Below are 46962 nucleotides of genomic sequence, written 5' to 3' on the forward strand. Positions count from 1 at the left end.
TAATTTGTAAAGCCTTACCAACAAAACTGTTAAATTCGTTAAAGGATTTTATTATTGTGTGTTTTATCCCCTTCATGATTTCACCTCCATATTTTTTTGATATTAACTATTCGATATTACCAAATATTAAGTTTTCTATTAGTTAGTATGATGTTCGGAGATACTGTTATCTCGTTATTTTTATAAATATTATATTGTTGTAACTATGTTATTAATTTTTCTGTAGGTTAGTATGATGTCCAATTAATGTTAAAAATTCTGGGATAACTATAATAAACTTAATAGATATAAATGATAATGTTAATGTTATCATGTAGTTGTTATAATGACTAATCACTTAAGAATTTAAAAATACATATCTTTAAATATAAAAACACCGGGTTTGGTGTTAATGTGAAGTTCATTGAATTTAGTTACGGAATCTCAAATGACGAAAATCCTCTAAAGGCTGGGGCTTATGCTACATCCAATGCATTGAAATATTTAGATACATCTTTAGAAAATATAAACATAGTATTTCTATACTCTTCCCCAGATTACGACCCAGAAGAGGTTTTAAATGGTGTAAAACTTATTTTGGGAAATAAAATACCCATAATAGGGGGAAGTTCAAAATTTGGTATAGTGGATGGAAATTTAATTGAAGATGGGGTTGTTGTTGGTATTTTGGCATCAAAATACTTCCATGTAGGTCTTGGTGTAGCGTTGGGTGCATCTATAAATCCAAGGGAGTGTGGAAGAAAGGCAGTACATGATGCAATAAAGAATTTAGGAATGTTGCCAAGGATGGTTATGGTTTTTATGGACTACTGTAAGTTTGAAGAAGAAATAATAAATGGAATTGTTGATGTGTTAGGCTTTACAATCCCTATTTTTGGAGGGGTAACATCCGATAACTTTGAATTTAAAAAAACCTATCAATATTGCAATGACGTTTATATTGACAGTGTTGTATGTGTTGCCTTTGGGGGAGATATAGTACCAAAAATATCTGTTGGGAAGATAACTGATGAAAATTTGGATTCAAATAAAAAAATTACCATAACCGAAACCAACAAGAGGTATGTTTATGAGTTAAATGGAGTTAATGCTATAGAATACTACAAAAATATCACTAACTTCAGAGGTTCAAACCAAAATCTTGAAAACGATAAGAAATTTTACCTATCCAATGCCTTTGGAGTGACTGATTCAAATGGAGAGATTTACTTAAAAGGTCCTATATTTATAAAAAATGGTGTTTTGGTTTTTGGTTCAAATGTTATGGGGGGTAATGAACTAAGTTTATTCAGTATTAACGAAGAGAGTATTGAAAACTTTTTTGAGAAATCGGTAAAATTAATAAATAACGCCCCTCCAAATTATCCCCCTTCTGTAACATTTTGCTGCATATCTTCATATCTAACGGAAATATCAAAAGAATCTGTTGAGAAATGTTTGAAATCATGTCCTCTAAACCCAATCTTTGGATTTACCACATATGGAGAAGTGGTATTGAAAAACTACTACAACTATACAGTTTCAATGTGTTCTCTTGTCCCTGATTTAGCATCAATCAGTGCAAAAGAAGGAATCCACATGATTACAAAATATCCCGCAACAAAAGAAACCATTCTAAAAATCAATGAATTAGGTGGTTCTACAAAAATAGAAGAACTTGCAAAGGCCTTGGGAATACACAGAAGAACGGCATACGATAGAATAGAGCCACTACTTCAATATGGGTTCGTTGAAAAAGACCATGCACTTGTAAAAATAACAGATTTCGGTAAATTACTGCTAAAAATTATTAAAAAATAAATTTTATCCAATATACCTTAAATCTTCATCACTTGGTGGTTTTGGTTGTTGTTGCATCATAACCTCTTCTTCAAACTTCCTAATCTTTTCAAGGAATTTTTCCATGTCTTTTGCTCTCTCTTCTAACTCCTTCATATCAATCTCAAACCCAACTATCTTTGAGAATTTTTCTAAAACTGCTCTTGCTGATTTTGGATCAACCAAATATCCTGGAGTTTCCCCCATCAAACAAACCCCTTCAATACCATTCAATTTTGAGAATGTCAGCATTAGTCCAGCAGCACCAACAATTCCACCACCATCCTTTCTAAATTCAACACCATATTCCTTTAACTTATTGGCAAGTTCCTCTGATGTTGCTGCAGCGTAGACCTTTGGAACATCAGTTATTTTCCCAACGCCAAATCCTCCTAATGTGTATGTCATCTTAGCCCCATATTTAATTCCAACCTCAACAAGTTTTTCTGCAAGGTAGTATTGTCCTATTGGAGATAATGCCTGAGTATTTCCTAAAACAACAATCATTTGAACTGGCTCCCTTACTATGTAAAACTCATTGTTCATAAACTCAACAGTTCCATTCTCATTTACTAAAACTTGTGGTGGGAAATCATAGCAATACAACTCCAAAAACTTCTCCCCCTTAAATTCACGGACAATGTGCTCTGCTGCAATCCTTCCAACGTGCCCAATACCTGGAAGACCTTCTACAAGAATGGCATTTTCTAACGCTTCAACGTCTTTTATTTTTCTTTCTATAATCTTTATCATGGATAACCCTCCAATTTGTTTTATATTAAAATATTATACACTCATTTTTTAAGTTTCTTCTTATACATCTTTGCAAACCTTCTCAACATCATAACCTCTTCCTCAGAAACTTCCAAGATTTCCTTAATTTTTTTTGACGGGGGACTTTCTCCAAACAATAAAGATATTGCACTTGTAAGATTTTTTGGAATCCTTATATCCGCTTTATCAAAATCAATAATACATACCCTATTTTCTGAAATAAGGATGTGCTTTCCCCCTTGAATCTCTCCGTGATCTATGCCAATCGAATCCAACCTAATACACTGCCTAAAAATTTCTTCTATGATATTTAGTAGTTTCTCTTTATCATCTTTTGTTAGGTTTTCAACATAGTACTTCAATGCCATGCCATCAATAAACTCCGTTATTAAATAATCATTGCCATATTCATAAACTTTTGGTCCAATGCCTAATTTGTTAACGATTTCTAACATCTTCCCTTCATGGAGCGTGCTATTTTTTGGAGTGTCTTTCCTTGGTATTTTTATTGCTACATCTTTTCCTTTAAAGTTACCTCTTAAAACAACCCCTCTATGTCCCTTACCAACAACCTCTTTAAAAATTATTCCTTCCTCTATAAGTTTTTTAAGGATTTCATCATTTAAAATGTTTTTTATAATTTCATTATACCCTTTAATTTTAAGCATGGTTTCCCTATTTCGCTTTAATTGTTTTAAAAATCCCATACAATACATAACCAACCCCACACAACAACACAGGATATACAAAGCCCCACATTGCCAATACTAAGGATATAAAGAATATTCCAATCAATACCTTATGTGGATATTTTGGATAACCTATATCGCTAATCATCAACAATCCAACAACTATTGCAATAATTGAAATTAAAGTCCCACTATCCAAAACCTCGCAAAATGATGCCAAAACCAAAGATCCTGCAGGGATAGGTAAGCCAACAAAATGCTTGACATTCAATATTCCAAACCTCGCCAACCTCAAAGCCCCACATAGAGCAAAAATCAACGCAGAGATTAAGGCAAAGTTACTTTCAAAATTATAATAAAGTAAATATGCAGGGGCAACACCAAAACTTACAACATCGCAAATACTATCTAACTCAGCCCCAAAATCAGAGACAGTATTTGTTTTCCTTGCAACAAAACCATCTAATGCATCAAATATGATTGATAGGTAGATAAACCTAAAATCATGCAACAATATCGCTAAAAGTCCAAATATGATATTTGCCATTGTAACATAATCAGAGATTGTTATTATTTTTCTTATGCTGAACATATTCCCACTTTACTTTCTTTCTAATCTTCTCTTAATTGCTATGAATAAACTACCTAATAAATATTCTAAGATTTTTTGAAATAAAAATATAACTTATATTGTTGCTTTTGCAGAAATCAATAAATTTATTATATTCATAATGCCAGGGTTTTTTATCGCTTTTTATATTATTTTTTATACTGTTATATTTAAGTTTTTTAATTTGCTGTAATTCCATATTTTTAAATAGTTTCTAGGTTTTAGGGGTGATTTTATGCAAAAGAAAAATTTAAAACGAATGACTTTGATATTGTACAATTCCTATGACAAAAATAGATGGCATGAGGCACATAAAAGGGCAATTGCAAGGGCAGCTCCTATCTGTTATGCATTTGATTGCAATCTTGCCATTATGGAATTTCCTTGTAAAAAGGAAGATATATTATCAATAGAGACGACAATTGGAAACTCCGGGGAATATTTGCGTAAATTGGTTGAGAAAAATAGATTTTTGATTATTGATAAGTATTTACCCCAATTAGGAATACCGATAATAGCAACATCAAAACCAGACAAAAAGAAGGCAATAACACCAATGGATGTTGTTGATTTGCTAACAAAAAAGCCATGCGGTATTTTGGTTGGACTTGGAAGGCATGGATTGCCAAAAGATATTGTGAAGATGGGGGAGTATCACTTAGACATTACTGGAAAAGGTGTTTCCCTTGAAACCTGCACTGCAATAGCTTCTATTCCAGCAGTAATCTCAACTTATATAAACACCACATTTGGCTATCAACAATAATAATGGATGATATTAGTATAGCTATAAGTTATTTTATAATTTGCTTACTGTTAAATTAATTTTGAGTATTTTCCAAGTTCCAAATTAGTAAATGATAAATAATGACAAATAGTCGCAAATAATAAAGTTTATATATGAATTGAATTTGAATAATCTATCAATTTTCAAAAGGAGGTATCCATGTGATTGCCGTAGATGCTATCAAACAAATAAAGCAGGTAGAAGAAAACGCAATAAAAGAGATAGAGAATGCTAAAAAGAGAGCAGAAGAGATAAAGTTAGAAGCGATAGAAAAAGGTAAGGAGTTAATTAAAAAGGCAGAAGAAGAAGCTCAAGCAAAAGTTGAAGAACTCATCAAAAATGCAGAAGAAGAGGCTAAAAAAGAAGCAGAAGAAATCATCTCAAAAGCTAAGGCAGATGTTAAAGATATAGTTTCAGTTGCAAAGGTTAAGGTATTGTCTCTCAAATTAGAGGAAGTTATTGAATTTTAATTAATGTTTTCATAGTTCAAAATGTTGAAGGTGGTTTTAGTGAGACCCGCAAGAATGAACAAAATAAGAGCGGTGATTTTGGATGAAAAGATGGATAGTGTTATAAGGAATCTTCATGAAAGTGGATTAGTTGAACTCTATGACATGAGTGCAAAACTTGAAAGTCCAGAGTGGAGGGCATTTTTATCTCCAGCAACATCAGCAGAGTACACAAGGCAAATAGCAACATTGATGATAAAGGTAGGAAGAATTCTTGATTTATTCAAAAACGTAAAAGAAGAAGGAAAAAGCAGCATTAAAGAACTATTGAACCCACAACCACCAAAAAAGAAGAGAATGTCATTTTCATCAGCAGAGGAAGCAATCTCCTATGCAGAAAAAGTTTTGAGTGATGTTGATAAGGAAGTTAGCGAACCATCAGCAAAATTGACAAAATTAGAAAACAGAAAGACTGAATTGAACTTGTTGAAAGAGCAGATAAAATACTTGCAGGATTTTGACATTGATTTGAGACATCTTGGTGTTGGTGAATTTGTATATATCGTATCTGGATTAACCTCAAAAGAGAAGTTGAATGAATTAGAAAAATCCTTAGATGATGTTACAGATGGATACTGTGAAATTGTTAAAGGTAATGTTGTTGTAGGTGAAGAAGGGGAAAAAGTCCCAGTAATTATTGCAGTGTTGAAAGAGTATATGGACAGTGTTGGAGCAGAGTTGAGAAAACTTGGATTTGAAAGGTTTGATATAAGTAATGTTGAAGGAACACCAAAAGAACTCCTCTCAAACATTGAAAAAGAACTCAGCAACATTACGAGTGAAATAGAAAATACCACCAGTCAACTGAGAAAACTTGCTGAGAAGTGGGAAGAAGAATTGCTTGCAGTTTATGAGGTCTTGGAGATTGAGAAAGAAAGAGGAGATGCATTCTCCTTATGTGGAAGAACAGAGAGAACCTATGTTCTTGAGGCATGGGTTCCTCAAAAGTATGCTGGGAAGGCGAAGGAAATTATTGAAAATGCAGCAGATGGATATGCAGTTGTTGAAATTGCAGAACCGGATGAACCAGAAGAGAAGATACCTGTTTTATTAGACAATCCAAAAGCAATAAAGCCATTTGAGATGCTCACAGAAATGTTTGCTCCACCAAAATACAACGAAGTTGACCCAACATTGTTGATTGTTCCAGGATTCTTAATGTTTTATGGTATAATGCTTACAGATGCTGTTTATGGTTTCTTGCTGACATTAACTGGTTTGTTCTTATGGAAGAAGATGGGTAAAGTTAGCGAAGGAGCTTACAATTTAGGTTACATATTAACTTTAGCAGGTATTGCAACAGTTATTGCTGGTTTAGTGACTGGAGGTTACTTGGGGGACTTCTTGTACCAGTTCCTTGGATTTGATATATATAAGGCAGGTGTGGCATTGGTAAACCCATTGGGAGAGAGTGCATACATAAGTGAGGCAAATCCATTATTCAATATGGGTAATATATCAGTCAACAACGGTCCAATGGCAATATTGATATTCTCCATAGTTGTTGGTATATTGCACTTGTTCATCGGATTGCTTGTTGGGTTCCTTGAAAACATCAAAAGAGGAAACCAAAAAGATGCAATATTGAACCAAGGAATTTGGTTGTTCTTGATATTGGCTATTGTGGTTGGAGTTGCAATAGGTAATTTAACCATCATTGGAGTGGCTTTTGTATTGGTAATGTTGGTATGTATGATAAAGGGCTTTATGAACGGAGGAATAATGGACGCGCTCCTTGGAGCAATGGATATAACAGGATTCTTAGGAAATGTCCTCTCTTACGCAAGGCTTTTGGCTTTGTGTCTTGCTACTGGTGGTTTGGCAATGGCAGTCAACATTATGTCAAAACTCCTTCAAGATAGCGTTCCAGTGGTTGGTATAGTATTGGCAATATTGATGCTATTATTGGGACATACATTCAACTTTGTGATGAATGGTTTAGGTTCCTTCATCCACTCACTGAGATTGCACTACGTAGAGTTCTTTGGTCAATTCTATGAAGGTGGAGGTAAAAAGTTTAGCCCATTCAAGGCAAAGAGGGAATTCACCACTCCATAATCAACCTTTAAATATCTAAAATACTTCTTAATCATTAAAAAATTGAGGTGATAAGAATGGTATTCGAGAACCCATTAATCTTAGGAGCAATTGGAGCAGGTTTAGCAGTTGGTATTGCTGGTTTAGGTTCTGGTATTGGTGCAGGTATAACTGGAGCAAGCGGTGCTGGTGTTGTTGCAGAAGATCCAAACAAATTCGGTACCGCTATAGTTTTCCAAGCACTTCCACAGACACAAGGTTTGTACGGATTCTTAGTTGCAATCTTAATTCTCTTCGTTTTCACCGGTGCTCCTGCATGGGCAATGCTTGCAGCAGGTATTGGTACAGGATTAGCAGGACTATCTGCAATTGGTCAGGGAATTGCATCAGCAGCAGGTTTGGGAGCAGTTGCTGAAGATGAGGGTATATTTGGTAAAGCAATGGTCTTCTCAGTTCTTCCAGAGACACAGGCAATTTACGGTTTGTTAGTTGCTATCTTGTTGTTGGTTGGAGTCTTCAGTGGTCCTGGAGTACAAGAAATTGCTGCACTTGGTGCTGGTTTAGCAGTTGGTTTCGCAGGTCTCTCTGGTATTGGTCAGGGGATTACCGCTGCTGGGGCTATTGGTGCAACAGCAAGAGACCCAGATGCTATGGGTAAAGGTCTTGTTTTAGCAGTTATGCCAGAGACATTCGCAATCTTTGGTTTGTTGATCGCAATCTTAATCATGCTTGGAATAATATTCTAAATTAATTCTTAAATGGAGTGGAAGGGATATCTACAAATATTCAAACAAATTCTTTAAATTTTCAATTAAACATTTTTAGGTGAAAGGATGGGTGTAGAAAAAATCACATCCAAAATCATGGATGATGCAAAAAAGAAGGCAGATGAAATAATTAAAAAAGCAGAGGAAGAAGCAAGCGTTATTTTAAAGAATGCAGAGGAAGAGGCTGAGAAAAGGAAAAATACAATATTGAAGAAAGGGGAGAAGGACGCAGAGATGACAAAAAACAGAATAATCGCAGAGGCTAAATTAACAGCAAAGAGAATGATTTTAGAAGAGAAGGAGAAAATCATAGAAATGGCAATAGAAAAATTAAGAGAAGATTTAGCAAAACTTCCAGAAAAACCTGAATACAAAGGAATATTGGAGAAAATGATTAAAAATGGAGCTGTTTCCCTTGGTGGAGGAGAGTTAATTGTTCAATTAAATGAGAGAGATATGGGTTTAGTTGAGGATGAAGTACTTTGGAAATTGGAAAAAGAAATAGAGGAAGCCGCAGGAAAAGTTACCATATTGAAGAAGGGAGAACCTGTAAAGATTATTGGTGGATGCATAATAAGTACAGCAGATGGGTTAAAGATTTTAAACAACAGTTTGGAGGCTGTATTTGAAAGAGATATGGAAAATATAAGGGCAAAAATCACGGATATATTATTCTAAGGTGGTATAATGCATAGAAAAGCATTTACATGCAGCCACAAGGCTGCCTTTGGAGTTGAGGGGTGGTTCCAATGGATATAACGGCGATAGCCCAATTTATGAATATGCCCTTTGATACATTTATGATACTGTTAATATTGGCGAGTATTGTTGTATTTTTGGTTATAATTATATACATATTGAAGTACGTCATTGATTTAGCCCCATTTGCATACACCAATGCGAGAATTAGAAGTATGGAAGCAAGGTTGTTAAGTAAAGATAAGTTGGATGAGTTAATTGAAGCAGGAGGAATAAATGAGTTGATTGGGTTCTTAGATGACACTGAATACGGCCCTTATATTAGTGAGGTAATGAATGAATTACATGACCCAATTGCAATCGAAAAGGCATTAAACATGCATCTTGCAGATGTATATCAAACATTATTGACAATTTCCCCGGATGAGGCTAAGAAAACATTAAACTTATTGGCAAAAAAATTTGATATAAAGAACATAAAAACATTATTAAGAGCAAAATACGTTGGTTTGGATGAAGAAGAAACATTTAAATTACTCATACCTTTAGGAACCATCCCAGTTAATAAGTTGAGGGAGTTGAGTGAAACAAAAAGTGTGGATGAAGTGGTAAGTGGTTTAGAGGGTACTGAATACGCTCCTGTTTTAAACGAGGCTTTAGCAAAATTTGAGCAAACAAATAACTTGTTACCACTTGAATTGGCATTGGACAAATACTTACTTGAAAAATTGTGGAAGACTGTTGGTATTGAAGGTAAAGAAAAAGACCTTTTCAAAGAATTCATTGGAAGAATGGTTGATATTGAAAGTATAAAGGTAATATTAAGAGGAAAAGTTGACAAATTGCCATCAGATGTTCTCTCAGATTACCTTGTAAACATTGGATATGAACTCGCTCCTTGGAAGTTGAAGGAATTGGCAGATGCTGATAGCATTGAGGCAGTTGTAAGTTCATTGGAAGGAACTGCATACGCTCAAATATTGGCAGATGCAATGGAAGAATATGAGAAAACAAAATCTGTCTATGCATTTGAAAAAGCTCTTGACAAATATCTTGTTGAATTGGGTAAAAAATTATCATTAAGAAAACCATTTGGAGTAGGGCCAATCATTGGATTCATTACTGCAAAAGAGTTGGAGATTAGAAACTTGAAGATAATCATAAAAGGGAAGATTGAGAATTTCTCATCAAATCAAATTAGAACCCTAATTGCCTAATTTCCTAAAAATTTTTAAGGAAAAAACTACAAAAGTGATGAAAATGAAAATTGGTGTTGTTGGAGATAGAGATACTGCCATTGGATTTAGATTGGCAGGTTTAGTTGATGTTTATGAAGTTAATAATAAAGAAGAAGCCGAAAAGGCAATAAAAGAATTATCCGAAAGGGAAGATATTGGATTAATAATAACAACTGAAAGAATTGGGGAAGAAATAAGGGATGTTATTGATTCAATAGATAAAGTTGTTGTGGAAATTCCAGATAAGAACGGTCCAATTGTTAGGGAGCACGACCCAATAAGAATCCTTGTAAGAAAAGCAGTTGGTGTAGAGATGAAATAAAAAAATAAAAATTGTTTGACTGAGGTGAAAATATGGTCGTTGGAAAGATTATTAAAATTGCAGGGCCTGTCGTCGTTGCTGAAGGTATGAAAGGAGCACAGATGTATGAGGTCGTTAAAGTAGGAGAAGAAAAATTAACTGGAGAGATTATCCAGTTGCAAGGAGATAAGGCAGTTATTCAGGTTTATGAGGAAACAGCAGGTATAAAACCGGGAGAACCAGTTGAAGGTACTGGAGCACCATTATCAGTTGAACTTGGACCAGGAATGATGAAGGCAATGTATGATGGTATTCAAAGACCATTAACAGCAATTGAAGATAAAACAGGCTCAATTTTCATTCCAAGAGGGGTTGATGTTCCAGCATTGCCAAGGGACATAAAATGGGACTTTACACCAACTGTAAAAGTTGGGGACTATGTTGAAGAGGGAGATATCATTGGAACTGTCCCAGAAACCCCATCAATTGTCCACAAAATAATGGTTCCAATTGGAATAAAAGGAAAAATAAAAGAAATAAAAGAAGGTAAATTCACCGTTGAAGAAACTGTTGCTATTGTTGAGACAGAGGATGGAGAAGAGAAGGAATTAACATTGATGCAAAAATGGCCAGTAAGAAAACCAAGACCATACAAAGAAAAACTTCCACCAGTTATTCCATTAATAACAGGGCAGAGAGTTGAAGATACATTCTTCGGTTTGGCAAAAGGAGGTACAGCAGCAATTCCAGGTCCATTCGGTTCTGGTAAGACTGTTACACAACATCAATTGGCAAAATGGGCTGATGCTGACGTTGTAGTTTACATTGGATGCGGGGAGAGAGGAAACGAGATGACAGAGGTTATTGAAGAGTTCCCACACTTAGAAGATATCAAAACAGGAAACAAATTGATGGATAGGACAGTTTTAATCGCAAACACATCAAACATGCCTGTTGCTGCAAGGGAAGCATCCGTCTATACAGGAATTACAATTGCAGAATATTTCAGAGATATGGGATATGGGGTTTTATTAACAGCGGATTCAACATCAAGATGGGCAGAGGCAATGAGGGAAATCTCTGGTAGGTTAGAGGAGATGCCAGGGGAAGAAGGTTATCCAGCATACCTTGCATCAAGATTGGCTCAGTTCTATGAGAGGGCAGGAAGAGTTGTAACATTAGGGCAAGATGATAGACAAGGATTCGTTTGTATTGTAGGGGCAGTTTCACCACCAGGTGGGGACTTCTCAGAACCAGTTACATCAAACACATTGAGGATTGTTAAGGTATTCTGGGCATTAGATGCAAACTTGGCAAGGAGAAGACACTTCCCAGCAATCAACTGGTTGCAAAGTTACTCATTGTATGTTGGTGACATTGCAGGTTGGTGGAAGGAGAACACTGGTGAAGATTGGAAGAAGTTGAGAGACGAGGCAATGAACCTCTTGCAGAAAGAGGCAGAGTTGCAAGAGATCGTCCAATTGGTTGGGCCTGATGCATTGCCAGATAGGGAAAGGGTTATCTTAGAAGTTGCAAGAATGCTTAGAGAGGACTTCTTGCAACAAGATGCGTTCCATGAAGTAGATACATACTGTCCACCAATGAAACAATACTTGATGTTAAAAACCATCATGACATTCTATAACAAAGCATTGGATGCAGTTGCAAAAGGTGTCAACCCAGCAGATATAATGAAAGTTTCAGTTAAGGGAGATATTGCAAGAATGAAATACATCCCACATGAAGAGTTTGTAAATACAAAGGCAAAAGAAATTATGGACAAGATTGAGGCAGAAATGAATGCATTAATTAAATAAATTAAATAACTAATTTAAATTCCTTTTTAAAAATCATAAAGGAGGGTTACCATGGCAGTTGCAAAAACAGTTGAATACACATCAATCTCAAGAATTGCAGGGCCATTGTTGGTTGTTGAAGGAGTTGAAGGTGCATCTTATGGAGAAATTGTTGAGGTCGTTTGTCCCGATGGAGAGAAGAGAACAGGGCAGGTTTTAGAGGCAAGAGATAATCTTGCAGTTGTTCAGGTATTCGAGGGAACAACAGGATTGAGTACAAACCAAACAAAAGTAAGATTTACAGGAGAAACAGCAAAAATTGGAGTATCAATGGAAATGCTCGGTAGAATATTCAACGGTGCTGGTAAGCCTATCGATGGCGGTCCAGAAATTATTCCAGAGAAGAAATTGGATATCAACGGTTACCCATTAAACCCAGTTTCAAGAAAATTCCCAAGTGACTTCATTCAAACTGGTATATCAACAATTGATGGTATGAACACACTCGTTAGGGGACAAAAATTACCTATCTTCTCTGGTTCAGGTTTGCCACACAACCAACTTGCTGCTCAAATTGCAAGACAGGCAAAAGTTAGAGGAGAAGGAGAACAGTTCGCAGTTGTCTTTGCTGCAATGGGTATTACAAACGAGGAAGCAAACTACTTTATGGAAGAGTTTAGAAAAACAGGAGCATTGGAAAAAGCAGTTGTTTTCATCAACCTTGCAGATGATCCAGCAATTGAAAGAATCTTAACACCAAGGATTGCTTTGACTGTTGCAGAGTACTTGGCTTATGAAAAGGATATGCACGTTCTCGTTATCTTAACAGATATGACCAACTACTGTGAAGCATTGAGGGAGATCGCAGCAGCAAGAAACGAGGTTCCTGGAAGAAGAGGTTACCCAGGTTACATGTATACTGACTTGGCAACCTTATACGAAAGAGCAGGAAGAGTTAGGGGAAGAAATGGAACAATTACCCAAATCCCAATCTTAACAATGCCTCACGACGATATAACCCACCCAATTCCAGACTTGACTGGTTATATCACTGAGGGGCAGATCGTTCTTTCAAGAGAGTTGCACAGAAAAGGTATCTACCCACCTGTTGATGTCTTGCCGTCATTATCAAGATTGATGGGTAGCGGTATTGGGGAAGGAAAAACAAGAGATGATCACTCAAAGGTTATTAACCAGGTTTACGCTGCATATGCAGAAGGTAGAAGTTTGAGAGATTTAGTTGCTGTCGTTGGGGAAGAGGCATTAACTGACAGGGATAGGGCATACTTAAGATTTGCTGATGAGTTTGAGAAGAAATTCGTCATGCAAGGAAGGGATGAAGATAGAGCAATTGAAGAAACACTTGACTTAGCATGGGAGTTATTGGCTATCTTACCAGAGGAAGAGTTGAAGAGAGTTCCAGATGAGTTAATTAAGAAGTACCATCCAAAATACAGAAAATAAATCTATAATTAATTTTCTTTTATTTAAAAATCTTTATGTTTGTTTTTGTTGAGAATAAGTTAGTTTTTTGAGGGATTGTTATGCAACAGGTAAACCCAACAAGGATGGAATTGTTGAAATTAAAAAATAAGATTAAACTTGCTCAGAAAGGGCACAAGTTGTTAAAGCAAAAGAGAGATGCTCTTATTATGGAGTTTTTTGACATCATTGAGCAGGCATCAGGGATTAGGGAGAAGGTAAACAAATGTCTTGAAGAGGCATATAAGGATTTGATAATGGCTCAGGCAGTTATGGGGATTTTGTCAGTTAAAGAGGCATCTTATGCAGCAAAAAATGATAAGATTGATTTAGATGTAGATACAAGAAACATAATGGGTGTTACAGTTCCAGTATTTGAGATTGAAAACGTTAGGAGAAATATCTCAGAAAGAGGATACAGCATCTACAATACATACTCAAAGTTGGATGAGGCAGCAAAGGCATTTGAAGAGGCACTGGAGTTAATTGTTGAACTTGCTGAAATAGAAACTTCAATAAAATTACTTGCAGAGGAGATAATTACAACAAAAAGAAGGGTAAATGCTCTTGAATATGTTATCATTCCAAGATTGGAAGAAACCAAAAAATACATATCCATGAGATTGGATGAGATGGAGAGGGAGAACTTCTTCAGATTGAAACTTATTAAGTCAAGGATTGAAAGAAGAGAAGCAGGGGAAGAGGTATAACTTTGCTTAATTTTTATTTGTTTTATGAAAAATTTAGGTGGTAATTATGTTTAGAATCCTTGGAAGAGTAGGGAAAATAGAGCATGAGATAGAATCTAAAAAATACCTCTATGACTTCAAATTTAAAGAAGGGGGCAAAATCATCCCCATAGTTGCTGATGAAGATGTTGAATTTAAGCAAGGGGATGCAAAATCAATAAAAATAAAGGAGATAAAGATACCTCCAAAGCATCTAATTTTGTTATGTCCTTATGCAAGACATAGGGTAGGTCATATTATTGCAATAGGTGAGGAATTCCCAGTACCGGTTGAGATGGAGAGATCTGCAGATAGGGCAATGTTCATTGCAGGGATTGATGGAAAAGTTAGTAAGGATGATTTAATAGGAATGGCATTGTTAATCCCTATTGAAGTCATGTAAATATTTTGATATATTCATTCTTTTATGTGGGTAACACTTAATTGGGGCTATTGGATTTATTTTTGGCATTACTTGGATGATAAATCTATTTTTTTAGAAAGATTTTTATATTTTTAAATATTAATATTTGATGTATTAATAAAGAATGTGTGGGGTTTATAGATGTTCTCACATAATGGTTATTGGAGGAATTATTTTTACAGTAATTATGGATATCTTATGTGTTTATCGTTAGTGCAGTAAAAACTGGGGTTGAAAGGGCTTGAAGAGACCCAACTACAAAAACCAGCACTAGAAATTTTAGGAAATTTATGGAATGAAAGATTGTGAGGATTTATGAGAAGTATAAAAATATTATTGATAAATTTAAGTTGATAAGAGAGGTTTATATCAATTTATATGAATCGGTAAATTTAGATAATATATAGGTGCCTATGATTTAAATAAAACAAAAATCCTCAACAATCTACAATAAAGATTTTTTAAATCTCAAAAGATTAATAAGTTAAGATGGATAAATTATTTTAATGGTGAGAATTATGCCTACAACTTATGAATTAAAGATTTATGGAAAAGTTCAGCATGTTGGTTTTAGAGAGAGGATTGAAAACTTGGGGCATGCTTTAGGTATTGACGGGGTTGTATATAATTATAAAGATGGAACCGTTAGGATTTTAGCAAACTTTACAAGCGAAAGAAAAAAGCAATTGTTTATAGAATTCATAAAAGAGTTGGAAAATGAAGATAAGTTAATCAATATTGAGAAGATTGAAGAAAAGAAATTGGATACCTACATTGAATTCCCAGAAGGAATTAATAGGATTTCATCAGATGATTTAATCGAGTTAAATAAAAAGTTAGATGAAGGGGTTAAATATATTAAATTAATTTTTGGAGAGATGGAAAAAATGAATGCAAAATTAGACAAAATCATAGAATTATTGGAGAAAAAACTTTAATCATCTCTGAAATATCCACACTATTTATTAGCATTATTTTTTTATGGATTTTATTGTACTTACCATAGCCATACCTTTTTTCTCGGTTTCTTCCCATTCCTTCTCTGGAACACTATCTGCCACAACTCCTGCTCCAACCTGTATATAGCCCCTATCATTTACAACTTCAATAGTTCTTATTGTTATTGCTAAATCCATAACATCATCCCATCCAAAATAACCAATTCCTCCACCATAAGATCCTCTGTATGTTTTTTCCAATTCCTCAATTATCTCCATTGCCCTAACTTTTGGAGCACCACTTAACGTTCCTGCTGGGAATGTTGCCTTAACCGCCAAGAAGGAATCATAGTTATCCTTCAACTCCCCAACAACATTGCTTACAATATGCTGAACATGGGAGTATTTTTCAATAACCATAAATTCATCAACTTCAACTGTTCCAAACTTTGAAACCTTTCCGACATCATTTCTTGCCAAATCAACAAGCATAACATGTTCTGCCCTTTCTTTTTCATCATTTAAGAGAATTTCTTCAAGTTTTTTATCTTCTTCCTCCGTCTTTCCCCTTCCAATTGTTCCAGCAATAGGTCTTGAAATTATATATCTCTTCCCATCCTTGATATCTGTTTTAACCAAAATTTCAGGAGAAGAACCAATCAACTTCCTCTCTCCAAAATCCAAATAATACATGTATGGGGATGGGTTAATCTCCCTTAATTTCTTGTAAATTTCAAACAAATCATATCCTTTCAAATCAACCTCCATCCTTCTTGATAAGACCACTTGGAATATGTCTCCAGCATAGATGTATTCCTTTGCCTTTCTAACAGCCTCTTCAAATTCTTCTTTTTCAAAGTTGGATTTTATTTTTATATCGGTGTTTTCATCTTCATTTTTAGAGTGGATTGAAGAGTTACAAAATCCTTCATTTTTTGCCTTATTTAAGATATCTTCAAGTTTTTCTATGCCTTCTTTGCTATCTGATACCAAGTTTATTGTTTTTTCTTTTAAATCATAGGAAATAAAATCTTTAACAATAAAAAATTCTGCATCTGGGAAGTTTAAGTCGTTTATAGGTCTTGGTTGGATTTTATCCAAATCTATCCAATATCTTATTATATCATAAGATAGATACCCAACAAGCCCTCCTTTGAACCTTAAATAGGATGGGATTTCCTCAATATGTTTTAAGTGCTTTAAATACTCATTCCTCACTTCCCTCAAAGCATCCAATGGGCAGTTGTATTTTCCTTCTAAATGCTTTATTTTTTCCCCAAATTCGGTGAACGCCTCAATTTTTAATTTCCCATCTTTAAACTCTATTTTACCTTCTGCCTTTCCCAATATTGAATATCTCGCTATTTTTGGAACACCCTCTGCAGACTCTAACAAAAATGTATTTTCTCCAATAATACTCCTATAAGTTTCCAATGGTGAAACTTCCATCCTTATTTTTTTAATCATAATTTCCCTCTATTTTTTCATCTTATCAATACAAAAATCAACGATTGCATTAGGCACATCAACAAATTTCATCATCCCTCTAAATTGAGGTGTTATGTTCATTTCTAATATGTAAGATTTATCTCTACAAACCAAAACATCAACACCAACAATATCAGCCCCTACTTTTTCAACACATCTTAAAATTAACTCTTCCATCTCATTATTCAAATTAAACTCCCTAACATCTGCCCCAAGAGAAAAGTTTGCCCTCCAATCATTTTTTGGTATCCTTTCCATAGTCCCAATAATCTCATCACCAACAACAAATGCCCTGACATCACTCTCATATTTTACAAATTCCTGGATAAAGATTTCCCTGTTGTGGAATCTAAGGAGTTCGATAATATTTTTTAACTCATAAATATTACTTACTTTTACAATACCATTCCCATAACCACCGTATATTGGTTTGATAACTATTGGGAAATTTATACTATTTTTTTCCATAGCATTTAAAATCTTCTCTAAGTTATTTGTGTAAGTTAGAAATGATTTTGGCATGTATTTTTTTAGTTTTAGATAGGTTAGATATTTATTTTGGCATGTATAAACTGTTTCCGAGTTATTTATAACATTTAGTCCTTCACTTTCAAAATACTTCAATGCATATATGCCCTCAAATAAATAACTCCTCTCAACCCTTGATAATATTAGATCATAATGGTAATCATCACCATTAATAACCTCTTTACTATCAACAAAATCTATCTTTAAATTTCTCTTTTTAAATGTATCTAAAATCAATTCATTTTCATAGGTTCTTTTATGTGCAAGAACTCCGATCATATCTCTCATCTTTTCTATTTTATCTCTTTATATTTAACCTCATGTTCATGTAAAATTTCTTTAACAACTTCCAAACATTCACTAAAAGATATTCTCCCTGTCCTTCTATCTTCAAACACCTTCATTAACAACTCTCCAACATCATCATCCCTCATATTCTCAATTAAAAATATAACAGAACCCTCTGCAATAATAGGATTTTTTAAAATCTCATCCCTATCCCCATCAGTAATTCCTATTATCCTAATTCCAAACCTCGCTAAGATATCCCCGCAGATTGTTGTTGTATCGTCCCCAATAGTTATTACAACTGAAACATCCTTATTCCCAATCTTCTCCAACACATCCTCCCCTGCATGGTTTATAAAAACAACCTCTCCCTTATTTAAAATCTCATTATTTGATGGATAAGAATCTTCAAGATTAAATGCAGATGGGTGTCTTCTCAATAGCCCAGTTTTTATAACCGCCTTTTCCAAATCAATTCTGCCTAATTTTTCAACCCCATGCTCTTTTATCTCCCCATTTATAATATCAACTATTTTCCCATCCTCTACTACAATAACAACTTCTTTATCCTTTGCCCTTCCAACAACAATCCCATTTACCATTATTGCCTCTCCCTCATCAACACCATGAACCCTTCTAAATACCCTGTTTCCTTCCCTCCAAACACTCAACCCATCACTTATACAGTTCTCAACCTTTAAATTTAATGCATTTAATAAAAAATCAACTATTTTTTTAACTTCCTCGCTATTGTTGTTATTCCAAACAATTATCGTTCCATCTTTCTCCCCTGGTCTCTCTATTTGGATTATTGCCTTACTTATGTTAGCCCTCTCAACAACAATCCTTCCAAATGTATGCCCAGTTTCTTTTGACTTTCCATAATTCATCAAAACCAAAACGTCATTATCCGCCAATTTTTTTAGGGATTGGGAAGGCATAAGTTTTTCTGAAATATCAATAACATCCTGCAAATTGTTGTCAATAACTGCAACCCTTCCCATAGTTCCTCCGAGTTTTGCCTTGACATCTCCAAAATTCTTTAACAAATCTATTATTTTCTTTGCATATCCACTATCAACTATTTCCGGCCCATGAACAACAACACCAATCCTCATAATCTCCCTTTAAAAAATTTTTAATTATTTCCAAACAAACCCCATTTCCAAAATGGAAAACATTAACTTTAAAATCTCCTTCCCCAATAACATCTTCATAATCAAAAAGTTATCAAAATCAAATCTCTACAATTTAACTTTTTCCCAATTTTAACCAGTTTTTAACTTCTCTATCATAATTATCAAAGTTTAAATCATCTGACAGTGTGATTACGATAATCCGTTATTTATCAGTTCTTTACTACACTCTCTAACGACTTTATAAAATGATATTCCATTTTTGTAGCCCAAGTATTCGATGCAATTAAATAACATTCCCATTAACCTAACAAATCCTATATTACTCTTTTCTGATGATAAGTAATTCCCTTCAACTTCTAAAATCGACTTATCTCCTCTATGCTTTCGCCTGTGATAACAGGCGAGTTACGAAAAACCGTAGGTTTTTCGTTTGACTCTTCTATCTTACATCTTTTTAAATACTCGTTTATAATATTCTCAGCCTTCTTTTTATAGTTTGTCGAGACCAAATATTTAACTTTCCTCTGCCCTTCCATTAACACTCCAACGATTTTAACTTTCCCAACATTTGGAATATTAACTACTTTCTTGGACAATTTAAACTTTATCCCTTTAATAGTCCTTAATTTAATCTTATCTTCGCTAAAATCCTTCTCAAACAACTCTTCTATTTTAACCTTCTTACCGAAAAATTCAATTATATGGTTTTTCCTAACTCTTCCAATGTAATCGACCTTTAATTCTTTACATCTCTTTAAAACTTTCTTTATCGTTACAAAGCCGTCTCCAATAATCGTCCTCTTAATAATATCGGAAGTTAAATCAATAATTTCGATAAATATATCTGTGGCTTTTTTATTTAGCGGTTTTATTGTAGTATAAATGGAATATATCCCTTTCGTTTACAAAGTAAGCGAGTAGTGAAATATAAAGTATTTCACATAATTTTTCGTGGTAGATACAGGTGTTTATTTGCTCTTGATATGGTTTTTTATGATTTTCTACGTAATTGTATCGAATAGAGCATCCATAAACGTTCTTACTGAATCTCCTCAATAAGGTTGAATCGATTATTATTGAGAATTTAAATTTACGATTGTCCAAAATGTTGGGAAGATTTAATAGTTGAGTATAAAGGCAATTCTCGATTTCTGAGAGCTCTTGAAGTTTCTTGATTATGGTTGTTCGATGAATTCCTAAAATCTCTTCAGATATTGCTTTAATCGTCTTTATCTCGGTTAAAGTTCTAACCAAACAATAATCAGCTAAATCATCCAAATTGGCTATGCCTAAAGTATTTAAACTATTAACGAGTAATTCTTTAAGTGTGGGTAGCATGGTTTAATCACCGTTTTTTAATTGGGTATTTAAATCGATACTATTTTATTTTTTTGGTTTTAAAATCGATAATGAGAAATCACACTATCAGTAATGCATATTCGGAGATACTGACCATTTACTGTTCCGCTATAAGTAAATAAATATTTTTGAAAACCACAATTTTTTATTATCAAAATAAGGATAATCATTTAATTCTAATAAAATAATATTTTTTCCCATCAATTTCAGTGCATTCCAAATTTTCACTATTTTTTAATGCATATAGGTATTTCCCAACCTCTGAAATATGTAATCCTAAGGCATTTGATAAATCTTCAACAGTGCATGGTCTTATTTTTAATATTGAGGAGATTCTTTCAAGGACATTGGAGTTTAATGATTCTTTATACTTCTTTTTACTTGTTCCTATCATACATGCTTTTTCTCCAAGTATTTCTTTAATTTCTTTTAATCTTTCATAACTCACTTTTTTTGCATATTTCTCGTATGGCGGTCTTATTGGTGTGTTTATTTCAATGTTGTTTGGGTTTATTTTATCAATTATTTCTTTGAGTTTGTATATGGTTTCATTATCGTCATTTATTCCTTCCAATACCATCAATTCGATATTTAAAATGGTTTCTTCTGCCTCTTTTCTAAATTTAATCAATCCTTCAACAACATCTTTAAGTTTTATTTTTGTTCTATGGATTTTTTCAAACATCTCTTGGTTTGTTGATGTTAATGTTGCAGAAACCAAATCTACCTCTTTTAAAGCATTCCTAACATGTTTGTAGTTCATCAATGATGAGTTGGTTATAACGCAAATTGGAATATCAAATTCCTTCAATCTCTCAATTGCATCTTTTAAATAAGGGGAGAGTGTTGGTTCTCCACTTCCAGCAAAGGTAATGTAATCGATATTTTTGTTATCAACTATCTTTTTAACCTCATTGTAAATATCTTCATCTGTCGGGAATTTTTCCAATATTTCCTTTGGAATCTCTTTTGGAGAACTGACTAAATACCTTGTTCTTCCAAGTTGGCAGTAGATGCAATCAAAGGTGCATGTGTGGTAAATAGGGTCTATACCTAATGATAAACCTAATCTTCTTGATGGAACGGGACCATAAACAAACATTTTCTCACTTTTTGCAGTATTATTTTTCGTTATTCCTCTTTCTCAACAAATCCAATTGATTCGTTAATTATACATTTATTTACTTCACTTATGATTAGTTCTTTTATTTTTTCCTTAAATATTTTATCTCCATTAAGCCATTTTCTATTGCCTCTTTATGCAAAGTTAATGCCTTTATTTTTTTGCATTCTTCATCAGAAAAAAGATGAATCTTCCCTGCAACGCATGGGTATCTTTGTATAAGCATTGATCCTTTTCTTCCAATATCATCCACATCCATTCCAACCATATTCTCTGCCATAAAGATTGTTGAACCACAAATAGACGTTCTTAAAACCTCAACATCCCTAACTTTACCGCCCTCAACATAAACTTTGACCTTTGGCTTTCCAAATTCTTTCAAAAACTCTTTTAGTTTTGGATATTTTTCTATATTTAAGTTATCCTCATCAATTTCACACATAATATGTGGGCATATTGCATCGAACTTCTGTAATTCCTTTTTTTGCCCATTTCCTCTCCATGCAGCAACAATTATGGCAATGTTGGGGTTTTCCTCTCTACATCTTCTGCAAACTTCATAAGTATTGTCTGGATGTGTTGTGTAGGTTATGAGAATATCCGCCTCCTTAAATTTCTCTACTATTTCTTTTGGTAACTCAATTTCATCTACAAAAAAATTGGATGGTTTTGGAATTCTAAAAAATCCTGTAAATTCATTGATTTTTGCATGTTCCTTTAAGATATTTCCTGCTCTTTCACCATAGGCACCATCTGAAACAATCATTATTTTTGCCACTTTTTCACCTTTTTGAGAGGAAATAATAAATTATTGCCCCAACAATCCCCAAAAACCAAACAACTAAAAGCCATAGAATTTTTTCAAGAGTTTCTAAATCATCTCTTTTAAGTATATCCAACACAACCCATATAAAGACGATTATTTTTATTACCCACCACATAAATCCAAAAACCATAAAATTAAAAAATGGAAATTCCATAATTCCAAAATTTCCCATGGGATGCATTGTAGAAAACCACATTATTTCACCATTTTATTCAAAAATTACATTCTTTTCAATCTCACAATTTAAGGAGTTGCTAATTAAACATTTTTTAAAACCTTCTAAAACCAATTCTTTTAATTCTTCTTTATCTATATCCTCATCAACTTTTACATGGATATTTATGCTTATCTTCTTTATCTTTCCTTCTTCAAATGATTTCTCAGCCTTTCCATCAACTTTTATCTTTGCATCAATGTTGTTATCTTTTAAAGTGTTACCAACACCTATACAGATACATCCACAAAGTCCAGCCAAAAACAAATCCATTGGGGATATCTTTTCCTTTACAGAACCTTTTCCCCCTCTTGAATGGATTTTCAAACCTTTAACACTTAACATTACCTCAAACATATCTAAATATTCAGCAAAAACTTCTTTATTCTCATCCTTACTTACAATTATATTTAATACCTTTGCAATAAATTCTTCTCTTTCATTTTCAGGGATTTTCATTAAGAATTTATCCAAACATTTTGGCATCATTTTAGGCATCATTTTTGGTGCCATTTCCTCGCATGTTTCAGAAATGTTTTGCATATCCATATTTAAGTTCATGTTATCACCTTTTTAATGTCCCTTAAACGGATATCCGTGGTATGTTGCTATTGCGGTTTTTATAAGGGTAATTGCCCATAATCCAAACAATAGCCAGTATAATCCAAAACCAATATAATCTATTATATTGTAGTGGAATATTCCATAAATTAGATGAGTAGATGCCACATAAGCACCAAGGGGGAAGATAAATGCCCACCAAGGCATACCATAAGGCAATTTTAGGTTTTTAATATAGTATATTGTCATTATTATTGCCATCACAGCCCACCACAATCCAAAGCCCCAGAATAAAAATGAAAACACATAAAACGGCTCTTTTATAGGTATAAATGAGGAGTTATTTACTAAATTAAGTAGTGCTATAACTCCAGCACCGATTGGACCCAAATTAATCCATATTGTTGGTGCCAATGTTGAAGGTAGTGGGTTGTGTAGTATGAATCTATATATTACAATTGCCAATAAAGCAAGATATAAGAAAAATCCTGCACCCCATCCAAAGTAATTAACAAGAACAGTTAGTTCATACCAAATTCCACTTAAATGTGGCATAATTAAACTTCCTGCAATGGGAATAACTATTAGACCAACTGGTGGAATATACCAACCTGGATTAACATGGTCTAACTTTATATGATCTGATTTGAACATATAAAATGGTATAACAATGCTAAATATCGCCATTCCTATTGCACCAATGCCCCAAAATATCTTCCCAATAAACATACTATGGCCTATGTTTATGAAATCAGAGCCCAATACAAGCATTGCCACAGCAACTGTTGGATAGAATGAACTTAATATTGGATGCTTTAAGTCAGCAAAGGCATTTTTAGGATACATTATCCATCTTAAAGTCCAGGGGATTATGAATGCAAAGAACATTAACACATTAAAGTAAAACAATACAACAGCAACATCGTTCAATATTGGAAGATATGATGAATACATAATGCTCGATATGGCCAAAATACCTGTTCCCATCACAGATGCAAACCACGATGGCACAAAATTTTTTACAATATCCCATTTTGACTCACATGCCTCTAACATTTTTTTCACCCAATTTTGCACATATGCGTATAACATTGTGTCCTTATATTTAAACTTTTCTATATATTGATTAATTTAAATATTTTTAAAATAAATTTAAATATATTAATATTATGTTAATAAAAATAGTAAAATCCATTTTGCAAACCTACAACACAACATCCAATTCCAAAAACTCCTTATTTGGAACAACCAACTTTTTATCTGAGAATTTAATGAGTTCTGTTTTTAATCCGTTATATAATCTTTCTATATTTTCTTCTGTTATAACATCGTCTGGTTTTCCACAATCGATTATAACCCCATCCTTCATTAAAAATACATTATCACAAAAGAAAAATGCCAAATTTGGGTCATGAAGGGATAAAAGAACAAGTTTACCAAATTTCCTTGAGATTTTTTCAATCACTGACAAAACCAAAATTTGGTTCTTGAAATCAAGATACGATGTTGGTTCATCAAATATCATTAATTTTCCTTCTTGAGCCAAACCTCTCGCTATTAAAACTAATCTTTTCTGCCCTCCACTCAATTGAGTAAATGGCCTATCTTTTAGATAATTAATTCCAAGAATATTTAGACATTTTAATGTTATTTTTTCATCTTTACTATTTGGCCCTTCTAAAAAATCCACATGTGGATTTCTTCCCATTAAAACGGTATCAAAAACTGTATATGGAAAGTTAATAGAAAATTCTTGAGGAACGTAGGATATTAATTTTGCTCTATCTTTAAATCCTAAATTTAATATATTCTTTCCATTAAATTCAATAATTCCTTTTTTTGGTTTTAGTAATCCAACAATGGATTTTAAAAGTGTTGATTTTCCAACTCCATTTGCCCCTAAGATGCATCCAACTTCATGTTTTAATTTAAGGTTAACGCCCCTAAGAATTTCTTTTTCTTCATAATAAAAATAAAGATTTTCAATCCTTAACATAGTACATCCCCCTCCTTTTAACTAAAATAATAAACAAAATTGGAGCCCCTATGAAACTTGTTATAACGCTCAAAGGAAGTTCTGAGGATGTTAAAGATCTTGCAATGTCATCACAAATAAGTAGAAGGGATGCTCCAACAACTGCAGTTGCTGGGATGAGTTTTCTATTATCAACCCCAACAACCAATCTCGCTATATGAGGACTAACTACCCCAACCCAAGTTATCATCCCTGCAATTGAGGTAGAGGCAGAAGTAGCCAATGTTGCTAAGACAATAGACAAAGTCCTATACTTCTTTACATCAACGCCTAATGCTTTAGCCTCTTCATCTCCCAAAGAGAGGATGTTAAAAACCCATCTTAAGCATAAAATACCAACAATTCCTAAAACCATTGGAAAGAATGCAACTTCTAAATCCTCCCTCCTAATCCCTGAAAAACTTCCTAAAAGCCAGAAAACAATTGTAGGAAGTTTGTTGTATGGATCTGCTAAGTACTTTGCCAAACCAACGAGTGCAGAGAAAAAGGCAGATATCATCATCCCCGCTAAAATCAAACTCAATAAACTTTCTCCAAGACATTTTCCTAATTTATATGCTAAAACAACAGCAACAATACCAAAAATAAATGAGAATCCTTGTATAAGATATGGATTTAAAGGAAAAACTAAGATTGCAAATACTGCACCAAATGCAGAGCCACTTGTAACCCCCAAAACTCCCGGACCTGCTAAGTAGTTTTTAAATAGATTTTGAAAGGTTATCCCTGCCAAACCAAGAGAAGCCCCAGCAAGAGAAACTGCAATGATCCTTGGTAATCTAACATCAAATAAAATAGAATATGTTAAATTATTCATATCCCATGGGAGAAATAGAAATCGCCCAATAAATAACGAAATAACAAACATTCCTAAAAATAATAAAAACAGCAAAGTGTTATGACAGATCTTCATCTATGACACCCAATTCAAAATTTATAAATTTCTGGATAGGTTTTTTCAGCAATAACTGGAAACTACTTTCTTATTAGTGTACATTTTACATGCCCCTCTAAATTTTCTGGAATTTTCTAAATAATAAGAAATTAAATAAAATTTTAATCCAATTTCCCAGTAATATTCACTTTATCAACACTCAACCCAAAAAACTTCTTATAGAACTCGTCTGCTTTGGTTTTAATGTTTAGATCTTTGAATTCCTCAGGGTGTAGAACTTTTGCAGTCCAATACAATCCAAGAATCCACTTTGGACATGGGTCAATCCAATTTTCTCCATCATTTGGTACGACATAAACCTTTTTATTTTTAACAGCATTTATCTTACTCCAAGCAGGATCATTGAGTATGTTTTCCTTAACTTTTCCTGCAGATTTTCCGTATTGAATTATCAATATAACATCAGGATTCCAGTTTGCTACTTGTTCAACATTTATTGTCTTTTTTCCAGATAGATCTTTTGAAACACTCTCTCCCCCAGCCATCTCTACAAGTTTACTTTGAAACATATCTCCTCCAAAGGTTTTGTATGCCTTTGCCTTTCCACTATAGTATATAATAAGAACTTTTGGTTTTTCTTTGGTTTTCGAGATTCTTTTTTCTATATCTTCAGCATTAGTTTTGTAGTAGTTTATTATCTCATTAGCATAATCTTCTTTTTGAAACACTTTTCCCAATGTTTTTATTGTACTATAGATATCATCAATGCTCTCAACTTTTATACAAACAACTGGAACTCCAAGGCTTTCAAGTTGGTTAACATCTTTTTTGTTGGCTTGCCAATATGCTGCAATAACAAAATTTGGATCCTCCTTTTTTATTTCCTCAACATTTAATGTTCTGCCATTATTTGCCTTTTCTTCAGCCTTTGGATCTACTAATTTGTAAAATTTAGTTCCCCACATCCATCCAGCATAGTATTTACCCCCCTCCCCAAGGAGATAGATGAAAGAAGGACTTAAACCATAAACCGTTATAACTTTTTCAACTGGCTCTTTAATTTTTACCTCTTTTCCAGTGGCATCGGTAATTGTTACAAAATTTTGAGTCGTTTTCTCAGCAGTAGTTTTTTCATCATTTTGAATATTCATTGTTTTCTGTTCCATACAACCACATGCAATCACTCCAAGGATTAGAATTCCTATTAAAGGCAAGATTGTTATGATTCTTTTTAAATTATTTTTCATAGTAATCACCCAAACGGAATTATGCTTCCTTATGCCGTAAGATTTATTCCTATTCTTCACCAAGGGATTTATCCATTAAAATAATTACTATTTGTGATTACTATTTAAATATTATGTTTATCAAAAATAATTAACATATTTAGACAATTATAAAAATTAAAAAAGAACTAAATGGTATCTTTTTGAAAAATCTTTAGCCATTTTTATTGATTCTGGATAGTATTCTTTTAATTTTTTAATAATATCATCTCTTGTCGGGTATTTACTCCCAATTTTTAAGATTTTTATAATTTCATCTTTGACTTCGTGAACTTTCCAACTTGGAATCTCAACCGTCATGCAGAAATCTTCTTTATCAAATTTATTCCTTAAGATTGGAGAAATTGAAGCAATTAAGATGTTGTTCCCGATGTCTATAAGTGGAGGTACTTTTCTATCATTCCCTGTTAATTTTTTGTAAGATTCTTCTTTGTAGGTATGGAGTTCAAAATAGACGTTTGGTCTATACTTTTCAATAATCTTGATTAACGTCTTCCCTTCGATAGTTTCGTAATATTTTTCTGACAGTGTTGAGATGTATCTGCTATTTTCAACCAACTTTGGAACAACCACTACATTACCAACGTAATTATCTTCTCTCAATAAATTTACAAAATCTTTAAGCACAATTTCTGTAAATTTTCCTTCATTTCCATGTAATCCTCCAACAAACAACTTTGTTGTTCCATTACCTTTAAATTCAAAGATTTCCATACTCTCACTTGTAGAATGAACGGTTTGAGATTTCAAAAGATGTTTCATAAAACCTTTCATAAAACTCATTAGCCTCTTTTTGAATATTAAAGTTATAGATTTTTGGATATATCTTATTTGCAATGAACATCAAACCTAAAATCCACTTTGGACTTCCAAAATCCCATCCAACTGGTAATCTGTAAATCTTTTTATCTTTCAATGCCTTTATAGAAATACTATGCTTATTACAATATTCAATGAAATCATCCTCTGGGCAGGATAAAAATCCTGAGATAAATACAACATCCGGATTTAGTTTATTTAATTCTTCAACTGAAATATTTACACCAGGTTTTCCCTTTCTCTTTATCTCTTTATTTAAACTCCTTCCACCTACAAACTCTACAAGTTTATTTTCAAATCTACTCCCATTTAAAGCAAATAATGGATAACCCATTGAATAATATACATTTACTACCTTTTTTATTTTTTCCCTTATTTTTTCTATTTCTTTCATCTTTTTGATGATATAATTTATTAGTTCTTCTGCATTTTCCTCATTTTTGGCTAATTTACCTACATATCTAACGACATTCAAATAATCATATAACGTTTTTTCTCCTCCCCATACCTCATGAAATTCCTTCATGAATGATTCATTTAATGTTTCTTTCCAAATATTGCCTATTGTTTCTTTATCTTTTACACCAATAGCAGTTAATATTGCTAAAATCATCTCCATTGCCCTTGTAATTCTATACCCTCCAAAAAATCCCTCTTCATCAAATACACTTTCACTTATCTTTCCTACAATTTTTATCTTATGATAATCTTTGGTATATTCCAAAATTCTTGCCCCCATTGGACCGTAGAACTCTCTCTTTATAATTATTTTCCCATTTTTTGTTGTATTTAGATATTCTGTTCCGGGAGAGTTGAAAAGATAAACATAATCCAAATATGCCCTAAGTTCTTCACATACCTTTTCTGCTTCCTTTATACTTGGTTCTAAATGCATATCTACATCACCAAGAGGAATAAAACGCATAATTTGAAGAGGAATATCTCTTGAAATAGAGGAGAGGGATTTAGCTATATCTATTATTTCGTTTTCTTTTCCTTTGATATATGGAACAGAAACTTCAAAATGAATATTATTTTTGTATAAGATTTTTATATTCCTAAATATTGGCTCTGCCGATGGAACTTTGCAGAATTCTTGGTAAATCTTATCAGAAAATCCTTTTAAACCAACATTTACAAAATCCAAATAAGGAGTTAATTCTCTCAAAGATTCTTCAGTAAAATATAGATTTGTTGAACAACCTACAAACAAGTTATTTTCTTTTACCAATTTTGCAAGTTCTTTAAAGGAGTGATGTGAAACTATTGGATCATTAATACAGAATGTTATGCCAATGCAGTTTTCATCCTTTGCCTTTTTTATAATTCTTTCTGGTGGAATCTTTTTGAGAATTTCTGAAGCAGATTCTACATTTTTGATTAAAACTTCAGATATACAGCCAGTACATTTGAAATTGCATCCAATACTGCTTATTTGCAAAACTTTATGTCTCGGATAGAAGTGGAGTATTGGCATCGTCTCAATAGAGATGGGAAATAAAAATAAATAACTATGGGGGAATCTCTCAATTATTTTTCCATTTTTATTAGTATACATTCCGCATCTTCCAGTTCTTCCTTCTAAAATTTCACATCTAAACTCACATATATTGCATCTCATATTTTCACTCTTTTTTTATTAAAATCCATAAGCCAGAATCATTATTTATAATTTTGTAATTTGGAATGCCTGCTTTATTTAGGATTTCTTTTAATAACTCTTTGTTATGGTTCCCCATCCTTGACTTTACTTCATTGTCCCAATTTGGATTTCTTTTCCTCATTTCAGCGAATATCTTTTCCTTCAACTCCTTATTTCCAAAACCTCCTCCAATATGTGCCATTCCTTCTGGTTTTAAGACCCTATAAATCTCTTTAAATGCTTTTACCTTATCTTCCCAAAAAAACATTGAACCCCTACTGATAATCAAATCTGCAAAATTATCTTTAAATGGCATATTATGCACATCCCCAAGAATTGGAATGATTTTGCCGTCTAATTTTTCCTCTTTGGTATATTTCTCTGTAAGTTTAAGCATATCTTCTGAAATATCCAATGCATAAACCTTTAAATTGGTTATTTTTGCAATACCTCTTGCCAAAGCTCCAGTACCAGTTCCTAAGTCAATACAAATCCCATCCTTTATATTTGTTCTTTCTACAATCTGTTTTGCAATAACCGGATAAATTGGAGCAAATATATTCCTTACAATCTCATCAAAATCCTTATAATCATCTTTCACATTCCCACCACATAACTGCCACTTTATTATTGACTATAAACTTCCCATCCTCCGACTTTTCTATTAAATAGTTCTTTATTTTTTCTTTAACTTTTTCATCTACCTCCTTAAACCTCCCAATAAAACTTGCCACATACCTTATTTCCTCTTCTAAATTTCTTTCAATCGTATAATCAAAATATCTAACCTCTACCAATCTTCCCCACTCTCTTAAGATAACATAGGCAAAGTAATCTGCATCTGGCTCAAATTCCCCCATATATGGTTTATCTAAAATTTTTTCATAGATTTCCTTTACAATATTGTCTCTTCCACATGGTTGGATGATTGAGCAGTATTTTTTTGATAAGTATTCCATTTTCTCCAAATGTTTTTCTAAATCATCAACCATCCAAAAGAAATGGGAACAAACTACCAAATCAAATTTATCAAATCTGCCAATATCTATACTATCCCAATCTTCGTTGATAATTTCCACATTTTTTATGTTATTTTCTTTTAGATTTTCTTTTAAATGCTCTATATTCATTTTTGATATATCAACACCTACAACCTTTTTCACGTTCTTTGCCAACGGAATGGTTAATGTTCCTGGACCTGTTCCAACCTCTAAAACATTGAAATTATCAAACCCCTCTAAATTTTCCTTTAGAATTTCAACTGACTTTCTTCCATATTCGTAATTCCTCTGCTTTATTCTGTTTGAAAAATCATCCGATAATTTCTTAAAGAACTCATTATCATAGGTTACTTTTGGTTTTCCCTTCCTCTCACTTTTTATTTTTTTCCAGGTGTCTTTTATATTTATTCTATATTTTAGCATCCTTTTCATGCTATCACCTAAACCACTAAATTTTCCAATTTTGGTAGGATAATCTTGCGATTGTAATTTATTCTTGGCATTTCAATGTCCATATCATAAAGTTTTCTAAGATTTTCAAGTGTCATAACCTCATTAACATCTCCAAAACCTATTATCTTCCCTCTCTTCAACATCACAATTTTGTCTGAGAATATTGACGCTAAGTTTGGGTCGTGTAAAGTTATAATGGAGGATAATTTATTGTTTTTTACTATTTCTCTCATTTTACTCAAAACCATGTATTGATTTTTGAAGTCTAAGTGATTTGTTGGCTCATCCAACAGTAGGATTTTTGGTTCTTGTGCCAATGCCCTCGCTATCAGTACAAGTTTTTTCTGCCCTCCACTTAGTTGAGTGTATGGTTTATACATTAACTCTCCAATGCCAATAATCTCAATGCATCTTTTGGCTATTTTAACGTCTTTTTTGGAGGGTTTGGAAAGCATTCCAATGTATGGGGCTCTCCCCATTAAGACGATATCCAAAACCGTATATGGAAAAGGAGAATTATGCTCCTGTGGTAAAAATGATATCTTTTTAGCAAGTTCTTTTTCAGTTAAATTATCAATATTTTCATTTTCTACAATAATAACTCCTCTTTTAGGTCTCAAGAGTTTGTCAATACATTTTAATAGTGTTGATTTTCCTGAACCATTGGGACCCAATAATGTGCATATCTCTCCCTTTTTTAATGAGAATGTAATGTCTTTTAGAATCTCAATGGATTTACTATATTCAAAGTTTAGATTTTCAACCTTCAACATACTATCGCCTTTTTTTGTACGTGGTAGAGATAGGCAAAGAATGGGGCTCCAACAAATGATGTTAAAATCCCAATTGGAACTTCTCCAGTTGTTATTGTCCTTGCCAAATCATCGGTAATAAGTAAAAATATTCCTCCCAATAAGATACTCGTTGGAATCACTTTTGTATTATCTACTCCAACTATCAAACGGGATATATGGGGAATTACAAGCCCAACCCACCCAACAATGCCAACAACGCTAACTGCTGATGCCGTTATGAGTGTGGCCATAAATATTATAATTTTTCTTGATTTATCAATATCAATGCCTAAAGATCTTGCCTCTTCATCACTCATTGACATCACATTTAGATGCCATCTCATTGCACATAAAATGGAAATACCAACTATAATAATTGCCAATACCACCCAACTATCCCAATCAACGCCTGAAAAACTCCCCATAATCCAAAATATAATTGAAGGTAACTGACTTTCAGTATCTGCAAAGTATTTTGTTATTCCTAACAACGCCTGAAAGAATGAATTTACAATTACTCCACATATTACCAAACTAAGTATAGATAACCTTCCTTTTTCTCTTGCAAGAAGATAAGCAATTAAAGTTGCCATTATACCAAATATAAAGGCAGATATTTGGATAATATAAATGTTCTGATTTAGAAGGATAGCCAATGCCGCTCCAAATGCTGAACCAGAGGAAGTTCCCAATATGTAAGGAGAGACAAGGGGATTCTTAAATGTACTTTGATATACAGCACCTGCCACACTTAAACCACTCCCTACAATAATGGCAAACAATATTCTTGGCAATCTTATATCGTAGATAACCGTATTGTAGGTATCTGAAACATTTTCCCCTAAAATTGTATCAATAACATCTTTGGGGGACATGGGAAATGTTCCTAAAAATAAAGATAAAAAGCCAGTAAAAATTAGAGTTAAGATTAGAATAATTAATACCATTACTGATTTTTCCATGGGAAGTCACCATATATTTTGATATCCTTACCCAACTCTAAGCCCCAGAACGTTTTATAGTAATATTCCGCTTCATAGGTTATGTTCAAATCCTTAAATTTATCTGGATGCAATAACTTAGCAGTCCATAATAACCCCAAACTTGATTTTTCTGGTGCATACCATGTTGAATATCTCACTTTTCCATCGTAAGGGACAATATATACTCTTCTATTTTTAACAGCATTTATATCTTTGAGTTTTTCATTTGAATAGATATATTCTTTAGTTCCTCCACTTCCAATCAATATTATATCTGGATTCCATTTTAGAATATCCTCAATGGATATCTGCCCAAATTGCCCAGTAACATTTTCTGCAACATCAATACCTCCCGCCTTTGTAATTATATCATGAACAAGAGTGTTAAATTTCCCACCAGAAGTTAATTTATTTCCATAAGGTCCTTGATAACTTAAATAAAGAACTTTTGGTCTTTCTTTGACATTTTTTGTTCTATTTACACAATTAATCCTACTTTTGTAATAATCAATAAACATCTTTGCATCTTTTTCATGATTTGTTGCTTTACCCAAAATTTCAACGCTTTTTAATAACTCACCCATATTTCCAAAACTACCTGCTACACCAATAACTGGAATTCTCTTTTTCTCAATCATACTGCATGATTTTGCAGCATACATATTCACAACAAAGTCTGATTTTGTTGCAAGTATTGTTTCTATATTTGGATTTCCAGGATAGCCTACATCAGCACATCTTTTTTTAAAATCAGGATCTACTTTTAATATTAAATTTCCAGAGAAATAGGGGTCTTTTTTAGCACCAAAACCAGGATATCCTACAAGTCCATTTTGAGCATGAATTATATAGAAAAATGGCAATGCCATGGGGAATAAACAAACATATCTTGAAGCATTTGCAGGAATTTTTACCTCTTTTCCTCGAAGATCCGTAATTACTATGAATTTTGTGCTTTCTTCATTTGATGCATAGGTAGTTTCTTTTGTATTTTGGGTTGATGAGGATGTTTTCTCCATACAACCACATAACAACACTCCAAAAATTAAAATAAACAAAATAAATGGAGATAATATTTTTTTCAATTTCATAAATTCACCCTCTTATACTTATATTATATGCTTCATTTGCCCAATAATCTAAAATTTTTCTTGTATTTCCTCTATTTTTATCCCTCTTCATCCTTGCCATTTGTTTTAATATTTTAACGGTGTTTTTCATCTCTTCTTCAGTCATAAACGGGGCTTTTAAAAGTATTTCTATGGCTCTTTTATCGATTTCATCCATAATATCACTGAAATTAAATGTAGTTACTATTAATGTAATCTGATTACAAAATATTAATTATTAGAACTCACTATTTAAGCATTATGTTAACCAAAAATAATATACATTTTTGCTAAAACTCTATTAATAATGAAGGAACTGATTTTATCAATATATCTTTATATTTAACTGCAGAGATTCCCATCAACATTAATCCAATAAATAATACAAACGGTTCTACAATCCCAAAACTATGCATAAACCTCACCTCCATCCATATTTTTCAAATTCTTCTTTATGAGACAATAAATAATCAACATACTTCCTTACCACTTCATTATCATTTATAATAGCAATGTACAATTGAAGTTCATAACCATCAATTGGAATAACTTTTATAGTATCGTCTTTTTTAATGGTGTCAAGCCACACTATTGTAGCGTCTGCCTTTTCTTCCTTAACTGCATTTATTAGATTCTTTGGTGATATAAAGATAAATGTTCCATTTATTTTCTCCTTTCTAACAATTTCGTTACCTAAACATCCTCCTGGGATATGATATTTGGTTTGATTTATAAGGGCTATTTTTTTACCATTTAAATCACTTAATGAGTTAATATCACTACCTTTTCTAACCACAATCACTGGAATTCTTTTAATAAATGGTTTAGAATCCTTTACTAATCCCTTTTTCTCAAGAAGTTCTATTGTCCTGACATTGAACAACTCATATTTTTTTGGGGCTATGACAATGTCTGCATTCGTTTTATTCACATGTTTTACCATTTCATAAAACCCTACAAATGAAAAATCAATTTTTACATTTTCTTTTTCAGAAAAATCTTTGGATATTGCAATTAATGGCTCTTTAAATCCTTTTCCTGCCCATATATGGATTGACTTGCTTTCCTCTACGCACCCACATATCACCAAAGTACTCAAAATTAATCCAAGTATAAGAATCTTCAATTTATTCATACCTACACCTCTGGTGTAATATTCAATTATCCTTGTAATGTACACATATATATAATTTTCGGAAGCAGGAAACTTATTTCCTTATTTAATTCTAAAATCCTATTTTTTTAATTTAACACATATGTACCTTTTTTTAAAAAATTGGAAGAATTATATTCTCATTTAAATTTTGTTAAAATTTTAAATACGTGATGTATATATACTCATTTGCGCCATAAATACTTTAAAAATTTTTAAAAATATTTAAGGTGATATTTTTGAAGATTAAACCAGAATGCGCTACCTGTATAATAAGGCAGGTGGTTGATGCTGCAAGAGAGATAACAAATAATGAAAAAGAACAGTTTAAATTAGTAAAAGATTGTTTGGGAATTATTATGGAAGTTTATGGGGAAGATGCTGTCCCAGCGTGGATGGGAACTAATGTCCATAGATACTTGAAGAAGATAAGTGGCAATGATGACCCTTACAAAAGATTAAAGGAAATAGCAAACAAAATTGCTCTAAACTATTTGGAAAAAATAAAGGATTATGTTGAAGTTGATGATGATTTGGAGAGGTTAAGGAGAAAGATAAAAGTAGCAATTGCTGGAAATGTTATTGATTTTGGACCATACAGTACAGATATAGATATTATCTCAAAAATAAAAGAAACCGTTGAGGGAGATTTGAAGGTTGATTATTCAGAAGAATTATTGAAGGATTTAAAATCATCAAAAAAGGTATTTTACGTTTGTGACAACGCTGGAGAAATAGTGTTTGACAGAGTACTGATTGAGGAAATAAAAAAATACGTTGATGAAGTAGTTGTTGCAGTTAAAGGAAAGCCAATTTTAAATGATGCTACCTTAGAGGATGCTAAATTAGTTGGCATTGACAAAATAGCAAAGGTTATAACGACTGGAAGCGATATTATTGGAATTATTTTAGAAGAATGTTCAGAGGAATTTCTGAAGGAATTTGAAAGTTCTGATTTAGTTATTGCCAAAGGAATGGGGAACTATGAAAGTTTAACTGAATATGAGGATAGAATAAACAAACCACTATACTACATACTAAAAGCAAAATGTGTGCCAGTTGCTGGAAATATTGGTGTTAAAGTTGGAGACAATGTCCTGTTGAGAAAGAGAGGATGCTGAGCGAAGCGAAGCATCCTATCACGTTTTGATGAAACTTTTTTAAAAAGTTTCGTGGAGAATATTGGGTGTTAAAGTTGGAGATAACGTTTTATTAAAAAAATAGGGATGACGATGAATGTTTTTGATAGATATGCTAAGGAATATGATAGATGGTTTGATGAAAACGAAATTATCTACAAATCAGAGATTGAGGCATTGAAAAGACACATTCCAAAAGGAGATGGATTAGAGATAGGAATTGGAACTGGAAGATTTGCTAAACCTTTCAACATAAAAATTGGCGTTGATATATCAAAAGAAATGGCAAAAATAGCAGAAAAAAGAGGATTAAAAGTTATCATAAGTAAGGGAGAAAACCTTCCATTTAATGATGGGAGTTTTGATTTTGTTTTAATAAACACAACCTTGGAGTTTGCAGAAGATCCAAAAAAGATGTTAAAAGAGGCAAAAAGAGTTTTAAAGAAAGGAGGAAAAATAATAATCGGCATTATAGATGGAGATAGTTTCTTGGGAAAGATATATAAGGAAAAAAAGGAAAAGAGCAAATTTTATAAGGATGCAAAATTCTTATCCGCTAATGATGTTATAGAAATGCTAAAAGAACTAAATTTTAAAAATATAAGAATCACACAAACAATTTTTAAAAATTTGTGTGATAAGGTGGAGGTAAAGGATGATTACGGAGAAGGGGGATTTGTAGTTATTTCTGGGGAAAAATAAAATTTATTCCAAATAGATTGCCGGTTTGTATGGAATTGCGTATTTTTTCTTACCTTTTATATCTTCTCCATTTATAATAACCTCTGCACCAAATTCCTTCTCAAGGAATTCCTTTGCATTGTTTAAGATTTCTTCTTCATTTATTGGTTTTTTAACTCCAATCTTTGTTAATTGTTGTATTAATTTAGGAATCTCTTTTCCATATCTTCTGAATTTCTCATTCTTCATAATCTTTGGCATTAATTGCTTTACATTATCTCCTTTATTCTCATTCATTATCTCCAAAACCTCATACTTCCAATCATCTGCAGTGTAGAGATAGATTTTCTTTGGTTGGATTTTTGTGACTTCAATAATCTCTCTTATATCATCCATTATTGATCTGATATATTCCTCCCCAAGTTCATAATCTTCGTTAATAAACTCTTCCTTAACTTCTGGGAATTTTTCATTGGATATGAAGGTATCTTTGCCCATCTTTTCCCAAATTTCCTCACATAAATGCGGAGTGAATGGAGCCATCAATTTAACGAGAACTTCAAGAACCTCCATTAAAACTTTTGGATTGTTTCCCCCTCTCCTCTTGTACCATCTAATATCATTCATTAACTCATAGAATAATAGCCCTGCTCTCCTCAACTGAATATTTGAGAATGCCTCATCACCTATTTTTACTGCATTGTATAATTTATGCAACATCCATCTATCTATATAATTAAGTTCTCCTCCTTTATCTTTTTCAAATAAATCAATAACCTCCATGGCAAATTCATAGAACCTTATTAAGTTTTCCCTTGCCCTTTCCATCTCTTTAAATTTAATATCTGCATCTTGTGGAAGTTCTGCACATGTTGTTATATAAAATCTCCCAACATCAGCCCCGTATTTTTCAGCAACTTCCATAACTGGCAGTACAGGCCCCTTGGATTTTGATAGTTTCTTACCTTCAATTGTAACATATCCATTAACTACAATACCTCTTGGCCATAACTCCTCAGGGAATATTGCCACGTGGTTGAATATAAAGAACGTCAAGTGGTTTGGCACTAAGTCCTTTGCAGAGCATCTCCAATCCAATGGATACCAGTATAAAAACTCCTTCCTCATCTCCTTAATTAAGTCCTTTGGAAGTTCTGTTTCTTTCTCAATTTCCTCAACATTTCCTTTGCCTAAAAATACATAATCAAACAACTTCTCAGTCAATTGCTCTGGTTTTATGCCTTTCTCGTTGATGAATTTTGCCACTGTATAGTATGCCATGTAGATTGTTGAGTCAGATAAACTCTCAATAACCCATTCTTTATCAAATGGTAACTTTGTCCCTAAACCTTTTTTCCTTGCACATGCCTTATCTTTCATCCAGTCAATTTTGTTGTGGAACTCTTTTCTTGCACTTTCAGGGATGAAGTTCATTCTATCTACGCATTTGTGTGCCAATTTTTTCCATTCTTCATCAGAGTATTTTATGAACCACTGTCCTTTTACAGTCTTAACTATACATTTTGTTCCACATCTACAAACAACATTTTCCTCACTAAATTCATACATTATCTCTGCGATTCCTTTCTTTATGAAATCCTTTGTTAATTTTTCCTTTATCTCCCTAACAGGAATCCCTGCATATTCTCCGCAGTTTTCATTTAAAACTCCTTTGTGGAACTCATCTTTATAAATCTTGTTTGTTGCTTTCTCCAACAATTCCTCATCATTTTGATTCTTAATGCCCATCTTCTCTACAATCTCTTTTGCAGGGAACTTTCCATAACCCTCAACCTTTATCAATGGAATTAATCCAACATCCTCAACCTTCCCCAAATCCCTCAATGCAATGTAGTCATAAGGGGCATGTGCTGGAACACTCATAACGCATCCAGTTCCAATCTCTGTTGAGACAAAACTTGCAGGAAAGATTGGGACTTCTTTTTTTGTTATAGGATTGATTACTTTCTTGTTGATGAGTTCTTCCCCTTTAAACTCCTTGATTATCTCTACTTTCCTATCTTGGTGGGCAAGTTTTTCTGCACATTCTTTGCTCATTATCCATATACCATTATCTATCAACTCAATACCATCATCAGTTTCTTTTTCAATCCAGACCCTTGCTTTAACATAGGTTTCCTCCGGATTTACCCAAACGTTTGTAACTCCAAATACTGTCTCTGGTCTTAATGTTGCCATCGGCATGATGCATCTATCATTATCAAATTCCAACTCAAATTTAATTAAAACGTACTCTACCAATGTGGCATTTTCACCATGCAACAAATCGTGGTCTTCAACTGGGTTGTCACATTTTGGGCAGTATCTAACTGGGTGGGAACCTTTTACAATATACCCTTTCTCTTTTAATTTGTAAAATTGCCATTCGATAAATTTGTTGAAAACTTCATCATCTGTCTTAAAGTTTCTTCTCCAATCTAATGCAAAGCCCATTCTTTTAAATGTCTCAGTTGCCTTTTTTGAGAAGTATTCAACAACATTTTCAGGAGTCGTTAGGGAGAGAAGTTCATCCATTGGGATATTGTGGAGTTTGTTGTATGCCCAGATGATGTTTTCTTTTTTCTCCTTTATCTGCTCAGCAAGTCCTAAAATTGGGGTTCCAGTAACGTGGTATCCAAAAGTCCATAATACATTCTTTCCTTTCATTCTTTGGTATCTTGCAACAACCTCGGGGATAGTGAAGGTTCTCAAATGCCCTGCGTGTAGAACACCATTTAAGTATGGAAACGCTGCGGTTATAAAGAACTTTTCCCTCTCATCAGGATTTGATTCAAAAATCTTTGCCTCTTCCCACTTCTTTTGCCATTTTTTCTCTATACTCTGCAAGTCAATGCTCATGATTATCCCTCAAATATTTCTTTAAAATGCATAATTTCATGAATGTGTGGTTTTATTGGGTAGCCTACAATTATGTCATTTTTGCTTTTTATATTTTTTATAAAATCCTCTTTTATATTTCTCAAAGAAATAAGGTAATCTTGCCAATTTCCACCATAATTTTTTCTTCTTTTTAAGTAGTTTTCCATAGATTTTAAAGCATCTTCATTTATCTCGTTTGCATAAGGTAAATATATGGCTTTTTTTGCATTTATATTACATTCACAACCGTATAAATGGAAGGCGATTAAATCATTTTCCTCTATAATTTGTTTCACAATATCTTCTACACCCTCTGTTCCTACCCATAGGTTATCTTTTACCCTTAAGCATTTATTTATAACATCTAAAATTCTAAATTTTTTATATCTTTTTTCTTCATCTGACAAATAAGATTTATTCCCAAGAACAACACATATATCAAAATCGTATGATGCATAAAAATCTAACAACTCAAAAACATCCTTCTTCCTACTTTGAATTGTTAAAACTGCATTTTTTAAATTTTCTAAGATATCTTCATCAGTTAAAGGATTCTTTTCAGCATCGATAACATGATAATCAAAATGTTTAGATATGTTGTTGTTAAATTCAATTAATGCATCATTTTCTATTTGACTCAATTTTGTTGCTATCCCTAACATATTATCACACAATATAAGTTGTTAAATATTATTTAATTGAACTTTTATAATAATATCATCAAAATTAATTCCCTAACAATTTTAGCCGCTGCTATAGAGGTTATTCCTCCGATATCATAATGTGGAGAAACTTCAACAACATCAAAACCAACTATTCTATCACTAACTTCTTTTAAATTATATAGGGAATTTAATAACTCTTTTGTTGAAAACCCACACGGTTCTGGTGTTCCTGTTCCAGGGGCGTAGGCAGGATCTAAAACATCAATATCAATAGTTATATATATTGGTTTATTTAAATCTTTAATTTCTTTTACATCCTCCTTACCCATCAATTCCATGGATAGTTTTGTGTTTTCTGCAAATTCCCATTCTTCTTGGTCCCCACTTCTTATTCCAAATTGATAAATGTCTTTTGTTAATTCGTAGCATCTTCTAATAACGCACGCGTGGGATAATCTATTCCCTAAATACTCGTCCCTTAAATCGCAGTGAGCATCAAAGTGCAAAAGAACAAAATCATCATAAACATCCTTAATTGCCCTAACAACAGGATACGTTACTGAATGCTCTCCTCCAAACATGATTGGAATTTTTTTGCTTTTTAGTATCTCTTTTGAAGTTTTATATATCCTCTCAAATGTTTCTTCCTGCGTTCCATAAATAAATATATCCTGCATATCACAAAAAGAACAATCAATTAAATCCCTTTTTAAAATTGGGCTGTATGTTTCTAATCCCCATGATGCTTCCCTTATTGCCTTAGGTCCAAATCTTGCCCCTGCCTTAAAACTCGTGGTTCCATCATAAGGAATCCCAAAAATCACTGTATCTGCATTTTCAAAATCATCACTTGCGCATATAAACTTTGTGTAATCCTCAAATTCCATTCTATCCCTCAAAAGATTTTAAATGTTTGCGTTAGATGTTGAAAAATACCTTCAAATTAAGAAAAATATATATACCTTATTTAAAATTTAGGACACAATTAAATAAATTCAATAAATTTCACAAACAACTATAAATTCCCAAACAAACCAAATGTTTTTGCATCAGTTATTTTTATTTCTTTAAATGCTCCAATGTCTGCATCTTCGTTAAATCTAACAACTTTAAAGTTGTGGGTAATTCCTTTATTTTCTTCAGTTATTAAAACCTTCATCTTCTTTCCAACGTATTTTTTATTATTCATATAACTCAACTCTCTCCTTAACTTATCGAGAATCTCAGATCTTCTTTTTCTTATTTTTGTATCAATTTGTTTCATTCTTGCCGCTTCTGTGTATTTTCTTGATGTGTATTTAGCCCCATGGATATAATCTGGCTTTATTTTCCTTAAAACTTCAAGTGTGTTTTCAAATGCCTCTTCTGTTTCTGTTGGAAAACCAACAATAATGTCAGTTACAAATGTTAAGTCCTCTATCTTTTTCCTAAATTCATTTACGATTGAGATGAACTCATCAACAGTATATCCTCTCTTCATTGCCTTCAAAACCCCATCATCACCACTCTGCAATGGTAAATGTAAGAGTTTAGCGACTTTTTCATCTTTATATGCCTCAATTAAATCATCTAAGATATCACCTACATTTTTAGCGTGCATCATACCTATTCTCATTATAAATTCTCCGTTAATTGAACATAAATCATTTATTAAATTTGGAAGGTTGTCATTTATATCAAATCCATAACATGCAGTATCTTGTGCAGTAATCAATAGGCATTTTGTTCCAGAGTTTATCAATTCTTCTGCTTTTTTTACAATTTTTTCCCTACTATATGAGATTAACCTTCCCCTTGCAACCTTTACAATGCAGTATGAGCACTCTCCTATGCATCCTTCACAAATTGGAAGTGGTGTTATTAACGAAGGGGATATATATTTAAGTTTTTCTTCTAAATTAATTGTATTTTCTTTTTTATTTTTTTCAACAAAATGCTCGTGAATAATCTCTCCAGATAAGTGTGCTTCTCTTGGCATAATTAATAAATCCGCTAAGTTTTCAACCTTCTTCTTCAATGCCTTTGCTAAACAGCCTGCCACAACAACCTTTTTATCTAATGATTTGAAGTAATTTATTCTTGCAAACATTCTGTTTTCTGTTTCCAATCTAACAACACAAGTGTTTATTATTACTAAATCCGCATCCTCAACGTTATCCGTTATCTCAAAATTGAATTCTTTTAATGAATTTTCAATGATGTTTGTATCTGCTATGTTTAATGTGCATCCATATCCTTCAACGTAAATCTTCATGCTATCACCAATCATTATATATGAAACAGGTGAAAATAACTAAGAATTACTTTTATTATAAAAATATGGTGAGATTATGAAAGGCAGTGAGAGTATTTATAAAGCAATTAAAGAATCAGGAATAGATTTTATAGCAAGTGTCCCATGTGCAAATTTGAAAAATCTACTAAATTTAATTTATAACGATGAAGAAATTATCCATGTTCCAGTTACAAGAGAAGAAGAGGGTTTTGGTGTTTGTGCTGGTGCTCACCTATCTGGAAAGAAAACCGCCCTATTGATGCAAAATTCAGGATTGGGAAACTCCATAAATGCCATCGGTTCATTATACAAGGTTTATGACATTCCCATACTTTTAATAATTAGCCACAGAGGGGATTTAAAAGAAAAAATCCCTGCACAAATTCCTATGGGTCAATGGACAAAGAAACTTTTAGATGTTCTTAATATTCCATATTATTGTCCAAAAACACCAGAGGAGGCATATAAAATAATACCTTATGCCTCTAATTTATCTATTAAAATGGACTATCCCGTGGCAGTTTTGTTTGATGCTTTGTATTGGGAGTATGATGCATTATAAATGTTTTGTTGTTATCCAATAATATAAATAATTAACTATATAAATGTATGGTGTTGTATATGGTAAAGATAAAAATCTGTGGAATAACAAATAAAGAAGATATGGCCTATATTTCCCAAAAAGTGCATGCTGTTGGAATGATTATCGATGTACCGGTTGAAACCCCAAGAAAAATAACATTAAAAAAAGCGGTAGAGTTAAAAAAATACGTATATCCATTAACTTCAATTGTCGCTGTTATAATGCCAAAAGATATTGAAGAAGTTTTGAAGGTTGAGAATTCATTAAAACCAAATGCCATTCAATTACATGGAAATGAAGATATTGAATTTTTGAAGAGATTAAATGATTTAAGGGAAGATGGAAAAATAAACTCAAATCTAATAAAGGTTTTGCATATTCCAAAGGAAGATGCAAATTTGAGTGAGTTAATAAAAACTGCAAAGGAATATGAAAAATACTGCGATGCCTTATTGGTTGATACAAAAATAGAAAAAATAAAAATTAAAGGAAAAACTCACAACTGGAAAATCTCAAAAACCATAAGAAAAAGCATAAAAAAGCCTCTTATCTTAGCAGGCGGTTTAAATAAAGACAATGTCAAAAATGCAATTGAAGTCGTTAAACCTTATGCAATTGATGTTTCCTCCTCTCTTGAAAGTGAAAAAGGAAAAAAAGACTTTAAAAAAGTTGATGAGTTTTTAAGTTCGCTATAGATTTTATTCTTTTTTTTCCTTATCTATTTTTGCCTTAATGATTTTTAATGCCATAGCACCCATCAATGTTGCCAACCAATATGATATAAACCTATCCAATAAAGTTCCTACTGCAGCAATAGATGATGGAACATTTAGGACTGAATACGTTGCAATCATAACAGTATCTGATGCTCCTAATCCCCCTGGAAGTGTTGGCAACATCCCCACAAGGAGAGATATTAAGTACGTTGCCGCTATTACAAAAAACGAAGCAAAATATGAAATTGAAACAAATATCACATAAACTCTAAGGATATCTAACACCCACCACAATAAAGATAGTATTCCACAAACAACAAGTTCTTTCTTTCTCCCCTTAAAGAACAACAAACTATTTTGGAATTCTTCTATGGATTTATTTATCTTTTCCTCATCAAATGTCTTTGATGAAAATTTACTAATTAGTTTTGCAATTTTTAAAACAATCTTAAATGCCAATCTTTTGTGCATTATGATGTAGATGCTTAAAACTGTCAAACATAGGATAAGAAACCATGCTAAGATGAATATTTTGGCATACATTATGCCGTTGATTAGAAAATAAAAAATAACTACTGAAGTTAACAATAAAAAAATAATACTATCCAAAAGTCTCTCAACAACTACTGTGGAAAATGTTATGTGGTATGGGATGTCCTCCAACTTTGATAAGTAGTATGCCCTAAATGGCTCACTTCCGCCTTTCATTGATGGAGTTATGTTATTTACAAACTGCCCCATGAGAATTAAAAGAAATAAGTTCTTAAACTTTGCATCAAATCCAATAATCCTTATTAGATATTTCCACCTTGCAACAAGGGCAGTTAAAGTCAATATGTATATAAAAAACGCTATTGTGAAATACAGGAGGTTTGTTCTCATAAATACTTCTACAACTTCACCAATCCCGATGTAGAAAATTATAACGAATATTATTAAAATCCCCAAAATAAAAAATAAAATATTTCTCAAAATCTTTGTTTTCGATTTATTCGCCATGATAATCCCGTATAAATATATTTAAATAATATATCCAATTATTCTTGCAAATGCTGGTCTTGTTATAAAGACACCAATTAAAACACCCGCTATTGTTGTTATTGCAAATCCTTTAAGCATTCCAACACCCATGACGAATAATGGTACCATTGCCGCAATTGTTGTTCCTGCTGCAGCAAAGATGATGAAGAACGCCCTTCTTATACTTTTTTTAAGTCTTTTCTCCCCACCCAATGCCTCATCAGTTATGACTATTTGGTCATCAACACCAGTACCCACAGCGGCAATGATACCAGCAATTGATGCTAAGTCAATCTTCCAATTGATTAGTGAAGCAAAACCCAATATCAACAAAATCTCCGATGCACAGGTGAACAATATTGGTAGTATAATTTTTGGTTTTTTGTATCTTATCCCCACAACAACCCCAACAGCAATAAATGCCAACAATCCAGCAATTAATGCACCTTTGACAAATTCTTTTCCAAGTGTTGGAGATATTGAACTTACATATTCAATATTAACTTTAACTGGTAGTGAACCTGATTTTAATGCGGCATATATTGCCATTGCTTCGTCTTCCTCTTCCTTTGATGGAGGATATGGTCCAACCGTGATAACTTGTTTTGGATGTGGTTTACCATCGGCAAGCCCCTCTGCCAATGTTGGATTGCTTATTAACTTACCATCCATATAAAGTTCAACTCTATGATATGCTTTACCCTCCGCTACCTTTGCAAAATTTTTAGCCCCTTCTAACGTTAATTCAAATGGAACCCCATAAGCCCAATCATTCCCCTGTGGTATTTGTTGAGGTGGTTCTACACTTTTAACATCCTTACCTGTATAGGCAGTTATGTTGTCAATTTTAGCAACAAAAACCCCCTGCTTACTTAAAATTTTTTCAATCCTCTCTAAATCAGCACTTTTTGGAATTTCAACAATGATTTCATCATTTCCTCTTGGATAAATCCTAACATCACTTAAACCATTTGCGTTCAATCTTTTTCCAAGGATATCGATAGTTAAAGTCAATTCTTCATCATTCATAGGCTTTTCTGATTTTAAAACGATTACAGAACCTCCACTTAAATCAATACCTGGAGAAACTCCCTTAAACGTTATTAGCAATATGGAAACTACAAGAGAAATTAAGAGTATTAGAATCTTACCATCTTTTAAAATTTTCATGTTATCTCCTCAACACATTATATTGGTTTGCACATTGGCCGTTCTGCGAATTGCCATAAATAATTCTTTAAATTCAATTTTGGAATATTTAACAACATATAATTTAAATTTGAGTTAAATATCATATCATTTAATTGCAGAACGACTATTAAACTCGAGACATATTTAATTTTAGATTCAATAAAATTTATAAACAATTTTATAAATTTATTATTATCTAAAGCATAATTATAGGACATTTTTAACTAATATTTAAATTTTTTCTTTGGTTTTAAAGTATATATAACGGTAGTTCCCATCAAATAGATAAATATATAACTATATGATTATAGATTACTACAAAAAAATAGTTGGAGGTAATAACATCGTAGATGAATCTAAAATTCCGAGAATTAAGCGTTTAATAAATCTTATGCGAGCTAAGTTTTACCTAATAGTCGTCAAATACAAATCGCCATACACACGCAGAGAGAAAATATCTCTCTTAGACTTAATAATCTTTTCGGTTCTTTGTATGATATACTTTTCGGGAGTTTATAA

General features: G+C 32.7%; 49 protein-coding genes. 17 read left to right on the forward strand and 32 right to left on the reverse strand.

Annotation, left to right across the window (positions count from 1 at the left end; translation table 11 throughout):
- The first annotated feature begins 393 nt into the window (after positions 1 to 393).
- On the forward strand, positions 394 to 1800 hold the full coding sequence (locus tag METFODRAFT_RS01205) for an FIST signal transduction protein (RefSeq protein WP_007043695.1): 1407 nt from the start codon (positions 394 to 396) through the stop codon (positions 1798 to 1800).
- A gap of 3 nt (positions 1801 to 1803) precedes the next feature.
- On the opposite strand, the gene METFODRAFT_RS01210 is transcribed toward METFODRAFT_RS01205, so the two are convergent.
- Genes METFODRAFT_RS01210 through pssA form a run of 3 tightly spaced genes read right to left on the reverse strand, consistent with a single transcriptional unit; the run spans position 1804 to position 3873 of the window.
- Positions 1804 to 2571: a proteasome assembly chaperone family protein gene (locus METFODRAFT_RS01210; RefSeq protein WP_007043696.1), complete on the reverse strand. Its 768-nt coding sequence runs from the start codon at positions 2569 to 2571 to the stop codon at positions 1804 to 1806.
- 41 nt (positions 2572 to 2612) lie between these two features.
- Positions 2613 to 3260, reverse strand: coding sequence for a protein kinase (locus METFODRAFT_RS01215; RefSeq protein ID WP_007043697.1), 648 nt, complete (start codon positions 3258 to 3260; stop codon positions 2613 to 2615).
- 7 nt (positions 3261 to 3267) lie between these two features.
- Positions 3268 to 3873, reverse strand: coding sequence for a CDP-diacylglycerol--serine O-phosphatidyltransferase (gene pssA, locus METFODRAFT_RS01220; RefSeq protein ID WP_007043698.1), 606 nt, complete (start codon positions 3871 to 3873; stop codon positions 3268 to 3270).
- Between the two features lie 253 nt (positions 3874 to 4126).
- Between pssA and METFODRAFT_RS01225 the strand changes: the two genes are divergently transcribed.
- The 12 genes from METFODRAFT_RS01225 (at position 4127) to METFODRAFT_RS01280 (ending at position 15597) form a co-directional block, all read left to right on the forward strand.
- Positions 4127 to 4657 carry a DUF531 domain-containing protein gene (locus METFODRAFT_RS01225; RefSeq protein ID WP_007043699.1) on the forward strand — a complete coding sequence of 177 codons (531 nt, stop codon included), beginning with the start codon at positions 4127 to 4129 and terminating at the stop codon, positions 4655 to 4657.
- Between the two features lie 182 nt (positions 4658 to 4839).
- On the forward strand, positions 4840 to 5148 hold the full coding sequence (gene ahaH / locus METFODRAFT_RS01230) for an ATP synthase archaeal subunit H (RefSeq protein ID WP_007043700.1): 309 nt from the start codon (positions 4840 to 4842) through the stop codon (positions 5146 to 5148).
- A gap of 21 nt (positions 5149 to 5169) precedes the next feature.
- The gene (locus METFODRAFT_RS01235; protein ID WP_007043701.1) at positions 5170 to 7245 is read left to right on the forward strand and encodes a V-type ATP synthase subunit I; all 2076 of its coding nucleotides are present in this window, start codon (positions 5170 to 5172) and stop codon (positions 7243 to 7245) included.
- 56 nt (positions 7246 to 7301) lie between these two features.
- The gene (locus tag METFODRAFT_RS01240; protein ID WP_007043702.1) at positions 7302 to 7970 is read left to right on the forward strand and encodes an ATP synthase subunit K; all 669 of its coding nucleotides are present in this window, start codon (positions 7302 to 7304) and stop codon (positions 7968 to 7970) included.
- Positions 7971 to 8057: 87 nt separating this feature from the next.
- Positions 8058 to 8669, forward strand: a complete 612-nt coding sequence (locus METFODRAFT_RS01245) for a V-type proton ATPase subunit E (RefSeq protein WP_007043703.1) — start codon at positions 8058 to 8060, stop codon at positions 8667 to 8669.
- A gap of 71 nt (positions 8670 to 8740) precedes the next feature.
- The gene (locus METFODRAFT_RS01250; protein WP_007043704.1) at positions 8741 to 9907 is read left to right on the forward strand and encodes a V-type ATP synthase subunit C; all 1167 of its coding nucleotides are present in this window, start codon (positions 8741 to 8743) and stop codon (positions 9905 to 9907) included.
- Positions 9908 to 9950: 43 nt separating this feature from the next.
- Positions 9951 to 10250: a V-type ATP synthase subunit F gene (locus tag METFODRAFT_RS01255; protein WP_007043705.1), complete on the forward strand. Its 300-nt coding sequence runs from the start codon at positions 9951 to 9953 to the stop codon at positions 10248 to 10250.
- Positions 10251 to 10282: 32 nt separating this feature from the next.
- Positions 10283 to 12046, forward strand: a complete 1764-nt coding sequence (locus METFODRAFT_RS01260; protein WP_007043706.1) for an ATP synthase subunit A — start codon at positions 10283 to 10285, stop codon at positions 12044 to 12046.
- A 51-nt stretch (positions 12047 to 12097) separates the two neighbouring features.
- Positions 12098 to 13489 carry an ATP synthase subunit B gene (locus METFODRAFT_RS01265; protein WP_007043707.1) on the forward strand — a complete coding sequence of 464 codons (1392 nt, stop codon included), beginning with the start codon at positions 12098 to 12100 and terminating at the stop codon, positions 13487 to 13489.
- Between the two features lie 80 nt (positions 13490 to 13569).
- On the forward strand, positions 13570 to 14217 hold the full coding sequence (locus tag METFODRAFT_RS01270; protein ID WP_007043708.1) for a V-type ATP synthase subunit D: 648 nt from the start codon (positions 13570 to 13572) through the stop codon (positions 14215 to 14217).
- Positions 14218 to 14263: 46 nt separating this feature from the next.
- Positions 14264 to 14638, forward strand: a complete 375-nt coding sequence (locus METFODRAFT_RS01275) for a DUF22 domain-containing protein (RefSeq protein ID WP_007043709.1) — start codon at positions 14264 to 14266, stop codon at positions 14636 to 14638.
- A 539-nt stretch (positions 14639 to 15177) separates the two neighbouring features.
- A complete protein-coding gene (locus METFODRAFT_RS01280; protein WP_007043710.1) occupies positions 15178 to 15597 on the forward strand; it encodes an acylphosphatase in 420 nt (139 codons plus the stop codon).
- 33 nt (positions 15598 to 15630) lie between these two features.
- On the opposite strand, the gene trpE is transcribed toward METFODRAFT_RS01280, so the two are convergent.
- From trpE to METFODRAFT_RS01390, 23 genes are all read right to left on the reverse strand, one after another.
- Positions 15631 to 17064, reverse strand: a complete 1434-nt coding sequence (gene trpE / locus METFODRAFT_RS01285; protein WP_007043711.1) for an anthranilate synthase component I — start codon at positions 17062 to 17064, stop codon at positions 15631 to 15633.
- Between the two features lie 9 nt (positions 17065 to 17073).
- Positions 17074 to 17892: an ATP-grasp domain-containing protein gene (locus tag METFODRAFT_RS01290; RefSeq protein ID WP_007043712.1), complete on the reverse strand. Its 819-nt coding sequence runs from the start codon at positions 17890 to 17892 to the stop codon at positions 17074 to 17076.
- A 14-nt stretch (positions 17893 to 17906) separates the two neighbouring features.
- Positions 17907 to 19019: a DUF2117 family protein gene (locus METFODRAFT_RS01295; RefSeq protein WP_007043713.1), complete on the reverse strand. Its 1113-nt coding sequence runs from the start codon at positions 19017 to 19019 to the stop codon at positions 17907 to 17909.
- A gap of 377 nt (positions 19020 to 19396) precedes the next feature.
- The gene (locus METFODRAFT_RS09850) at positions 19397 to 19702 is read right to left on the reverse strand and encodes a hypothetical protein (RefSeq protein WP_007043714.1); all 306 of its coding nucleotides are present in this window, start codon (positions 19700 to 19702) and stop codon (positions 19397 to 19399) included.
- Positions 19703 to 19895: 193 nt separating this feature from the next.
- Positions 19896 to 20378 (reverse strand): hypothetical protein, encoded by a 483-nt coding sequence (locus tag METFODRAFT_RS01305; protein WP_007043715.1) that lies wholly within the window; start codon positions 20376 to 20378, stop codon positions 19896 to 19898.
- A 187-nt stretch (positions 20379 to 20565) separates the two neighbouring features.
- On the reverse strand, positions 20566 to 21501 hold the full coding sequence (locus METFODRAFT_RS01310) for a radical SAM protein (protein ID WP_007043716.1): 936 nt from the start codon (positions 21499 to 21501) through the stop codon (positions 20566 to 20568).
- Positions 21502 to 21604: 103 nt separating this feature from the next.
- Positions 21605 to 22300, reverse strand: coding sequence for a DUF166 domain-containing protein (locus METFODRAFT_RS01315; protein ID WP_048115243.1), 696 nt, complete (start codon positions 22298 to 22300; stop codon positions 21605 to 21607).
- Positions 22301 to 22304: 4 nt separating this feature from the next.
- Positions 22305 to 22544, reverse strand: coding sequence for a PLDc N-terminal domain-containing protein (locus tag METFODRAFT_RS01320; RefSeq protein ID WP_007043718.1), 240 nt, complete (start codon positions 22542 to 22544; stop codon positions 22305 to 22307).
- Positions 22545 to 22556: 12 nt separating this feature from the next.
- On the reverse strand, positions 22557 to 23123 hold the full coding sequence (locus METFODRAFT_RS01325; protein ID WP_007043719.1) for an OsmC family protein: 567 nt from the start codon (positions 23121 to 23123) through the stop codon (positions 22557 to 22559).
- A 12-nt stretch (positions 23124 to 23135) separates the two neighbouring features.
- The gene (gene tdt, locus METFODRAFT_RS01330; RefSeq protein ID WP_048115246.1) at positions 23136 to 24179 is read right to left on the reverse strand and encodes a TDT family transporter; all 1044 of its coding nucleotides are present in this window, start codon (positions 24177 to 24179) and stop codon (positions 23136 to 23138) included.
- 148 nt (positions 24180 to 24327) lie between these two features.
- Positions 24328 to 25119 (reverse strand): ABC transporter ATP-binding protein, encoded by a 792-nt coding sequence (locus tag METFODRAFT_RS01335; protein WP_007043721.1) that lies wholly within the window; start codon positions 25117 to 25119, stop codon positions 24328 to 24330.
- Entirely contained in the window at positions 25106 to 26071 is a 966-nt protein-coding gene (locus tag METFODRAFT_RS01340) for a FecCD family ABC transporter permease (protein ID WP_007043722.1), read from the reverse strand. Before METFODRAFT_RS01340 ends, METFODRAFT_RS01335 begins: the two co-directional genes overlap by 14 nt.
- A 143-nt stretch (positions 26072 to 26214) precedes the next feature.
- Positions 26215 to 27300 carry an ABC transporter substrate-binding protein gene (locus METFODRAFT_RS01345; protein WP_052322760.1) on the reverse strand — a complete coding sequence of 362 codons (1086 nt, stop codon included), beginning with the start codon at positions 27298 to 27300 and terminating at the stop codon, positions 26215 to 26217.
- A 156-nt stretch (positions 27301 to 27456) separates the two neighbouring features.
- Positions 27457 to 28053, reverse strand: a complete 597-nt coding sequence (locus METFODRAFT_RS01350; protein WP_048115251.1) for a DUF2119 domain-containing protein — start codon at positions 28051 to 28053, stop codon at positions 27457 to 27459.
- A 4-nt stretch (positions 28054 to 28057) separates the two neighbouring features.
- A complete protein-coding gene (locus METFODRAFT_RS01355) occupies positions 28058 to 29779 on the reverse strand; it encodes a radical SAM protein (RefSeq protein WP_007043725.1) in 1722 nt (573 codons plus the stop codon).
- A gap of 4 nt (positions 29780 to 29783) precedes the next feature.
- Entirely contained in the window at positions 29784 to 30401 is a 618-nt protein-coding gene (locus tag METFODRAFT_RS01360) for a class I SAM-dependent methyltransferase (RefSeq protein WP_007043726.1), read from the reverse strand.
- Positions 30391 to 31233: a class I SAM-dependent methyltransferase gene (locus METFODRAFT_RS01365; protein ID WP_007043727.1), complete on the reverse strand. Its 843-nt coding sequence runs from the start codon at positions 31231 to 31233 to the stop codon at positions 30391 to 30393. The genes METFODRAFT_RS01360 and METFODRAFT_RS01365 overlap by 11 nt, the downstream gene beginning before the upstream one ends.
- 8 nt (positions 31234 to 31241) lie before the next feature.
- A complete protein-coding gene (locus tag METFODRAFT_RS01370; protein WP_007043728.1) occupies positions 31242 to 32027 on the reverse strand; it encodes an ABC transporter ATP-binding protein in 786 nt (261 codons plus the stop codon).
- Positions 32021 to 33010 carry a FecCD family ABC transporter permease gene (locus METFODRAFT_RS01375; protein ID WP_048115254.1) on the reverse strand — a complete coding sequence of 330 codons (990 nt, stop codon included), beginning with the start codon at positions 33008 to 33010 and terminating at the stop codon, positions 32021 to 32023. Before METFODRAFT_RS01375 ends, METFODRAFT_RS01370 begins: the two co-directional genes overlap by 7 nt.
- On the reverse strand, positions 32995 to 34122 hold the full coding sequence (locus METFODRAFT_RS01380; protein WP_007043730.1) for an ABC transporter substrate-binding protein: 1128 nt from the start codon (positions 34120 to 34122) through the stop codon (positions 32995 to 32997). Before METFODRAFT_RS01380 ends, METFODRAFT_RS01375 begins: the two co-directional genes overlap by 16 nt.
- Positions 34123 to 34126: 4 nt before the next feature.
- Complete coding sequence (locus tag METFODRAFT_RS01385; RefSeq protein WP_007043731.1) at positions 34127 to 34318, reverse strand: hypothetical protein; 192 nt, start codon at positions 34316 to 34318, stop codon at positions 34127 to 34129.
- Between the two features lie 112 nt (positions 34319 to 34430).
- Positions 34431 to 34556 carry a hypothetical protein gene (locus tag METFODRAFT_RS11690; RefSeq protein WP_007043732.1) on the reverse strand — a complete coding sequence of 42 codons (126 nt, stop codon included), beginning with the start codon at positions 34554 to 34556 and terminating at the stop codon, positions 34431 to 34433.
- A gap of 5 nt (positions 34557 to 34561) precedes the next feature.
- Positions 34562 to 35275 (reverse strand): substrate-binding domain-containing protein, encoded by a 714-nt coding sequence (locus tag METFODRAFT_RS01390; protein ID WP_007043733.1) that lies wholly within the window; start codon positions 35273 to 35275, stop codon positions 34562 to 34564.
- A gap of 257 nt (positions 35276 to 35532) precedes the next feature.
- Between METFODRAFT_RS01390 and METFODRAFT_RS01395 the strand changes: the two genes are divergently transcribed.
- Both METFODRAFT_RS01395 and METFODRAFT_RS01400 read left to right on the forward strand, forming a co-directional pair.
- The gene (locus METFODRAFT_RS01395; RefSeq protein WP_007043734.1) at positions 35533 to 36414 is read left to right on the forward strand and encodes a damage-control phosphatase ARMT1 family protein; all 882 of its coding nucleotides are present in this window, start codon (positions 35533 to 35535) and stop codon (positions 36412 to 36414) included.
- 111 nt (positions 36415 to 36525) lie between these two features.
- Positions 36526 to 37134 carry a class I SAM-dependent methyltransferase gene (locus METFODRAFT_RS01400; protein ID WP_007043735.1) on the forward strand — a complete coding sequence of 203 codons (609 nt, stop codon included), beginning with the start codon at positions 36526 to 36528 and terminating at the stop codon, positions 37132 to 37134.
- A 3-nt stretch (positions 37135 to 37137) separates the two neighbouring features.
- Here METFODRAFT_RS01400 and leuS read toward each other — a convergent pair whose 3' ends face one another.
- The 4 genes from leuS to METFODRAFT_RS01420 all read right to left on the reverse strand — a co-directional run bounded on the left by leuS (position 37138) and on the right by METFODRAFT_RS01420 (position 42912).
- Positions 37138 to 39972 carry a leucine--tRNA ligase gene (gene leuS / locus METFODRAFT_RS01405; RefSeq protein ID WP_007043736.1) on the reverse strand — a complete coding sequence of 945 codons (2835 nt, stop codon included), beginning with the start codon at positions 39970 to 39972 and terminating at the stop codon, positions 37138 to 37140.
- A 2-nt stretch (positions 39973 to 39974) separates the two neighbouring features.
- A complete protein-coding gene (locus METFODRAFT_RS01410; protein WP_007043737.1) occupies positions 39975 to 40655 on the reverse strand; it encodes a hypothetical protein in 681 nt (226 codons plus the stop codon).
- A 44-nt stretch (positions 40656 to 40699) separates the two neighbouring features.
- On the reverse strand, positions 40700 to 41545 hold the full coding sequence (speB, locus tag METFODRAFT_RS01415) for an agmatinase (protein WP_007043738.1): 846 nt from the start codon (positions 41543 to 41545) through the stop codon (positions 40700 to 40702).
- Between the two features lie 128 nt (positions 41546 to 41673).
- The gene (locus tag METFODRAFT_RS01420; protein ID WP_048115259.1) at positions 41674 to 42912 is read right to left on the reverse strand and encodes a tRNA (N(6)-L-threonylcarbamoyladenosine(37)-C(2))-methylthiotransferase; all 1239 of its coding nucleotides are present in this window, start codon (positions 42910 to 42912) and stop codon (positions 41674 to 41676) included.
- 76 nt (positions 42913 to 42988) lie between these two features.
- Between METFODRAFT_RS01420 and comD the strand changes: the two genes are divergently transcribed.
- Both comD and METFODRAFT_RS01430 read left to right on the forward strand, forming a co-directional pair.
- Positions 42989 to 43495, forward strand: coding sequence for a sulfopyruvate decarboxylase subunit alpha (gene comD / locus METFODRAFT_RS01425; protein WP_007043740.1), 507 nt, complete (start codon positions 42989 to 42991; stop codon positions 43493 to 43495).
- A gap of 59 nt (positions 43496 to 43554) precedes the next feature.
- Positions 43555 to 44211: a phosphoribosylanthranilate isomerase gene (locus METFODRAFT_RS01430; protein ID WP_007043741.1), complete on the forward strand. Its 657-nt coding sequence runs from the start codon at positions 43555 to 43557 to the stop codon at positions 44209 to 44211.
- 3 nt (positions 44212 to 44214) lie between these two features.
- Here METFODRAFT_RS01430 and METFODRAFT_RS01435 read toward each other — a convergent pair whose 3' ends face one another.
- A complete protein-coding gene (locus METFODRAFT_RS01435; RefSeq protein WP_007043742.1) occupies positions 44215 to 45231 on the reverse strand; it encodes a UPF0104 family protein in 1017 nt (338 codons plus the stop codon).
- A 21-nt stretch (positions 45232 to 45252) separates the two neighbouring features.
- Positions 45253 to 46422 (reverse strand): preprotein translocase subunit SecD, encoded by a 1170-nt coding sequence (locus tag METFODRAFT_RS01440; protein ID WP_007043743.1) that lies wholly within the window; start codon positions 46420 to 46422, stop codon positions 45253 to 45255.
- Between the last annotated feature and the right edge of the window lie 540 nt (positions 46423 to 46962).

This window comes from Methanotorris formicicus Mc-S-70, assembly GCF_000243455.1.
Lineage (GTDB): Archaea > AGJL01 > Methanococci > Methanococcales > Methanococcaceae > Methanotorris > Methanotorris formicicus.

Coding starts and splice junctions, on each gene's coding strand:
- METFODRAFT_RS01255 (WP_007043705.1), top strand. CDS start 9,951: ATGAAAATTGGTGTTGTTGGAGATAGAGATACTGCCATTGGATTTAGA.
- METFODRAFT_RS01365 (WP_007043727.1), bottom strand. CDS start 31,233: ATGAAAAGGATGCTAAAATATAGAATAAATATAAAAGACACCTGGAAA.
- METFODRAFT_RS01375 (WP_048115254.1), bottom strand. CDS start 33,010: ATGGAAAAATCAGTAATGGTATTAATTATTCTAATCTTAACTCTAATT.
- METFODRAFT_RS01400 (WP_007043735.1), top strand. CDS start 36,526: ATGAATGTTTTTGATAGATATGCTAAGGAATATGATAGATGGTTTGAT.
- METFODRAFT_RS01355 (WP_007043725.1), bottom strand. CDS start 29,779: ATGAGATGCAATATATGTGAGTTTAGATGTGAAATTTTAGAAGGAAGA.
- METFODRAFT_RS01250 (WP_007043704.1), top strand. CDS start 8,741: ATGGATATAACGGCGATAGCCCAATTTATGAATATGCCCTTTGATACA.
- METFODRAFT_RS01225 (WP_007043699.1), top strand. CDS start 4,127: ATGCAAAAGAAAAATTTAAAACGAATGACTTTGATATTGTACAATTCC.
- tdt (WP_048115246.1), bottom strand. CDS start 24,179: ATGTTAGAGGCATGTGAGTCAAAATGGGATATTGTAAAAAATTTTGTG.
- METFODRAFT_RS01325 (WP_007043719.1), bottom strand. CDS start 23,123: ATGAACTTAAATATGGATATGCAAAACATTTCTGAAACATGCGAGGAA.
- METFODRAFT_RS01295 (WP_007043713.1), bottom strand. CDS start 19,019: ATGAGGATTGGTGTTGTTGTTCATGGGCCGGAAATAGTTGATAGTGGA.
- METFODRAFT_RS01435 (WP_007043742.1), bottom strand. CDS start 45,231: ATGGCGAATAAATCGAAAACAAAGATTTTGAGAAATATTTTATTTTTT.
- METFODRAFT_RS01215 (WP_007043697.1), bottom strand. CDS start 3,260: ATGCTTAAAATTAAAGGGTATAATGAAATTATAAAAAACATTTTAAAT.
- METFODRAFT_RS01310 (WP_007043716.1), bottom strand. CDS start 21,501: ATGTTTGTTTATGGTCCCGTTCCATCAAGAAGATTAGGTTTATCATTA.
- METFODRAFT_RS01385 (WP_007043731.1), bottom strand. CDS start 34,318: ATGGATGAAATCGATAAAAGAGCCATAGAAATACTTTTAAAAGCCCCG.
- METFODRAFT_RS01410 (WP_007043737.1), bottom strand. CDS start 40,655: ATGTTAGGGATAGCAACAAAATTGAGTCAAATAGAAAATGATGCATTA.
- METFODRAFT_RS01430 (WP_007043741.1), top strand. CDS start 43,555: ATGGTAAAGATAAAAATCTGTGGAATAACAAATAAAGAAGATATGGCC.
- METFODRAFT_RS01270 (WP_007043708.1), top strand. CDS start 13,570: ATGCAACAGGTAAACCCAACAAGGATGGAATTGTTGAAATTAAAAAAT.
- METFODRAFT_RS01305 (WP_007043715.1), bottom strand. CDS start 20,378: ATGCTACCCACACTTAAAGAATTACTCGTTAATAGTTTAAATACTTTA.
- speB (WP_007043738.1), bottom strand. CDS start 41,545: ATGGAATTTGAGGATTACACAAAGTTTATATGCGCAAGTGATGATTTT.
- METFODRAFT_RS01265 (WP_007043707.1), top strand. CDS start 12,098: ATGGCAGTTGCAAAAACAGTTGAATACACATCAATCTCAAGAATTGCA.
- METFODRAFT_RS01380 (WP_007043730.1), bottom strand. CDS start 34,122: ATGAAATTGAAAAAAATATTATCTCCATTTATTTTGTTTATTTTAATT.
- METFODRAFT_RS11690 (WP_007043732.1), bottom strand. CDS start 34,556: ATGCATAGTTTTGGGATTGTAGAACCGTTTGTATTATTTATTGGATTA.
- METFODRAFT_RS01340 (WP_007043722.1), bottom strand. CDS start 26,071: ATGAAGATCTGTCATAACACTTTGCTGTTTTTATTATTTTTAGGAATG.
- METFODRAFT_RS01350 (WP_048115251.1), bottom strand. CDS start 28,053: ATGGAAATCTTTGAATTTAAAGGTAATGGAACAACAAAGTTGTTTGTT.
- METFODRAFT_RS01345 (WP_052322760.1), bottom strand. CDS start 27,300: ATGAAAAATAATTTAAAAAGAATCATAACAATCTTGCCTTTAATAGGA.
- leuS (WP_007043736.1), bottom strand. CDS start 39,972: ATGAGCATTGACTTGCAGAGTATAGAGAAAAAATGGCAAAAGAAGTGG.
- METFODRAFT_RS01260 (WP_007043706.1), top strand. CDS start 10,283: ATGGTCGTTGGAAAGATTATTAAAATTGCAGGGCCTGTCGTCGTTGCT.
- METFODRAFT_RS01245 (WP_007043703.1), top strand. CDS start 8,058: ATGGGTGTAGAAAAAATCACATCCAAAATCATGGATGATGCAAAAAAG.
- METFODRAFT_RS01335 (WP_007043721.1), bottom strand. CDS start 25,119: ATGTTAAGGATTGAAAATCTTTATTTTTATTATGAAGAAAAAGAAATT.
- METFODRAFT_RS01370 (WP_007043728.1), bottom strand. CDS start 32,027: ATGTTGAAGGTTGAAAATCTAAACTTTGAATATAGTAAATCCATTGAG.
- METFODRAFT_RS01390 (WP_007043733.1), bottom strand. CDS start 35,275: ATGAATAAATTGAAGATTCTTATACTTGGATTAATTTTGAGTACTTTG.
- METFODRAFT_RS01440 (WP_007043743.1), bottom strand. CDS start 46,422: ATGAAAATTTTAAAAGATGGTAAGATTCTAATACTCTTAATTTCTCTT.
- METFODRAFT_RS01210 (WP_007043696.1), bottom strand. CDS start 2,571: ATGATAAAGATTATAGAAAGAAAAATAAAAGACGTTGAAGCGTTAGAA.
- comD (WP_007043740.1), top strand. CDS start 42,989: ATGAAAGGCAGTGAGAGTATTTATAAAGCAATTAAAGAATCAGGAATA.
- METFODRAFT_RS01275 (WP_007043709.1), top strand. CDS start 14,264: ATGTTTAGAATCCTTGGAAGAGTAGGGAAAATAGAGCATGAGATAGAA.
- METFODRAFT_RS01235 (WP_007043701.1), top strand. CDS start 5,170: ATGTTGAAGGTGGTTTTAGTGAGACCCGCAAGAATGAACAAAATAAGA.
- trpE (WP_007043711.1), bottom strand. CDS start 17,064: ATGATTAAAAAAATAAGGATGGAAGTTTCACCATTGGAAACTTATAGG.
- METFODRAFT_RS01240 (WP_007043702.1), top strand. CDS start 7,302: ATGGTATTCGAGAACCCATTAATCTTAGGAGCAATTGGAGCAGGTTTA.
- METFODRAFT_RS01420 (WP_048115259.1), bottom strand. CDS start 42,912: ATGAAGATTTACGTTGAAGGATATGGATGCACATTAAACATAGCAGAT.
- METFODRAFT_RS01290 (WP_007043712.1), bottom strand. CDS start 17,892: ATGATCGGAGTTCTTGCACATAAAAGAACCTATGAAAATGAATTGATT.
- METFODRAFT_RS01280 (WP_007043710.1), top strand. CDS start 15,178: ATGCCTACAACTTATGAATTAAAGATTTATGGAAAAGTTCAGCATGTT.
- pssA (WP_007043698.1), bottom strand. CDS start 3,873: ATGTTCAGCATAAGAAAAATAATAACAATCTCTGATTATGTTACAATG.
- METFODRAFT_RS01320 (WP_007043718.1), bottom strand. CDS start 22,544: ATGTGGTTTTCTACAATGCATCCCATGGGAAATTTTGGAATTATGGAA.